This is a genomic window from Pectinatus frisingensis (assembly GCF_015732285.1).
GTDB lineage: Bacteria > Bacillota > Negativicutes > Selenomonadales > Selenomonadaceae > Pectinatus > Pectinatus frisingensis.
The window spans coordinates 1-57,671 of record NZ_WIQU01000069.1 but is presented as its reverse complement, the minus strand read 5'-3'; the positions used below and the strand labels follow the sequence as shown (position 1 = coordinate 57,671).

The 57,671-nt window shown below is 38.7% G+C and carries 53 protein-coding genes (1 of these 53 running past the window's edge); 5 read left to right on the top strand and 48 right to left on the bottom strand.

The genetic code is table 11. The annotated features are described in order from the left end of the window. From lpxK to I6751_RS13390, 32 genes are all read right to left on the bottom strand, one after another. Positions 1–2,144, bottom strand: the 5' portion of a protein-coding gene (lpxK, locus tag I6751_RS13545) for a tetraacyldisaccharide 4'-kinase (RefSeq protein WP_196591359.1). It extends 370 nt beyond the left edge of the window; only the first 2,144 of its 2,514 coding nucleotides appear in the window; its start codon is at positions 2,142–2,144; its stop codon lies off the left edge, out of view. 3 nt (positions 2,145–2,147) lie between these two features. Then, a complete protein-coding gene (locus tag I6751_RS13540; RefSeq protein WP_182187782.1) occupies positions 2,148–3,887 on the bottom strand; it encodes an ABC transporter ATP-binding protein in 1,740 nt (579 codons plus the stop codon). Continuing rightward, the gene (lpxB, locus tag I6751_RS13535) at positions 3,884–5,041 is read right to left on the bottom strand and encodes a lipid-A-disaccharide synthase (protein WP_196599127.1); all 1,158 of its coding nucleotides are present in this window, start codon (positions 5,039–5,041) and stop codon (positions 3,884–3,886) included. Before lpxB ends, I6751_RS13540 begins: the two co-directional genes overlap by 4 nt. A gap of 89 nt (positions 5,042–5,130) precedes the next feature. Continuing rightward, complete coding sequence (locus tag I6751_RS13530) at positions 5,131–5,937, bottom strand: LpxI family protein (RefSeq protein ID WP_196591358.1); 807 nt, start codon at positions 5,935–5,937, stop codon at positions 5,131–5,133. A gap of 11 nt (positions 5,938–5,948) precedes the next feature. Beyond that, positions 5,949–6,764 (bottom strand): acyl-ACP--UDP-N-acetylglucosamine O-acyltransferase, encoded by an 816-nt coding sequence (lpxA, locus tag I6751_RS13525; RefSeq protein WP_182187779.1) that lies wholly within the window; start codon positions 6,762–6,764, stop codon positions 5,949–5,951. Positions 6,765–6,916: 152 nt separating this feature from the next. Then, a complete protein-coding gene (fabZ, locus tag I6751_RS13520) occupies positions 6,917–7,360 on the bottom strand; it encodes a 3-hydroxyacyl-ACP dehydratase FabZ (RefSeq protein WP_196591357.1) in 444 nt (147 codons plus the stop codon). Between the two features lie 27 nt (positions 7,361–7,387). Beyond that, entirely contained in the window at positions 7,388–8,215 is an 828-nt protein-coding gene (gene lpxC, locus I6751_RS13515; RefSeq protein ID WP_196591379.1) for a UDP-3-O-acyl-N-acetylglucosamine deacetylase, read from the bottom strand. 102 nt (positions 8,216–8,317) lie between these two features. Then, positions 8,318–8,944: a YjbH domain-containing protein gene (locus I6751_RS13510; protein ID WP_196600393.1), complete on the bottom strand. Its 627-nt coding sequence runs from the start codon at positions 8,942–8,944 to the stop codon at positions 8,318–8,320. A 151-nt stretch (positions 8,945–9,095) separates the two neighbouring features. Beyond that, the gene (lpxD, locus tag I6751_RS13505; RefSeq protein ID WP_196591355.1) at positions 9,096–10,109 is read right to left on the bottom strand and encodes a UDP-3-O-(3-hydroxymyristoyl)glucosamine N-acyltransferase; all 1,014 of its coding nucleotides are present in this window, start codon (positions 10,107–10,109) and stop codon (positions 9,096–9,098) included. Positions 10,110–10,121: 12 nt separating this feature from the next. Next, complete coding sequence (locus tag I6751_RS13500; RefSeq protein ID WP_196591354.1) at positions 10,122–10,607, bottom strand: OmpH/Skp family outer membrane protein; 486 nt, start codon at positions 10,605–10,607, stop codon at positions 10,122–10,124. 23 nt (positions 10,608–10,630) lie between these two features. After that, the gene (locus I6751_RS13495) at positions 10,631–11,671 is read right to left on the bottom strand and encodes a hypothetical protein (RefSeq protein WP_196591353.1); all 1,041 of its coding nucleotides are present in this window, start codon (positions 11,669–11,671) and stop codon (positions 10,631–10,633) included. A 75-nt stretch (positions 11,672–11,746) separates the two neighbouring features. Then, positions 11,747–12,217, bottom strand: a complete 471-nt coding sequence (locus tag I6751_RS13490) for an OmpH/Skp family outer membrane protein (RefSeq protein WP_182187772.1) — start codon at positions 12,215–12,217, stop codon at positions 11,747–11,749. Positions 12,218–12,309: 92 nt separating this feature from the next. Then, a complete protein-coding gene (locus I6751_RS13485; protein ID WP_196591352.1) occupies positions 12,310–13,617 on the bottom strand; it encodes a hypothetical protein in 1,308 nt (435 codons plus the stop codon). A gap of 15 nt (positions 13,618–13,632) precedes the next feature. Then, on the bottom strand, positions 13,633–15,654 hold the full coding sequence (locus tag I6751_RS13480) for a BamA/OMP85 family outer membrane protein (RefSeq protein ID WP_196591351.1): 2,022 nt from the start codon (positions 15,652–15,654) through the stop codon (positions 13,633–13,635). Positions 15,655–15,682: 28 nt separating this feature from the next. Further along, positions 15,683–16,258, bottom strand: coding sequence for a hypothetical protein (locus tag I6751_RS13475; RefSeq protein WP_196591350.1), 576 nt, complete (start codon positions 16,256–16,258; stop codon positions 15,683–15,685). Between the two features lie 159 nt (positions 16,259–16,417). After that, complete coding sequence (locus tag I6751_RS13470) at positions 16,418–17,041, bottom strand: sigma-70 family RNA polymerase sigma factor (RefSeq protein WP_182187769.1); 624 nt, start codon at positions 17,039–17,041, stop codon at positions 16,418–16,420. An 18-nt stretch (positions 17,042–17,059) separates the two neighbouring features. Next, complete coding sequence (locus I6751_RS13465; protein WP_196591349.1) at positions 17,060–21,367, bottom strand: translocation/assembly module TamB domain-containing protein; 4,308 nt, start codon at positions 21,365–21,367, stop codon at positions 17,060–17,062. 38 nt (positions 21,368–21,405) lie between these two features. Next, positions 21,406–22,866, bottom strand: a complete 1,461-nt coding sequence (locus tag I6751_RS13460) for a TolC family protein (RefSeq protein ID WP_231037915.1) — start codon at positions 22,864–22,866, stop codon at positions 21,406–21,408. 47 nt (positions 22,867–22,913) lie between these two features. Continuing rightward, complete coding sequence (locus I6751_RS13455) at positions 22,914–24,194, bottom strand: MlaD family protein (RefSeq protein ID WP_196591347.1); 1,281 nt, start codon at positions 24,192–24,194, stop codon at positions 22,914–22,916. A gap of 29 nt (positions 24,195–24,223) precedes the next feature. Continuing rightward, on the bottom strand, positions 24,224–24,952 hold the full coding sequence (locus I6751_RS13450) for an ABC transporter ATP-binding protein (RefSeq protein ID WP_196591378.1): 729 nt from the start codon (positions 24,950–24,952) through the stop codon (positions 24,224–24,226). A gap of 13 nt (positions 24,953–24,965) precedes the next feature. Further along, entirely contained in the window at positions 24,966–25,733 is a 768-nt protein-coding gene (locus I6751_RS13445; protein WP_196591346.1) for an MlaE family ABC transporter permease, read from the bottom strand. A gap of 98 nt (positions 25,734–25,831) precedes the next feature. Then, positions 25,832–27,811 carry a SpoIVB peptidase S55 domain-containing protein gene (locus I6751_RS13440; protein WP_231037911.1) on the bottom strand — a complete coding sequence of 660 codons (1,980 nt, stop codon included), beginning with the start codon at positions 27,809–27,811 and terminating at the stop codon, positions 25,832–25,834. Between the two features lie 61 nt (positions 27,812–27,872). After that, positions 27,873–28,172, bottom strand: coding sequence for a biotin/lipoyl-containing protein (locus I6751_RS13435; protein ID WP_182187762.1), 300 nt, complete (start codon positions 28,170–28,172; stop codon positions 27,873–27,875). Between the two features lie 123 nt (positions 28,173–28,295). Then, the gene (locus tag I6751_RS13430; protein WP_196591345.1) at positions 28,296–29,696 is read right to left on the bottom strand and encodes a phosphodiester glycosidase family protein; all 1,401 of its coding nucleotides are present in this window, start codon (positions 29,694–29,696) and stop codon (positions 28,296–28,298) included. Between the two features lie 125 nt (positions 29,697–29,821). Beyond that, entirely contained in the window at positions 29,822–30,232 is a 411-nt protein-coding gene (locus I6751_RS13425) for a rod-binding protein (RefSeq protein ID WP_182187760.1), read from the bottom strand. Positions 30,233–30,253: 21 nt separating this feature from the next. After that, entirely contained in the window at positions 30,254–31,363 is a 1,110-nt protein-coding gene (locus tag I6751_RS13420; RefSeq protein ID WP_182187759.1) for a flagellar basal body P-ring protein FlgI, read from the bottom strand. A 23-nt stretch (positions 31,364–31,386) separates the two neighbouring features. Continuing rightward, positions 31,387–31,962: a flagellar basal body L-ring protein FlgH gene (locus I6751_RS13415; RefSeq protein ID WP_229711517.1), complete on the bottom strand. Its 576-nt coding sequence runs from the start codon at positions 31,960–31,962 to the stop codon at positions 31,387–31,389. Positions 31,963–32,011: 49 nt separating this feature from the next. Further along, positions 32,012–32,989 (bottom strand): flagellar basal body P-ring formation chaperone FlgA, encoded by a 978-nt coding sequence (flgA, locus tag I6751_RS13410; protein WP_196591344.1) that lies wholly within the window; start codon positions 32,987–32,989, stop codon positions 32,012–32,014. A 14-nt stretch (positions 32,990–33,003) separates the two neighbouring features. Beyond that, the gene (gene flgG, locus I6751_RS13405) at positions 33,004–33,798 is read right to left on the bottom strand and encodes a flagellar basal-body rod protein FlgG (RefSeq protein ID WP_196591343.1); all 795 of its coding nucleotides are present in this window, start codon (positions 33,796–33,798) and stop codon (positions 33,004–33,006) included. A gap of 50 nt (positions 33,799–33,848) precedes the next feature. Beyond that, complete coding sequence (flgF, locus tag I6751_RS13400) at positions 33,849–34,694, bottom strand: flagellar basal-body rod protein FlgF (protein ID WP_182187755.1); 846 nt, start codon at positions 34,692–34,694, stop codon at positions 33,849–33,851. Between the two features lie 96 nt (positions 34,695–34,790). Continuing rightward, the gene (mreB, locus tag I6751_RS13395; protein WP_182187754.1) at positions 34,791–35,804 is read right to left on the bottom strand and encodes a rod shape-determining protein; all 1,014 of its coding nucleotides are present in this window, start codon (positions 35,802–35,804) and stop codon (positions 34,791–34,793) included. Positions 35,805–35,950: 146 nt separating this feature from the next. Further along, positions 35,951–36,487, bottom strand: a complete 537-nt coding sequence (locus tag I6751_RS13390; protein ID WP_196591342.1) for a GNAT family N-acetyltransferase — start codon at positions 36,485–36,487, stop codon at positions 35,951–35,953. A gap of 262 nt (positions 36,488–36,749) precedes the next feature. On the opposite strand from I6751_RS13390, the gene I6751_RS13385 reads away from it, so the two are divergent. Next, positions 36,750–37,751 carry a phosphatase domain-containing putative toxin gene (locus I6751_RS13385; RefSeq protein WP_196591341.1) on the top strand — a complete coding sequence of 334 codons (1,002 nt, stop codon included), beginning with the start codon at positions 36,750–36,752 and terminating at the stop codon, positions 37,749–37,751. 67 nt (positions 37,752–37,818) lie between these two features. Here the strand turns inward: I6751_RS13385 and I6751_RS13380 are convergent, their stop codons facing one another. The 15 genes from I6751_RS13380 to radC all read right to left on the bottom strand — a co-directional run bounded on the left by I6751_RS13380 (position 37,819) and on the right by radC (position 51,366). After that, positions 37,819–38,697, bottom strand: coding sequence for a hypothetical protein (locus I6751_RS13380; protein WP_182187751.1), 879 nt, complete (start codon positions 38,695–38,697; stop codon positions 37,819–37,821). Between the two features lie 9 nt (positions 38,698–38,706). After that, positions 38,707–39,654 carry a phosphodiester glycosidase family protein gene (locus I6751_RS13375; RefSeq protein ID WP_182187750.1) on the bottom strand — a complete coding sequence of 316 codons (948 nt, stop codon included), beginning with the start codon at positions 39,652–39,654 and terminating at the stop codon, positions 38,707–38,709. A 279-nt stretch (positions 39,655–39,933) separates the two neighbouring features. Next, complete coding sequence (locus tag I6751_RS13370) at positions 39,934–40,452, bottom strand: hypothetical protein (RefSeq protein ID WP_182187749.1); 519 nt, start codon at positions 40,450–40,452, stop codon at positions 39,934–39,936. 213 nt (positions 40,453–40,665) lie between these two features. Continuing rightward, a complete protein-coding gene (locus tag I6751_RS13365; RefSeq protein WP_231037910.1) occupies positions 40,666–41,418 on the bottom strand; it encodes a hypothetical protein in 753 nt (250 codons plus the stop codon). A 147-nt stretch (positions 41,419–41,565) separates the two neighbouring features. Next, the gene (locus I6751_RS13360) at positions 41,566–42,174 is read right to left on the bottom strand and encodes an epoxyqueuosine reductase QueH (protein ID WP_182187747.1); all 609 of its coding nucleotides are present in this window, start codon (positions 42,172–42,174) and stop codon (positions 41,566–41,568) included. Between the two features lie 33 nt (positions 42,175–42,207). Then, positions 42,208–43,239, bottom strand: coding sequence for a Holliday junction branch migration DNA helicase RuvB (ruvB, locus tag I6751_RS13355; RefSeq protein WP_182187746.1), 1,032 nt, complete (start codon positions 43,237–43,239; stop codon positions 42,208–42,210). A gap of 40 nt (positions 43,240–43,279) precedes the next feature. After that, a complete protein-coding gene (locus tag I6751_RS13350; RefSeq protein ID WP_196591339.1) occupies positions 43,280–44,269 on the bottom strand; it encodes a lysylphosphatidylglycerol synthase transmembrane domain-containing protein in 990 nt (329 codons plus the stop codon). A gap of 107 nt (positions 44,270–44,376) precedes the next feature. Beyond that, positions 44,377–44,667, bottom strand: a complete 291-nt coding sequence (gene minE, locus I6751_RS13345) for a cell division topological specificity factor MinE (protein ID WP_182187744.1) — start codon at positions 44,665–44,667, stop codon at positions 44,377–44,379. 14 nt (positions 44,668–44,681) lie between these two features. Continuing rightward, positions 44,682–45,470, bottom strand: a complete 789-nt coding sequence (gene minD, locus I6751_RS13340; protein WP_182187743.1) for a septum site-determining protein MinD — start codon at positions 45,468–45,470, stop codon at positions 44,682–44,684. 11 nt (positions 45,471–45,481) lie between these two features. Continuing rightward, positions 45,482–46,129: a septum site-determining protein MinC gene (minC, locus tag I6751_RS13335; protein ID WP_182187742.1), complete on the bottom strand. Its 648-nt coding sequence runs from the start codon at positions 46,127–46,129 to the stop codon at positions 45,482–45,484. 98 nt (positions 46,130–46,227) lie between these two features. Then, positions 46,228–48,081 (bottom strand): penicillin-binding protein 2, encoded by a 1,854-nt coding sequence (mrdA, locus tag I6751_RS13330; RefSeq protein WP_414153178.1) that lies wholly within the window; start codon positions 48,079–48,081, stop codon positions 46,228–46,230. Between the two features lie 45 nt (positions 48,082–48,126). Further along, positions 48,127–48,618 (bottom strand): rod shape-determining protein MreD, encoded by a 492-nt coding sequence (gene mreD / locus I6751_RS13325; protein ID WP_196591337.1) that lies wholly within the window; start codon positions 48,616–48,618, stop codon positions 48,127–48,129. Next, positions 48,615–49,526: a rod shape-determining protein MreC gene (gene mreC / locus I6751_RS13320; protein WP_196591336.1), complete on the bottom strand. Its 912-nt coding sequence runs from the start codon at positions 49,524–49,526 to the stop codon at positions 48,615–48,617. The genes mreD and mreC overlap by 4 nt, the downstream gene beginning before the upstream one ends. A gap of 11 nt (positions 49,527–49,537) precedes the next feature. After that, entirely contained in the window at positions 49,538–50,572 is a 1,035-nt protein-coding gene (locus I6751_RS13315; RefSeq protein WP_182187738.1) for a rod shape-determining protein, read from the bottom strand. Between the two features lie 98 nt (positions 50,573–50,670). After that, positions 50,671–51,366, bottom strand: coding sequence for a RadC family protein (gene radC, locus I6751_RS13310; protein ID WP_229711398.1), 696 nt, complete (start codon positions 51,364–51,366; stop codon positions 50,671–50,673). A 528-nt stretch (positions 51,367–51,894) separates the two neighbouring features. Here radC and sigH point away from each other — a divergent pair. Both sigH and pfp read left to right on the top strand, forming a co-directional pair. Next, positions 51,895–52,593 carry an RNA polymerase sporulation sigma factor SigH gene (gene sigH, locus I6751_RS13305; RefSeq protein WP_182188591.1) on the top strand — a complete coding sequence of 233 codons (699 nt, stop codon included), beginning with the start codon at positions 51,895–51,897 and terminating at the stop codon, positions 52,591–52,593. Positions 52,594–52,610: 17 nt separating this feature from the next. After that, entirely contained in the window at positions 52,611–53,852 is a 1,242-nt protein-coding gene (gene pfp, locus I6751_RS13300) for a diphosphate--fructose-6-phosphate 1-phosphotransferase (RefSeq protein ID WP_182187737.1), read from the top strand. Between the two features lie 68 nt (positions 53,853–53,920). Here pfp and I6751_RS13295 read toward each other — a convergent pair whose 3' ends face one another. Beyond that, entirely contained in the window at positions 53,921–54,496 is a 576-nt protein-coding gene (locus I6751_RS13295) for a hypothetical protein (RefSeq protein ID WP_182187736.1), read from the bottom strand. A gap of 271 nt (positions 54,497–54,767) precedes the next feature. On the opposite strand from I6751_RS13295, the gene lepA reads away from it, so the two are divergent. Together lepA and hemW are read left to right on the top strand one after the other, a co-directional pair. Further along, positions 54,768–56,561: a translation elongation factor 4 gene (gene lepA, locus I6751_RS13290; RefSeq protein ID WP_326832813.1), complete on the top strand. Its 1,794-nt coding sequence runs from the start codon at positions 54,768–54,770 to the stop codon at positions 56,559–56,561. A 1-nt stretch (position 56,562) separates the two neighbouring features. Beyond that, on the top strand, positions 56,563–57,671 hold a 1,109-nt coding region (gene hemW / locus I6751_RS13285; RefSeq protein ID WP_196591335.1), incomplete at its 3' end, for a radical SAM family heme chaperone HemW.

Below are 57,671 nucleotides of genomic sequence, written 5' to 3'. Positions count from 1 at the left end.
ACCATTTCAACAATTTTTTTACCTGTACAACCAATGTTATCCGACCATTCACCGATTTCTACAAATCCCATCGGATTATGAATACTTTCAACAATTAATGCATGGTCATTATTTTGTGACAATGTTTTTCTAATATATTCACGGGAGTGTGGTGTTGCCTGATCGACTTTAGTCAACAAACAGACATCGGCACGATCTAAATGCGACAAAGATTCCCGCAGCGTACCGCGCGGTAAAATATGTTCATTACCAAAGATATTTATTGAATCAACCAATAATATATCCATATTTCTTTTCAATTGCCAATGCTGATAGCCATCATCCAAGATAGCTACTTCCACACCGAAATTTTCAATAGCATATTCACCGGTAAGTGAACGATCCGGACCTATCAATACTGGAACATCCGGTAAATTTTTGGCCAGCAGAAAAGCTTCATCCCCCGCTTGAGATGCTGTCATCAACAATTTTCTGCCATCAGAAACCACTCCGACATCACCGTGCCATTTAGCTCTATACCCACGATTTAAAATAGCAACTTTATAGCCTATATTACTTATTTCCTTTGCCAGTCTCTGTGAAGTCGGCGTTTTACCTGTTCCCCCCACAGTAATATTGCCTATGCTGATAACATAACAATCAATACTTTGTCGCTTTAAGATGCCACTTTGATATAACCACAATTTTAAATTGACAAGTTTTTCGTAAATAAAGGAAAATATATCCAATACAAATATAATCAAATATCCAACAACATGCTTTTCCCTTCTGCCATGTACCAGTTCAAACAAATATGTTTGTAAATTTTCGATAGCTTCAGTTGATGGAACAGCCAATGTCTTATGGTTTTTGTCAAGTTCTTCCAATACCTGCCGCAAAATCACTGCTGAACGCCGCGATGCGCCCTGATTTTCATGAATTATCGCTAAGCTGGTTACTTCCATCTGATGTCTTATTTCTGGCTGACGAAACAATTTTATCATTTGCTGAGCCAATTCTATTGAATTATTAACAGTCAAACACGCGTCACGCTTTTTAAATAACATGTAAGTATCCTTAAAGTTAAACATATTTTTACCTACAATTATCGCCTTGCCGTGTGCAGCCGGTTCAAGTATATTATGCCCGCCATGCGGTACTAAACTGCCACCGATGTATATAACATCACCAACACTATATATTTTACCCAATTCACCAATTGTATCAAGTATTACAATATCGTGTCCATGATAAATTCTCTTTTTTAAATCAGTCCGAAAAGCCGTTTTAAAACCACGTTGCTCACATATGTTTTTCACATCATCTTTACGTATTATTTTTCGCGGTGCGATAATCAGTTTGACCTTAGGAAATTCATTACGTAACTTCATAAAAGCATCTAATACATAAACTTCTTCACCCTTATGTGTACTTCCGGCAATAATAATCCCCTCGGCATCATCTAACCCAAGTTCGGCAATTATTTTCTTTTTTCCCTCAGCCGATACATTAGTATAAGTCTGATCAAACTTGGTATTACCGGTAACTGCGACTAATTTTGGATCCGCCCCAAGACGTATTATATACGAAGCATCAATTTCCGATTGCATCGCAAATTTATTAACAGTTCCAACCATATCACTGAGCAGGCTGAACATATAGCGATAACGGTTTACACTTTTATCACTTATTCGTCCATTTACCATCATCACCGCCACATCATAACGTCTTGCTGCTTTAAGTAAATTAGGCCATAGTTCTGTCTCTACGGGTAAAAAAATACGCGGCTTTATCTTTTTTACCGTGTGATCCGCTAAAAAAGGTAAATCCAAAGGAAAATAAATTATACTGTCAGCATCTTTGATTATTCGGTTAGCCATTGTATATCCGGAACAGGTAACCACTGATATCAATATAGGTATTTCAGGAAATTCCCGTCGAAACTCTTTAACCAATGGACTGGCCGCAACTATTTCACCCACAGATGCCGCATGCACCCAGATGCAATCTTTGCCAGCTACTTTATCCAAAGCATGTTTTGGCAAAAAGCCAAAACTTTGCTTCATACGCTCACCAAATCCTTTTTCTCGTATCAACCGTACAATAAAATATGGCAGCAGCACAATCATGAGCAGCACAACTACAATATCATATAGTATCTGCATTAATCACACCTGCCTAGATTTCTTGTCATTGAATTGTATATTATATAAATGGCTGTATAATCCATTTTTCGCTAATAACGCACTATGTGTTCCCGATTCTACCATCTCTCCGTTTTCCATTACAATGATATTATCAGCCTGCAAAATAGTTGATAAACGATGCGCTATAACAAAAGAAGTTCGTCCTATCATCAATTTATCCAATGCATCCTGTACCAGTTCTTCACTTTCCGTATCAAGTGCTGATGTTGCTTCATCAAGAATGAGTATACGAGGATTCTTTAATATGGCCCTGGCAATAGCAATACGCTGTCTCTGCCCACCGGACAATGTCACACCACGTTCACCAATTTTTGTATCATAACCATTTTTTAAAGTCAAAATAAAGTCATGCGCATTTGCCGCTTTTGCCGCCGCTACTATCTGTTCATCCGTAGCATCCAGTCTGCCATATCTTATATTGTGCATTACGCTGTCACTAAACAATACTGTTTCTTGAGGTACTATCCCTATTTGACTACGCAATGAAGCCAGCCTTACACTACGTACATCTATATCATCAACATATACTGCACCAGCAGTAACATCATAAAACCTCGGTATTAAATTTACTATAGTAGTTTTTCCAGCACCGCTTGGTCCCACTATTGCCACTACCTGACCCGGTTTTACATCAAGTGATAAATTATTAATAATCCTGCGCCCAGGATTATATTCGAAGCAAACATCTTTGAATTCCACATGTCCGATAACATTAGGCATATCCTGTGCATCAGGATTATCTTTTATTTCCTCTTCAGTATCCAATACACCAAATACTCGATCAGCAGCAGCCATTGCTTTCTGTACAGTGCCAAATACTCTGCTGATACGTTTTACCGGATTAGCCAAATTTACCGCATATGTTAAAAAAGCAATTAAAGAACCTGCTGTAAGTGCTCCGTTAACTACCTGATAACCGCCAAACCACAATATAATTGTGACTATCAATGCCGCTAAAAACTCAACAATTGGCGTCAGCAGTGACATCAATTGGATAGTTTTCATATTGGCTCTGAAATTAAGATAATTTTGCTGGCTGAAACGTTCCATTTCATAATCTTCACGGACAAAAGATTTTATTACCCGTACTGCCGATATTGATTCTTGCAGTAATGATGTTATATCAGCTGTGCGCTGCTGTACAACAGCACCGCTTTCTCTAAGTTTTCTGCCAAAGATTTTCATTGCCTGTCCGACTAACGGTACAACGACTATCGTTATCATTGTTAACTTCCAGTCAATATAAAACATCATACAAACCGAACCAATAAAAATTGATGATTCTGTAACTAAGTCAATCAGACTGTCCACTAATGCCGCCTGCAGAGCCGCTACATCATTTGTTATATAGCTCATTATAGTGCCGGTCTGCTGCTTTTCATAATATGACAATTGAAATTCCTGAAATTTTTTATAAAGAACTTCTCTTATATCAATTATTACTCGTTCAGCAATATATGAAACAAGATATGTCTGTCCATAATAAAATATTCCGCGGAAAAAGAACACCACAATAATACCTAATCCCAGCAGATTAAGTGTAACTAAGTCTTTATCAGCCAATACTTTATCAATCAAATCTTTTATTATCCACGGGACATAAAGGTTTGCTGCTGCTGCCATTATTATACAAACCACAGCCAGGCACAGCCGGGGGATATATGGTTTTATAAATAGTAAAAGTCGCCTATAGTTCTTCATGCATTATTCCTGTTCATTGGATTTATTTTTTTATCTGCTGTAGCAATAATTAATCTTGCTGTTCTTTCAGCCACGCCTGGAGACCCAAGTTTGGCTCTGACTGTTTTCAATTTACTCTTTACATATTGCTCATTATCATTCAAAAGCGTTTGTGTTGATTTAAAAACGTTTTCTGGATTTACCTGCTCTTGTAAAAGCTCTGGCATCACTCTTTCTTTCAGTAATATATTAGGTAAACTGAAAAACTTCACATCAACAAACATCTTAGCTATATGATATGTCAGTTTAGACATACGATACAAAACCACCGTAGGAAGCCCCATAAGTGCCGCTTCTAAAATAACAGTCCCCGATGTTGCCAATCCTATGTCACAACAGCTCATCAAATCATAAATCTTATCTTTATGATAATTTATCACAACATCATATTCAGCCGCTATTTTTTGCAATTCTTCTATTTTTATACCTTGAGCCACTGCTACATGAAAACATATCGATGAATATTTTTCTTTAAATAATACTGCTGTTGCCAGCATTACCGGGAAAATAGCTGTTATTTCCTGTCTGCGGCTGCCCGGCAGAAGCAAAATATTGGTTTTCAATGTATCAATCGAAAAACACCTTGCGGCAGACTCCTTGTCTAAAGACGGTTTAACCGTATCAATCAAAGGGTTACCCACAAACTTTATATTAGCTCCAGCCTGTTCATAAACAGCCGTTTCAAAAGGGAAAATAGCTGCTATCTGATCTGCTGTTTTCGCCACTTGTTTAGCCCGGCCTTTACGCCAAGCCCACGCAGATGGCGGAATATAAGAAAAAACAGGTATGCCAAGTTTTTTTGCAACAGGTGCCAGTCGCCAATTAAAATCCGGGTAATCAATCAAAACCAGTATATCTGGTTTTTCCTTTTTCATATAATCCACTAATTTATTACGCAATTTAATTAAGCGATATAAATTGATTATTACCTCATAAAACCCCATAACACTGTATTCCGTCATGTTAGCAATAAGTTTCACTCCGGCATTTTCCATCATTGTTCCACCAAATCCGACCATTTCTATATTCGGTTCTATTTTTCTCAAAGCTGCTGCCAAGCTAGCCCCGTGTAAATCTCCTGACGCTTCTCCAGCAGAAAACATTATTTTATACATTTTTTCTCCGAAATAGTCCAATTAATATCAGCCTCAAGCAGAAAAAGACGCGAGGATAATCCATTTTGAAAATCCGCCGCGCCATCATGTTATATTACTGTTATTGCTATGCCATTGTCATCAGCTAAGGCTATGACCTTTTTCCTATCAACGATAATTGTTTTTTCAGCCTCTATCGCCAATACGCTTGCCTTGACAGCAAGCATAGATTCAATAGTTTTTTCCCCCACAGCCGGAATATCAAATCTATTATCCTGATTTGGTTTAGCAGTTTTTACAACTACGGCACCGTTCCTTGCTAAAGCACCGCCGCGTAAAATGCAGGCATCAGTTCCCTCTATTGCTTCTAAAGCCATAACTGCTTTATTTTTAACCACAACTGTCTGCCCTATATCTAACCCGCCCAATTTCTTTGCCACAAAGAAACCAAACTTAATATCATCAATCTCTGCTGCTGTCGGTTCACGTTTTGACAATATACCAGTTTTTGGCATGAGTAACTTTAATAATGCCGTTTGATCAAGTACTTCTATTCCCTCTTCAGCCAATTCCTGAACAAACGCCAACATTAATGTATCATCATTCGTGTCAGGCACTGACGACAGGACCTTGAGCATTCGCGTATCAATTTTATCATGCTGCCCGTTGAATAAAAGCTCCTTGGTAACTTTTCCCAGCATTGTTACTTTTTTTATATTATTTTCTTTTAAAAATGTTATAATTTCGTTTAATTTAGCAATATTTATTTTGGCATAGCCTTTAACTATATGCTGCAAATCCTGATCAACATCATCAAGCAATGCCACAGTAAAAACTTTTAATCCCATACGCCGGGCTGCCGCAGCAAACTCTACCGGCAGTCTGCCCACACCAGCTAATAAGCCCACAGAGTCCATATAAATCTCCCTTATTCCATATTATCCTTTCGGCTGCGGCAAATGCCACGTTCAGCATTTCGCAAAAATCGCAGGAAATGTTCTATTTCCTCACAAGAGTCAACATCCTGCTCTATTACTTCTATCGCCTGAGATAAACTCAGTCCCGAACGATATAATATTTTATATGCTTTTTTTATATTACGTCTCGATTCAATTGAAATACCAGCTCGAGAAATACCTACATTATTCAAGCCGCTCACCTTAGCCGGATGACCATCAACAATCGTATAGGGAACCACATCCTGGACCAATTTAGACGCCCCGCCAATCATGGCATTACGTCCAATTCTGACAAATTGATGAACTCCTGTGATACCTCCGATAACGACTTTGTCCTCCACTACCACATGACCGGCAATCATTGCTGAATTAGCCATTATCACATTATTGCCTACATTACAATTATGAGCTACATGTGTATAAGCCATAAGGAGACAATCATTACCAATACGAGTTTCGCTTTCCTCACCGCAGCCACGGTGAATTGTCGCACACTCTCTGATAGTCGTACGATTTCCAATAAAAGTATATGATTTTTCACCCTTAAATTTCAGATCCTGCGGTTCTGAACCGATAACCGCGCCAGGATAAACAATACAATCCTGACCAATACCAGTCCAGCCTGTTATTACCGCATGTGGCATTATCTTGGTTCCGTCACCTATTTCAACATTCTCATCAATTACTGCATATGGCCCTATTTGAACGTTTTTTCCAATTTTCGCATGGGGATGTATAACAGCCGTTGGATGTATATATGCAACTATTTTGTTTTCTGCATTCATAATCCCACTCCTCACCGACGTCATTAACTTTAACGTCTTTATATGGAAATATAATCCATATGAGGAAAATTATTCCACCCTTCATTTCTCTTTAAAAGCAACTATTTTCCCGTATATTAAGCGTATTTAAAGCAATTTTATTATTTATATGACTATTTTTCGGCATCTTTCACCGTTTTCAGGGCAAATATGAAATCTCCCTGAGCGACAAGTTTATCCTCAACAAAAGCTTCTGCATGCAGCTTGCCAAATTCTCCTCTTACCTTCATAAGTTCAGCTCTCATTACTAATTGGTCACCCGGTACAACCGGAACTTTAAATTTAACATTTTCCATCCCGCCAAAAAAAGCCAATTTACCACGATTCTTTTCAGGATAAAGCATTGCAAAGCCACCAACTTGCGCCATTGCTTCCAATATCAATACCCCCGGCATTATTGGATGTCCGGGAAAATGACCACGGAATTGAGATTCCCCCATAGTAATATTCTTTATACCAACAGCACTTTTAAATGGTACCACTTCCAATATACGATCAATAAGTAAAAACGGCGGACGATGCGGCAGCACCTTTTGAATTTCATTTATATCAATCATTCTCTTTTCCTCCACTCCTCAAACTTATCAACAGCCGCCCTGCCTAATTTCTTTGGCTAATTCAGTATTAAGCTGATGACCCGATTTCACAGCGATGAAATGTCCCTTGACAATACCGCCTGTCAATCTCAAATCTCCAATAACATCCAATATCTTATGGCGTACCAATTCATCGTTAAAGCGCAGCTTATTTATCCAGCCCGCATCATTATAAACTATGACATTTTCCAAGCTGCCACCTAACCCAAGACCCATATCCTGCAAATGCTTAATTTCCTTCTCATAGGCAATCGTACGAGCCGGAGCAATATCCTTCGCATAAACATCTTCAGTTACTATAAAATCTGCATATTGCGTACCAATTAAAGGATGTTCATTCAATGATGTAAAACTAATTCTGAATTTATCATAGGGCAGCGCAATAATAAATCGTTCTCCATCATCAATCCGATATATTTTGTCAATGACGACTTCTTTCCGCAATTTATTTTGAATTTTTTTACCCGCCTTCTGTAAAACAGCAAAAAAATAGGCAGAACAACCATCCTGAACAGGAGGTTCTTCCCCATTGACCTCTATATAGCAATTATCTACACCATAAACATGCAATGCGGAAAGCAGATGTTCAATAGTAAATATTCGAATATTGCCCTTGCTGATGGTCGTTGCCCGAAGTGTAGTCGTGACATTTTCTGCCACTGCCTCAATGCGCGGTCTGTCCGTTAAATCAGTACGAATAAAAACTATTCCCGTATTTTCCGGTGCCGGTAAAATTTTTACCGTTGCCGGTTTACCGGAGTGAAGACCAACTCCCTCACAAAATACCTCTCTAGCCAATGTTATTTGATAATGCATCAAAAAAAATCCTCCTGCCTGATATTATTATATTTTACAGGACATTGTCCTTTACTGCAAGTCCCCTGATGGATTATCCGATTTTTATTATATGATGAGTTTTTATGGCACAGTGTATGTCACACCCCAAAAGGGATCTCCGTCCCGCCAACCAGCCGTTACCTGCAACCCCCGCGCCGTCGCTAAACGAAGTCCGTAGGATGTTTTTCTATCAATATGTTCAATCATTAGTGACATATCAGGGAATTCCCCCCCTCTGGACAAAGGAATCAGTCTTGTCTCTAACCCCACAAAACCATTTTTGTAGCGCCGTGTACCAGTTCCTGCACTAAGCCTGAGTCCAAGCGGTAAAGCCTTACTGGCCACTGCATATACTGATGTTTCATCATTATTTGCCATGTCGTCCACTCCCACAGCTATCCCCGGCCGCAGCACGCTTTCATGTATTATATTATATTTGGCATTAATCGTTTTTAGTGTATGTGAATGATTTTCATCACGCAGTGATCCGCTTATTTCAATATCCTTTATAAAAGGAACAGCAAAAACTTCATAATTTTTTTTATCCAGATTATAATAGCCTAATTCCAATTGATCAGTTCGCATGATATCAGAGGTAGGCATGTCTATTAATCCTGTTGGTCCATAAGTGGTCGGAGCCGCAGCAGCGAATGAATCCACTCCTAAAATCACAGCCAATATACTTATAAACCATATCTTGCGAAACATCATATCTCTCCTTAAAAACATCTGATAAATGAAATATAGCTGTTCCAAATAATTACTAAAATAAAAAACGGCCATTGAAGCCGTTTTTGTTTTCCTGCAAGTATCATTCAGTGCTGATATCATCATACATCATGTTGTACCGGACAAATAATTATTTTTCATTTTCCAAACGGCGCTGAATTTTTTTTACTTCCTTTATTATTTCTGGCACATGTGCTGACGCAGCTGTTATCCTTAACCATTCCTGATGGGGTCTTGCCGGAAACCCAGCATAAAACACTCCCTTTGGTGTATTATTAATAATACCTGATCGCGCCGCAAAAACAGAATCTGCCCCTATTTCGATATGCCCTACCGTGCCGACCTGACCACCAAAAGTAACATTACTGCCAACTTTAGTAGACCCAGAAATACCAGTCTGCGCTACTATTAAATTATTTTCACCAATATCACAACCATGTCCAATATGGACAAGATTATCGATCTTTGTTCCTTTTCGTATGTAAGTGGACCCCATTGCTGCTCTGTCGATTCCTACATGTGCACCAATCTCTACATTATCTTCAATCACTACATTGCCAACTTGTGGAACTTTAACATGTTTCCCATTTTCCGTAACAAAACCGAAACCATCAGAACCGATTACTGTTGAACTGTGAATAATTGCATTTTTCCCGATTTCACAAAATTCACGTACTGTCACATTAGAATAAATCATACTGCCATCACCGATTTGTGCATACTGCCCTATATAAACGTGTGGATACAACACCACATCATCACCAATAGTTGCATTATCATCAATTACTGCCAATGGCATAACAGCAACATTTTTACCAATAGTCACATTTTCGCCAATTATTGCCTTATCGCTTATTTCTCGTTTTATTTTTAATTTTGGTGTGAACAAATTCATTAAGTCAATAAAAACTTCACGTGGATTATCTACAAAAACTGCCGGCAAAGGAAATTTATCCACGTCGTTTGGCAGAATTACTGCAGCAGCTTTGCAAGTTTTTGCTTCTTCAACATGCTCGCCAACCGCGAAAGTTATGCTATCGGCATCAGCCATAGCAATATTAGCAACCTTTGTTATCATTATTGACGGATTTCCCACCAATCGACCGCCAACAATATGTGCCAATTCTTCTAAAGTTTTTTCCATAACTGACTCCCATCACTGTAACTTCTGGATTACTTCATCTGTTATATCCGTACCACCATCTACAACTACTCCATCAACGCTTACAGAGTTTTCTACCGGGACTTCCGGATCAACGGCAAAAGATGCTTTTGTCGTAACTGCCGATAACCCTTTTTCTTTGCTGATTCGCGCGAGTACTTTATTTACTAAATCCTGTCTTTGTGCATTATATTTCTGTTGTATCCCATAAGCCTTACGCTGAAGTTGCTGTACTTCTTTAGTATAATCTTCCTTTGACATACTGTCTTGCTGTTTAGCTAAGGTTTCCATTTGATCGGCAAGCGGTTTATACTCTTTTTCAAAATTCTGGTTCAAAGATTGCACTTGTGGACTTTCTGCAGCTACACGACTTATATCGACATAGCCAATTTTAGCCTTATTTGAACAACCAGCCAATAATACCGCTGCTACCATAATAACGGCTCCAGCCAAAAATATCATTTTCATTCTATGTTTCAAAACTTTTTTCCTCCCTGTCGGACTCAATGCCCATCCTGCATTTCTTGCATAACATCAGCAGTAATATTCTGCACTGATGATGTTGTAATTATATTATTTTCAAAATATTTATCAAAAATTTCATCTGTCCCAATTTTTTCGTCAGATATCCCTTGCTGATTGGCATAAACTATATCTAAATGGCGTACTATTGCTATCTTAGCCGCCTTTGCAGCAATATCCTGTATCATGGCCTTCTGCAACGCATCTATTTCCTTATTTTTTTCATCTAGCTGGTTGAATAAATTGAAATACAATTTTTTTCTGCTGTTGAGCATATCCTGTTTTTTTTGTGATAACTCATCTTTTTGTTTCTGGAATTCATTGGCCTGTGCACTTATTTCCTGATTATTTTTTTCATTTTTATTATCCGCATCAGCCTGTAATGCAGCTATTCGTTCGGCAAAGTACTCACTCAACTGTGCACTTATCTGACTTTCATATTTTGCCATAACGGCATGAATCTTTTCCGCCCGTTCCTTTTTCAATTGAAACATCTGCTCATTAAGATTATTAATATCATCATCACTGAGCCGCAGGTTTTCCGCATTGTCAAGTTTCAAACTACAATTAAAAATGGCATTCTCATATTCGTTGCTTACACTTTCTATATCAGCTGCACGACTATTCGCAACAGCTGCGCGTAATTGCTTTTCCCTATCCAGCATGTCATCTTGTAATTTTTGTTTAACTATACGCTGCCGCATATCATCCTTTTGCTGAGCAAAGCCATTAAAAATCCCATTTATTGATTCTACCGCCGCAGCATCATCAGTACCCGTTTTGGTTTCTTTCGATAAAGCAGTAATTTTTTCGATTATTTTTACTCTTTCATTTCTAAGATCAACCAATTCCCTATATTGTGGATGAATTTTAAGCACCTGGTTTATGTCAACAATTCCGGCTTTAATTTCATTAGGAGAGGGAGACACAGCCGGTTTATAAAAATATTTTATCACCAGAGCTATTGCGACCAATATTATAACAACTGTCACAGCTCCAATAATAGACGTCTTTTTTTTCATCAACTGCTGCCTGTCCGTGAACCTCACCTCTTCAGAAAATCACCGAGCACAATGGCTCGGCTGCACACGTCACTATTACTGTTTTTTCATTTTATTCATTACATCCTGCGTTATATCCTGTCCGCCATATATAACACTATTTTTGTCTAAAACTACTGCCAAGCCTTTGGCATCAGCGACAGATTGAACATTAGCCTTTACCGTTTCCATAATGGGATCCAATAGTTCCTTTTGCTTTTTCAGCATATCTTCTCTGACTTTACCGGCATAATCACTTTTTTCCTGATCACTCATCGTTGCTGCCTTGGCATTAAAGTCATCTTCAGCCTTCTTTTGTTCATCTTGCAATTGCTGACGAACCTGCGCTAATTGCGGTGAACTGGAGACCAGCTGCCGATAATCAACTACTCCCACATTAGATGATGAAGCTGCTGAAGCCATTCCGGTATCATATTGAGACACTCCGATTGCCACGATACTAAGTACAAACACAGCTGCGATCACAAAACTTATAATTTTTATTTGCTTTTTTTGAAAATTAATCATCAAGCCATTCTCCTTTATTTTTAGCTATACAGCCCATGAAACACAGTAATTATAACAAACATGGACTTTTTATTCAAGCTCTGAACATAACATCAAAAATTACCGATCAATCTTATCCACCGGTCATCTTTGCCATCATCACGTTCCCAAATATATTCCAGTCCAATAAAATCATGTACATTATATCTTATTGCCCCCTGCCAGCTTGATTTTGCCGGCAAATAATCAAAGCGGGTAGACCATCTTTTATTAAATATTCTCTGCGTATCAATACTCCATGTCTTATCTGCAAAAAAGTAACGACCACCTGTACGCCATTTATCATTAAAATGGTAATAATACCCAGCTGCCCAATCGACTTGCGTTTCCTGCGGTTTTATAAATATTTGACTAAAAATTTCATGTTTATCCGTCAAATATCTGCCGAGATGAATACGATACATAATATTGTTATTATCATTATCATTTCGCCCAAAGTCAGCCCATCCTTCGATATTTACATTATATTTTGCAGCATCAGAATGAGTAGTTATATAAGTTTTTTCTCCCGTTACTATATCAACCGATGTGTGCATATCAACCGCTTTAAAAGCAGCTTCCCTATCCAGAGCATTACCTATTTTTGTTGTGAAATACTTTTTATGCCGTTCAACAAAAGCAATTGGAACGCCCAATAGGACATCCGTCTGCGACTGACAAAAAAGCCGTTCCTGTAACAAATAAAGATTTGGCATAGACTCGGAACGCATTTTTAAATCAATATCCCGTATTACCGGCATACGCGGATATATTGTAACCGTAACATCTGTTGCTATTCCCGGGTTCATCTCAAAATCAGCCCTAAACTCCGGTAAATGAATCAACATAAAATTATTCAGACTATGCTTTAAAATACCATTAGTCCAGTCTATGGCATCAATTGGTAATCCGTATAGGTCAGCCTGAAATAAACTGCCGATATCTTTAATATCGGTCAATGCCAGTTCACCGATCTCAGGTGAAACACCATCTGTCTTAACCTGTACGGAAACTGATCTTATTGTATCATCCCACGGCAAAAGCTCCACACTAACCGCGATATCGTTATTGCCAGTAATAGTGACTCTTTTCACTGTATATCCAACCAATATTTTATTGAATACATCCTTTATCACCGACTCATATTGTGACTTATTAGCTGCAATATCTTCCATTGTCTTACCGCTTATAAGTTGTCTGGCAATAACCGCAACACTGTCTTGCATTCTATCCTTTACAGATAGTGGCAATTGCCCTGACGAAATAACATTTACACCAATATTATTGTCATCAATCACTGCCTCTGCCGCGACAGTTCCCGTATCAGCCAAAATAATTCCCAATAATAGAATCAATACCAGTTTTTTTAAATTGATAAACATACTTTTTAATGCCTTTTAAAATGTTCCTCCAACGGAAAAATTAACCCGGCCGCCATTTTCTCCAATGCCGTAATCCAAGCGCAGTGGTCCTACCGGAGTCTCTATCAGTGCGCCTATACCATAGCTGTGGTGCAGTGTGAAATCTTGTTCAATAGACTGCCAAGGCCACTGACGCCCGCTCCATGCATCACCGACGTCATAAAACAAAGCTCCCTGAACTTTATTTACTACTGGGAATCTATATTCAACCGAACCAGTCATCATGTTATTCCCTTTAAACTGGTTGTCCTTATAACCGCGGAGACTTCCCTGTCCACCTATCTGAAACTGTGATGACTCAGGAAGGTCATTATCTGAATAACCACCATCAAATCGCAGTGCCAAAACATGTGAATGTCCTAAGTTATAATACTTCTGCCCGCTGAAAGTATATTTATTGTAATTAAAATCTCCACTCAGTCCGGCAAACTCAGCACTAATAGTGTAAGTCGCCCCCTGTGTGGGATTATATACATTATCCCGTGTATCGTACGCTCTGGTAAAAATTATACTGCGTGTCGTTCCGAAATTGCTGTCAAGCCAATCCGTATCACCGCTTCGGTCCAGACCCTCTTCATATCCCTTATATTCATCCTGGCGATTTTTCAACGTTATAAAATTCGTTACATATTCGCTTTCAGGACGACCGAATGTCACTTCTCCGCCTCTGTAATTGCGATCATAACCTTCTATCTCATGCCCATCGGTATTATAGTCATAATATTCATATGTACGATCATACAGACGCAATGTCATAGACGTTTCCTTCGAATCGAGCCATGGATGACGATAACTGAAAGTAACTCCGCGATCATCATTACCACTGCCGCCAAATTCATATGTCAATTTGACTGCATCGCCGGTCCCGCGGAAATTGCTGTCACTGAGACTAATTGTCCCAATCATCCCATCAGTATTACTATAACCTGCTCCCACGCCAAATGAACCAGTACGTTTTTCCACTACGGTTATTTCAATAATAATTTTATCCGGATCCTTACCGGGCAATAATTTCATATTAACATCTTCAAAAAAGCCCAGATTATAAATACGCTGCATACTGCGTTTAGCCAGTTTGGCATTAAATACATCTCCCGGCTTCATACGCATTTCACGGGTTATAACTTTTGTTTTTGTTTTATCATTACCCTTTACTGTATATCCTTCTAATATTCCTTCATTAAAAGCCAGATCCAATACGCCTTGCTCATTTATTGACATATTACCAATTTTGGCAAGAATATACCCTTCTTTTCTATATTCAGCTTCAATATTGGCAATATTATCATTTAAGGTCTTACTGTTCAGCACCTTTCCGTCTTCTACAGTAAGCAGACTTTTTATTTTATTGGTAGATAATACCTTGTTGCCTGATATGTTTACCTGTTTTAATATAGGATTTTCCATTACATGATATGTAATTTTTACACCTTCCGGAATTACTTCATATGTCGGAAAGTTATCATAAAACAGACCTGTTTCATAAATAGCCTGGCGATCGGCAGCAATATTATCACTTTTAAATATGTCACCGGGCTTTACCTTAATGACATTCTGTACCATTGCCGCCGGTAACGTTTCTTCCCCGGTAACATCAACACTAACCACAGTCATACCATCATACTGTGAACCAGCTTTAGTCAGGTCGTCTTCAGAAGGTCGCTGTTGATTCCAGCTATCAATGATTTTTGTTCTATCAGGTGCGGTATTTTGTACTGGCTGCCCATCCTGCTTACTTTGTTCTGCGGTTTTAACGGGTTCATTTTCAGCTGGTGGTGCTGCAGCAGTTTGGACGTTTGCGGTTGTGTCATTTTCGGTATTTACTGTACCCTCTGCCGGCACATTTTCTGTACTATCAGCATCACCCGCGTCTGCACTTGTATTATCATATGATTCACCGGTCTCTTGCGCATGAATAACTGGTGGCTCTACCAACGTAAAATTAGTTACAGTAGCAGCTAAAATATATGCCAGTATGCGGCCCTTCTTTTTATTCAAAAAAATTACCTCCTGAATTCCATTTTTATTACTCTTGTAATGTTTTTTTTGCGGTGCGCATCAACTGCTGCATTTCTTTAGAAGGGATCTGAGGTTTGGCCTCAACATTATTAATCGTTTGTTTTTCCAAATTCGCCTTAGGTATACTTTCTTCTTGAGATACCGCCTTCTCAGTGGAACCGGCAGACTGCTGCGATTCCACTTTTATATCACTCGTTGCTGAACCTTCCGGTGAAGCTTTTTCCCCATTTGATACCACCGCTGATACCGGTAATTTATCAGTCATAGGTTTTGTCACAGTTGCCGTAGCAACCGCAGGCACACTTACCTGATCCGTCATAGTGCTGCCCGTACCGGCGAACAGCCAATAGCCTCCCAACAAAAGGAATAACCCCCCCATTGCTAATGGAATAACATGCCTGCGCCAAAATGGCCGCCCATTCTTCTCCATCTTTTCCCTGGCACATTTCAATTCTGCTTCCGCCAGCATGATATGAAGATCCCCGCGAATATTATTTTTATTTTCCAATGAAGTTTCTGCCTTGCCCAGCCATCTTTTTGCCGCACTAACATGTTCCTTCATTACTTTATCAACTTTCGCCATGAGACTGACCTCCTTTATCTATGCCTGATATTAATATCCAATAAGAAAAATATATTCCGCATACCATTTCTAAGCAAATATAGCTTTATTATAGCAAAAATAGCCATTAAACAATTTTTTAAGCCTATAAATACTTATTTTCTGCTGATTTCTTATCTATTAATTCCAATGTTGCATAAATTTAGACATCATACCGCGCAGTCGTCGTACGGCTGTTTTTTGTAAGCGATAAACATGTGACAGACTAACATCCATTGTATCAGCCAATTCCTGAGGTGTTTTATCTTTAAGATACACTCCGTCCAAAATTGCCTGTTCTTTTGGGGGTAAACGGAGCATTATCTGTTGTACCTGTCCCGTCAAAAAATTCTTTTCTGCCTGATCTTGTACACTGATCTTATCATCAGCAATAGAAACTATATCATCAAAAATCTCATACAAACTGCAACAATTATTTCCCTTGTATTCTTTATTCAAATAATTTAATATGCGTCCTCTTATTCGATGTACCGCATATAATGAAAAAGCAACATTTTTGTCTGGATCATATCTTTCCACTGCCTCAATGAGACCAACCGTTCCTTCCTGAATAAGATCCATTATACATTCAACCTTAGAAAAACTGCGTGCACATTTAAAGACCAGTGGCTGATATGATTCTATTAACCTGCTGCGCGCCTGTCCGTCATGCTTATCCTTGTATGCTGTCCACAATCTTTCTTCTTCTTCAGGTTCTAGCAGAACTATTTTCCCTATTTCTGATAAATACTCACTAATTTCCATACCAGTCACCTCCTAGTCTCAAAATTTTATGTTTGCCTCTAAAGTTATTTTATGTCCGCTTCTGCTGTCCCATTCATTAAGTACACTTAGATTATTATTAAAGTCATATTCTACTCCATACTTATGACTATCATAATTTACACCATTACTATACTTCAGTAATATCTTATTAGAAATGTATTTTCCTATTTCAATATTATAAATTTCATCAGAATTTCCTTGTTGCGTATTATGTCCATCAGCATTATAAATAGTATCCCGCACAATATTAAATTCGTCAAGTTTTAATGTGTCACGAATGAATCCTTCAATTTCATTAAAGAAACTCATCTGCAGACCAACCGTTGCCAGCTGCGCCAAATCAGAAGATCCAATATCGCTGCCCTGCTTATAAGCTTCACGAAAAGTCAATAGTTTTAATATTTCTTCCTGACTCATAGCTGGCTCTGATGTCAGCAGGAATTCCATGTTTCCAATAGGACCTTGAATTGATAAATCAATTCTTGTTTGTGATAAATTAGCTTGAGCCTTAAATATTATACTTGGCAAAAATGAGCCGACCTGGTTGAAATAAGCAGCTCCCTCCTGAATTTTAAAAATTGTCCTCAAATATTCAATCCGGCCTCTTATTACGTTAATTTCTCCTGACGGCATAGGATGTTTTGTCGTGCCTCCAAAATGAACATTACCCATTATGTCCATATCATACAGCATTGATTTATAAAGATGAACATTCTTTCCAACATTTATATCTACATCAATCAACATATCAGGCAGTATTGATACACTGTTATCAGGAACACCAGGGAAGGATAAAGTGGTATTATCAATAATTATGCTACCCGCTAATTTAGGTAACACACGCTTAAATATAGTTTCTTCAGTAAGTTTCAGCTGTGCACTGAATGGTCCCTTATAGTAATCACTATCCAGTGCTATTTTATCAATTGATAAAGCAAAATTATAATCTCGCAATCCCCCGCCTGTTATCAATGTGCTGCCAGTCAATGAATAAGTACCATTGCCAATTTTCCCGGAAAAATCATTCACCTTCATTTGCTCACGATCAAAAACTATATCCATCTGCATACTTTGCAGCGGGATTTTTGACTCTTTTATTTTCATAGCGCCATCTGTCATTTTAAGTGTACCGTTAAACAAAGGATGCGCCAATGTACCGGTTATCTTTAACCCTCCTTTTAACGCCCCTGTTGCCCACTCAACGTGCTTGGACAATAACGGTAAAACACTTATGTCGGCATTATCCAACGATATGTTTAAATCGATCTGATCATATTGAGCGAGCATTTCCCACGGAGCCGCTTTCAACGCAATAAGCGGAATTTTCCCATTGGCAGAAATCTTATATTCTCCTTTATTCATCAATATCTGTCTTACATTTATTATACCTTTTTGTAAATTCAGCAAACCGGTCATTTTATCAAATGTCGTGGTACGCACACCACCATTGTCCACTTCAAAAGACACATCTGCCTGCGGACTATCCGCCGTGCCGCTTATTTTGGTATAGGCGTTCATTGTTCCCCTGACATTCACATTATAGTCCATAATGTCTGCCAGCATACTGGCATCTATTCCCTCGGTGGAAATCTCCATATCAACAGCACCGTGTCTATTCCATGTTCCTCTTGCTGCAACTTTTCCGGCATTTTGTTGTCCATAAAAACGGTTAATCGTAACTATTCCATTTTCATATGAGGCATCAAGTGAAATTTCTTGCAGCGGATATTTTTTCAAATGTCCATTCTCAACTTTTCCTGTTAAATGAGCACCAGGATTAGAAATTTCACCATTTAAATCCACTTCTCCGGAAAAACTGCCTGTTAAATATTCATTAGGTAAATTCACCATTGAAGTTAACGCCTTAGCTGATATTCCCTCCGCTTTTAATTTCCCTGAAAGACTGCCGTTAATCAAATTCACCTGACTATCAAATGAAATATTACCATCAGCCTGTTTACATTTCATTTCAGTTATTTTTAATATTCCATCTTGATAATTACATTCACCTGTGACATTAGTCACCGCTTCACCATTAAATATTATCTGTAGTGCCTGTATATTCCCCTCAATGGCAATATTATCAAAAGTGCCTCCTACGTGGCCTTTAAAACTACCGATTCCTTTCAACTGATATGGCAAAGACGGGATTTTGGCAAAATCCATCGGATCTATGCTTACATTAATATCCAGTCTATTATCAATAATGCTGCCATCTATGTTCATGTCTGCAAAAGGAGATTTTACAACAAAATTTCGTAGTATTATTTTACCAGACGCGTAGGTATAGCTGCCTTCTGCCGATGTAAGTAATACTCCTCGGTAGCTTCCCTCATGAAAAAGAACATGTCCGTCAGCCCTTATGTTATCAACAGTACCTGTCAAATGAACTTGATTATCAATATTTCCAGTTATTGGCTGATCCGGGAAAAATGCTTCAGCAATATTCTCCATGCGAGCATTTTTAGTATCTATTGTTAAGTCTATCTGTTTTTCTCCCGTAAACCCAATAGTTCCTTGAGCACTGTGAATAATTTCATTGGTTCCATTTTGCATTGTCATTTTCTCTATTTTTACACCATCCATACTACCTGCCGCAGAAATGCGCATATCATGGTATGGCTGTCCCATTACTTGTCCGTCATAGGCAACAAGTTTAAGATCCAAATAAGGATTATTGATACTTCCTGACAGATGTCCATAAAAATCTGCCGTACCCGATAATTGTATTGACGTGTAATTTTTTAATAATGACAAATCTATATTCGAACCATAAAATTCCAAATCAAGGCTGCTGCCCGTTATTTTACCAGCTGCCGCTATATTGCCGCCGTCAGCCAAAGATATAGTCAAAGCACTGACTTGGACGTTTTTTCCCTGCATTGAAACTGCTGCATCAATTTTATTAATTGCTATTTCATTATAAATAGCATCATCAATTGACACAGATCCGTATAATTTGATACTATTGTTGTTTCCCAAAATGCCCGTAAAATCAATATTCCCCGACAATTTTCCTGATAACCCACCAACATATTCTTGCAATTGGCCGCACTGGATGTTCTTCAATACAGCATGTCCGCTATAAGAATTATCTTTTATTGAAAAGGTTCCTTCTGCTGTGACATTTCCACCAGCAAATCCGGCTGACGCATTTTTTATATATACTATATCATCCACCAAATCCACTTCAGTCTGCAGAGCAGTAAATTGATATCCGTAACAATCAACCTGTTTTGCCGACAAAAAAGCATGTATTGCCGGATCACTCATAGTTCCAGTAATCTGTGCGGCAAAAGCCACATTCCCATCAACAGGGATTTCCGGCAACACATTTTTAAAGTTCAATGCATCTGAACGCACAGCAAGAAAGAGCTGCGGATCGTCTTGTAATGTCACTTTTCCGTGTACTTTCACTATCTGTTGATTTATTGCTGCATTAGCAAAAACAGTAACATCATCCTTATTAAAAACAACCAATCCATTAATGTCATCAATATCTGTATTCATTACTTTACAAGCAGCATCAGCAATTTTCGTTTTCCCCTGAATGCCAATAATACCTGATGAATCCAGATTGAAAACTATGTCAATATTTTCCAGCAAGCCTTTTTTTATTGTAAAATTTTTGGGGACCATATCTTGCGGTATAAACTCAAGATATGGTAAAACATCCAGCTTGTCTGCCTTTATATCAAACGTCTGCACCGCATCACCAATTTCGCCATTGACATTGAGCGACGTACCGTCTTGTTGTAATTTTGCATTAATCCGTTTCTTCTGTTTATCCGCAAAATCAATATTACCTGTTACATGAGAAAAACCAATTTTTTTACCATCGAATTCAACAGCTGCTTTCCCATCTATAAACCTTATATTGCCAGAAAAATCGTTATTGGTCTGGTCTTGTGAAATAACGTCGCGATAATTCCATGTGCCGTCATCACGTTTCACAATATTTACACAAGGGCCTTTTATATCGACTTCGTCAATACTTTTAGCCAAATTCCCCACAATTATCTGCCACAGGCTGAACCTGACATCGACGCGGCCTGCTTGTATTAATATTGCCCCTGTTTTATCGTAAATTGTTACTTCCCCTGCTTCCAAACTGGATAATGATTTTACTGACACTGTTCCCACGTTCACTCTGGTAGATATTACCTGAGATAACTTGCTGCTCGCCAATTGTGCAGCCGACTGCATAAAATTATCTGCCTGCCGGACAGAAAAAAAGAAAACCGTCAATATTATACAGATAAATGTGCTTACAATTATCGCAATTTTTTTCGACGGTTTTCTCATTTGTCTTCCTCCTGACAAACATTAATTAAAACTTAATATCAATTATCCGCTTGTGCACTACCACGATCCAATACATTAAGTTCAGTAGAATCATTTTCTTCTTGAACTGCCGGTGCGGCCGCCGTTTCATTTGCTACCGGTGCAGATACTGTTTCACTTACAGTCGGTACAACAGATCCTTTACCACCCAAATCATTAATTATCGATTGTGCATCCAGTCCCATGGCTTTATTCAATGAAGCTATGCTTACAGTATAATCATAAAGTGCCTGATTATAATTCATACGGGCTGTCACATAATCTGAAATCGTATCCAAAATATCACTATTAGTACCCACACCAGCCTGATAACGCACTTGAGCTATTCTATTATCTTCCGTAGCCTGAGCCACTGCCACCTGTGTAGTATGGATATTTTTCAGTGCCGCTTCCATTGATAAATAAGCCTGCCGCACATCCAAACGTATTTGATCATCCATATCAGCCTGTTCCTGCTGTGCACGTATAAGTGCTGCTTCAGCCTGCTTCACTTGTGAATGCGTTACATTACTATCAAAAAGATCCCAGCTTGCCTGCACGCCAACTGCCGATTTATCACTTTGATCATTAGTCATCATGTTATTACCAGCTATATCTTTTTGTGCAACAAGGGACACTTGTGGCAAATATCCCGCCTTTGCCGCTGATATTGCCAGCTGAGCCTGTTCAACCGCCTTACGGGTGGCTATTCCATCAGGTCGATTTGTTACAGCCTCATCCATACATTCTTGTAGTGTCTGTGTAAATTTATAATTAGTTAGATAATCATCACTAGGTTGAACATCTGTCATTAAGTCCTGACCAATAAGTTTATTAAAATCACTTATCGCTATTTGCAGATCATTTTCTGCACTCGTAAGATTTTGCTGCGCATCAGCCAAGTTTACCTGTGACCGCAGCAAATCAGATTTTGGTACCACGCCTGCGTTATATTTTGCCTCCGCCATCTGTTCATGATCACTGTATTGTTTAACTACATTTTGACGTACATCTTTTATATTCTGGCTGTTCAATATCTGATAATAACTTTGTATCACTTGGAGTTGTATACTTTGCTTGGTATTTTCCAATGTATAGTTGCTGACGTCAACTCCCAGTTTAGCGCTTTTTAAGTTATCATCCAACTGTCCACCCGCATACAATGGCAGGCTTGCCGTCACAGTGTTGCCATAGGAATGATCTATATTATTACTATTATAATAATGTCCTCCCAGTTTGTTGACTGTCCCTGTCCAAGTAAGTTTAACTCCCTGGTTTCCCTGTGCTTCACCAAGCATGGCCTTAGCTTTTTCGACATCACTTTCTTCCTGCTTTATTGTATGGTTATTGTTTAAAGCCTCCAGCACGCTTTCCTGTAACGACATTTCACGAGCAAATGCCGTATTACCAAGCGTTATTACTGTAATACCGCTTAAAACCATGGCAGTCAAGTTTTTAAATAAATTACGACTATGTTTCATCAAAACGATTTCCTCCTAAAATGTACGTCATCCTAAAACTATATTTACTAAAATTCTTTGCGTATTCCTAAATATGCAGCTCTATCCGTCTGTTTGTTAACATCATTAATCTGCCCCAATAAATAAAAATCCGGAGCCAGCCGATATTGCCCACGCAGCTTCAATCTTATATCATCAGTATCATATGCATCAAGAGAAAACTTCCAAGGCCCACTATATGCATCCAAGCCAATTCCAGCCTTATTATCGACAAGCCCTATACGTCCGGAAAAAGAATCATTTCCTGTTCCCAACTGCAAATTTGTCGCTGGATTATCCCCGCCGATATCATCACCGCCAAACAGCAGAAAATCATTAGAACTATTACTGTATACTTTCAAGTCAGCATTCAGCATCATATCTGATTTTCCGCCGCTATACAAAATATCGGCACCGGCCTTAGTTTTTATTGAACTGATTTTTTTCATCATATTATCAGCTCGATCAGAAACATTTTTGGCATTATGGATAATCTTCTGTAAGTCGTCAGCTGTCTGTGGATCTGAAACTACCGGTTCCAAATTTGCCGCCATATGTTCAATCCTTGCACTGGTGCTGGACATATTAGCTACCGTAGCACGAATGTCATTCGTTAATTGCCCGTCACCATTCAATTGATCAACCATAGTTTCAACACTGCCCGCTGTACGCTGCATACTTGAAGTAAGTAATGTCATATTTTGTATTATATCATTTATATTACCCTCATTGCTAATCGACACTCTGGCTAGAACAGCTGTAGCCTCATCCATATTAGCTGTTATATTCTTCAGATTTGCAGCAGTTTCCACAAGTGAATCTTGTACTTCGGGATTGCCAAGTACTTTATTCATTGATGTAACCAAATCATTGACTTTATCTAATGTTTGAGATGCTGATGCGACCAATGATTCAATCGTATATTCTTCAGTGCCATTTACTACATCCCCGTCTGCTATATATACACCATTGTCAGTGCCATCGGAATAGATATTAACAAACTTTTCTCCCATAATGCCGTCACTGGCTATCGTCACTGTAGAAGACTTTGGTATTTTTACATCTTTTCTTATTTCTAAAGTAACTTTAGCTCCGGTTCCATCGGTTTTTACAGCTTTTACTTCTCCCACATTAACACCGGCATAACGCACCAGCGCACCTGGTTTAAGTCCATTCACGTATTTGAACAGTGCAGTCGCACTGTAATGCGGTGGTTCGCCAAAGCTGATATGTCCCAATTGAACGATGATCACTGATGCTAAGATAAGTGCCATTATAGTAAATGCGCCCACTTTAGCTTCTGTTGTCATGTTCTCACTCCCATCATGCAAATAATGTATTAGCTTTTTCCACCATGGATAAATTCCCTCACTCGTTCATCAGTGGAGTTTTTTATATTATCCGGATTATCTACTGCTATTATTTGTCCTTCATAAACCATGGCAATTCTGTCCGCCATGTAATATGCACTGTTAATATCATGCGTAACGACTACTGACGTCACTTTCATCATTTCCTGTGTATATTTTATCAATTTATCAATTTTCCCGGCCATAATCGGATCAAGACCGGATGTCGGTTCATCATAAAGAATTATTTCCGGTTCAAATGCTATTACTCTGGCTAAGCTTACCCTTTTCTTCATTCCGCCGGACAATTCATTCGGCAGATATTTACCAAAGCCTTTAAGACCCACAGTATCAAGTTTTTCTTCAACTACACGCTGTATTTCATTTTCAGATAAATTACTATGTTCCCTAAGTCCAAAAGCCACGTTATCCGCTACAGTCATTGAATCGAACAATGCTGAATATTGGAAAACCATCCCCATACTAAGCCGTACTTTATCAAGTTCATCTTCTTTTAATGTCGTGATATCCTTATTTTTTATCCATATCTGACCACTAGTAGGATATTCCAGTCCAATCATCAGTTTAAGTAAAGTGCTTTTACCTGATCCACTGGCACCTATAATGGCCATTGTTTCTCCCTTTTCTACTGACAAATTAATATGCTCTAATACCTTATGTTTTTTAAAAGACTTATTCACATCTACCAAATTTATGATCATCTGCATCACCTCACCGGTATAAAAGCATCGACAAAAAGCAATTAAAGAAAAATATAGCAATTATTGCATCCACAACCGATTTTGTTGTAGCCTTACCTACACCTTCAGCCCCGTTTGCCGCATTCATGCCATAATAGCAACCTATTGTAGCAATTATAGCACCAAATACCACAGCTTTAATAAGCCCGCCCGTAAAGTCATGAATGATCACAAATGTATTTATTGACTGCATATACATAAAAGATGATATCCCATAATAATTTGCCACAATCCAGCCGCCAAATGAGCCAATTATGTCACCAAACACCACTAGCAAAGGAAGCATTAACATGCAGGCAATTAAACGAGGAACCACTAAATATCCCACTGGGTTAACAGCCATTACCTTCAAGGCATCTATTTGCTCCGTAACCTTCATTGTGCTTAACTCTGCCGTTATTGCAGCTCCTACTCGTCCGGCCGCTACTACACCTACCAGCACCGGTCCCAGTTCTCTTCCCACGGCAATTGTCACAACTCCGCCAACTGTCGACTGTGCACCAAATTTTAAAAATTCCGCAACAGTCTGCAAAGTCAAAACCATACCGGTAAATAATAATGTAAGTGCAACTATCGGCAATGTATCAACACCCAAATGGGCCATTTGTTCCAATACATGACTAAACCGGGGAGCTCGTTTACACTGGCGCAATGTCTGTAAAAACAATATCACAAATCCGCCCCATGTTTCAAGCGCTTTTAAAACAATGGCACCGATTTTTTCCAGTATAAACATCATTTCACATCCTTATTATTATTTAACATCCTATCTAATGATTTTAACAATAATAAAAAAAATAGTAAATACTAATTTACTATTTTTTTTAGTCAATTCATTCATTTTTTAATTACCAGGTTAATTCTAACCACATTATCAATAATATAATCGGTAGTAGCCTTAATTTCCTGCGGTGCTGCAGGTTTTTTCCCCAGCTGCCCGCTTTCTTCCAGCTGTTTTTGTACTTTCAAAGCATCTTCCACCGCTTTTTTCTGTTCTTTATCACTCATTATTGGCGGCGCAATTTGCGCGACAATAATATCATTATTTTTATCAGTCTGCAAAAAATCGTTTATTTTATCAGATGCCGTCTGAGTTTTATCTTCTTCCGGACTTAGATCAACCCCTTGCATAGCCAGTGCTGCCACCGGTATCAATCCGCCGCCCCGTATTTCCAGATACATTTCGCCCGAAGCTTCATTTTTAGGTATAGTATAAGGTACAAGTATTTGTTCTTTTTGTCCACGGTACGGTTGTAATGTAACCTTTAAATTCACTATATCGCCCGGATAAGCAACAGCTCTATCAGGAACAACACTTATTATTGAAGCTGTTTTGCGTTTTTCGTCAAAGGAAAGTTTCATGTCTATTCCTAAAATATCATATTGCTTATTGGTGTCAGCACAAATGATATTGAGCAGTTGCAATAATTCGCCAACGGAAAATTGCCCCACATCAGCATTATTATAGTACATATTGCTACGAGTAATTTTACCGGAGTCCACCGCATTCGTCCTAATGGCGAACTCAACATTGGCTGTACCCGAGCTTAAACTATCAATTGTCCTGTCAAGTGAAGCATATGCAATACTGGCGGCTAAGTTAGGCAGCAGATCTTCATCATATGCAATGTTTGCAGCATAAACATTATGCCGTTCAAGCAATTTGTCATCCACTGTGACCTTTATCGGAACCACCGACGGATATTTGCCGATAATACCACTGACACCTGAATAACGATCCTGATTTATCCGTCCGATTATCTTACCAAAAGATGACACTTTCTGCCCATTTACTAATCCGCTGGCTGTTCCAACAATATCGGCATCCGTCATAAAATAATTAACATTGCCACGATATGTGAACGGATGTCCAAAAGCCAGTATTTTATTACCGTCTATGGCTGTAATTGTTCCTATCGCCCCTACAGAAAAATCACCGTAGGAAAGTGCTACTCCAACAGAACTTCCCGGCTGCACCGCTGTATTGCCAACAAGGCTGCCGGTACTTTGTTTTGTCGTCATTAGACCAGTTTCATATGGGTACATATTAAATGGAGCCAATTCTTTTTTTAAATAATCCAATCCCGCACCGGAAAAGCCATTAACGGCCAATGGTATACCTTCCTGTACCGTATCATCTTCCCCACCATATTTATTTTTCCAATTAGTCATATCAACAAATTCTGTTTTTACTGCCTTTTCAGCTGTATTATTTTGTTGTTCAGACTGCATTGCGGCTTTTGCTGCTTTCGTTACTTTTCTTGCGGTAACAGCCGCCATATTATTATTTGCTGCCGGCTGACCCTTTTTTAAAAGTCTGGCTAATTCCTCATTATCAGCCACCACACGCTGCGCACTACTGGGCAAATCGATTTTAACCTGATTTATCTGGCCCGTATCAGCCTTAGGATCGGGAAACTGCCAAAGCTGCAGCATATCTTCAATTGGTGTTATATAAAATACCCGCGGATTGGTATCACTGCCAATTCCTCTGGCAACTGCCCCTATCAATCTACCGTCCACATACACCGGGCTACCGCTCATACCATGAATAACACCATTAGTATCATTTATAATAGGTCCATACGCTTCTGCCATTATCTGTTTGGATGCGCCCTTGCCATTATCCTCTACTCCAATTATTTTTACATTGAAACTTTCTATTTCATTGCCTTGTACAACCGTCTTAGCCGTACCGATCATACCCGGATGCAATTGCTGGGTAGTTAAAATTTCCGGCATCGCCATAACATTAGCCGTTCCTGTCAATAAAAAGAAAGTTAATATCCCAATTAAGTATTTTAATTTTTTTTGCAATAAATTCACCTCAAAATAGCCATTTTCTGATTTTAACCAACTTCCTAATCTAACCAATATTTTATTGTACTACTATTCTTGCTACTATCTGACCTGATTTTATCATTTGTCCAGGTGATACCAGCACTTCCTTTACCACGCCATCGGCTGAAGCCCGACAAGCTGCTGTACTGCCCGTCATTGTTTCTATTCTTACCAAATCATTTCCCTCCTGCACCGTTGCCCCCGGCTGTGCCGTCCATGATACAGTCCCTGATAACGCGGATACTTCATTAGTCACTGCTTGTGCCGATGCCATATGATAAATGCCTGCCAGTGCAATAATACCTACCAACACTATTCCCAATATTTTCTTCTTCATTTTCCCAACTCCTCTGCTATATATATCTGATTAAACATTTCTAAATTTATAATATCTTAATAATCATTATACATTAGAAGTGTTTAATAGCAAGAAGAATCTTTATAAACATAAAAATTCCTATTATCTTTTGACAACTGCCAATGCTACACCAACCGGACGTTCCATCCCATCTGAAGGAGTATTTTCAATTTCTCCGCCTAACACTATTTCAGAAGAACCGCCGCCATCAAAATTAACAGCATCTTTTGCTCCAAATTGAGTCAATAACTGTGCCAACCCATTTAAAGTCAATCCATCACTTTGTGCACAGCGACCATCAACAACAACTAATAATACATGTCCGTCACTTTTTATTGCTGCCGCAGTACGTGGTGCCTGTCCTCCTGTCACATCCGGACCAATTTGCTCTTCATCGGCATTTATACTGATTTGCCCATCCTTTACCAGCCGCGGTCCCACACCTACTATTTCCAAAGCATTATTCCATGCAGTCCCTAAATTTTCATTGATCGTCATCTCATCACCGACTTTGAGCCCGCTAAGACTATCTTTCATACTTCCATGCGCTGAAATAACTGTTTGTCCATCACGAAGCGTTGTATCATTGGTATTAATTTTGGCTATTTTATTATTAACTACAGTATATTCTATTCCATATTCATTGGTTCCCGTACTGCTGCCAAAGAAAGAATTATATTCTACAATAGTATCGGCACTACGTTCACAGTTTACTCCACTTATCGGAAAATCACCATTCTTGGTATGAATACTCCCATCATAATTGACAGTTGCAATTATTGGTTTATTATTGTTGTCCACTCCAAAAGCAGTGCGCGGTAAATAAGTAGTAGTTGCTATTGTTCCATCTATTTTAGTTAAACCATATACATCTTTAGTACCGCCGAAATATGATGCATTAACGGCAGCTGCGGCATTATAATAATCAGACATACTCGACACCGTATTTTTGCCTAACGTGCGCCCGCCGCCCAGCACCGGAACAAAAGTAAATTTGGCAGGATCTACATTTAATATATATGCCTTCAACACACCTGACTCATTACGCCTGTTATATACCGTATAATCAAGTCCGCTTTCAACATTTTGTGTTATAGAATGTTCGTAATAACGCTGTATATCGATAAAAATTCTGTCTGGATTATGCAATACATTAACTTCATAAGGCACCACCTGATTCAAAGCTATGGTTGCACGACAGCCTGACTGCGTGTTTTTAATAGTAACAGTCTGGACCACATCATCATTAATATTCATCACACTTTGTACTTTTGCTGCATCCACACCAGAAAAATCTATTGTTATATTTTTACCGGACTGATCAACCGCTGTCTGATATACCGGTAAACTGTCAAACTGAAAAACAACACGCACTTTTTCCTGTGATATGCTGGAACGGGCAGCATTCATACTTATTGGACGATTTGCTGCCAATGCCGCTGCCTGACAAACAATAAGTAAAAAAATCACTGAACTAAATACTCTATAAAAAATTTTTTTCACTTGTCTTATAGTCTCCCTCATCAACAAAATTAAAAGAGACTATTGCAAAATAATCTATCTACAGCTGAAACCAAGCACAATATTTCAACTGATAAACATATCTGCAACAGCCTCTTTAATAGCAACTACGCTTGTTTTTTATAGGCATTTGCCGCAATTGGCAAAGGTGGTTTTACATCTTGTTCTTTTATCTGTCGATAAAGCATGTCGGCCAATCCTACACCGCCAGCTTCAGCAATATTTTTTGTCATTTCCGTATCATGCATGGAGCGCAAAATATTATCAGCATTGGAATCGCCTAAAAGTGAATCCTTAGGTACAGTATCGCGCATCTGTTTATACATTAAATCAAGAAATACCGCCTCAAACTGTTTACATGCATCCTTAAGTTTAGCATCACTTTTAGCTGTATCAGAAGATTTATCCACAGCACTTTCTTTCAAAGCCTCACTCGTTTTTTTCAACTGAGCCGCTTCCTGCATTTGATTGGCCTGTTCCATTGCCGGTGATGCTGTGAGTGGATTCACTGATTCCATATTTTTCTCCTTTAACAAAAATCAAATTACTTGTAAATCCGCGTGCAATGCACCCGATGTCTTCATTGCCTGCAAAATTGCGATAATATCCCTTGGTGTGGCACCGACAGCATTCAAGGCCCCTACTACATCATTCACACTGGCCGTTGCGTTAAGCACTATTGTATTGGCTTTTTGTTCATTGACCTTGGTATTAGTATTTTTAGTGACTATTGTATTCCCCATGCTATAAGGGGATGGCTGATACACATCTGTTGTTTTATCAATGCTTATGCTGAGACCACCCTGCGCAATCGCCACTTTATCAACACTTATATTTCCTCCCATCACAATAGTTCCCGTACGTTCATTAACGACAACTTTTGCCGGAGAATCTGGTACAACTGATAAGTTTTCTATATCAGATACAAATCCAACGATATTATTACGATAATAAGATGGTATCGTAACATCAACACGTCCCGGGCTGGCAGCTGATGCAATTCCGCCAAAATTAGCATTTATTGCCCCGGCAATACGTGATGCCGTTGAAAAATCAGCATTATCTAATGAAAATGATATATTGCCATTTTGCCCCAGCGTATCTTCTACCGTCTGTTCAACAATCGCGCCATTACTGGCAGTACCGACCGTAGTAATATTCTTGCTCCGCCCTGATGCAGAATAACCACCGGTGGCTATTGGCCCCTGCGCCACAGCATAAACCTGTCCATTACCGGCTTTTAACGGTGTCTGTAAAAGCACTCCGCCGGATAAGCTTTTGGCATCACCCATGGATGATGCTGTAAAATCAATGTTATCACCGGCATGGGCAAATGGTGGCAATGTTGCTGTCACCATAACAGCTGCAACATTTTTTGTCTTTAAGGTTGCCGTGTCAACACTTACACCGAAACTCTTCAGCATATTGGCCACTGAGCTGAGTGTTTCCAAGGTCTTATTGGTATCTCCGCTGCCTTGCAGTCCGACTACCAATCCATATCCGACTAATTGGTTTGATCTTACTCCCTCAACTTTAGCTATATCCTTTATTCTGGCAGCAGATACATCTGCTGCCAAAGCAATGCTCCCTGCGAATGTCAATATGCAAAACACTGCCAGCAAGCTCAAAGGCCTTAATATATTACGCATTTATTCTCCTCTTATCTTTACAATTAAAAGAGTATATTAAGTATTTGTGTCAAAATACCCTGTCTTTGTTTTGCATTCAATGGGCCCTTACCATCAAATTTCAATGTGGCATCAGCCACCAAATAAGATGGTACCGTATTATCATATGTAACATCATCAGGACGCACTACGCCATTTAAAGTTATTTTATGTTCATCTTTATTCTGCCAAATTGACTGTGTTCCCTCAACTAACATATTTCCATTAGGTTTTACATCAACAACCGTAACTGTTATCTTGCCATTGACACTATTTGTATCCTTTGATGAGCCGTTGGCTTTAAAACTATCTGATTGATTGGCACTGGCCTGTGCCAAAAAACTGAATATACCTGCACCGGCCCCCAATGAATTACTGCCCGATTTGCCATTACTCATTGATTTCGTTGTATTAGTAGACGATGATTCACTGATGATAATAGTCAATGTATCACCGATATTATGCGCCTTATGATCAGCAAAAAGATTCATCGACGAGCCCGTTTGTGTTTCCGCCCACAAGGACTGCGCCTGTCCGCCAGTCTGCCAATAAACAGTTATTATGCAGACAAATAGGCTCATTATTATAATCTGCTTAAATTTCATTATATCACCCACGCTTCATAAATCACTAATCCAATTGGACTTCAACCGTATTTTCATCGACTACTTTTCCGTTTACAATAGTTCCTGTCACCGTATTTTTCACTTGAATAAAATCATCCTTACCGCCGTCGGCCATCGCAAGCCCATCCGTTTGAACGTTTAAACCATTTTTATTAGCAACTATATGAACCAGTGCTCCTCGTTTTATCAAAATAGGTTTTGTTAAAAAACTTTCGCGTAATAAATCACCCGGCTTAAGCGGATATCGGGACATTCTTCCAACAGCTTTATTCAAATCAAATACATAATCCGTTACCACGGGTCCGACTTCTTTTTTTTCTATACGAACATCTTGTTCAGTCAGCGGGGTATTAGCTCGTACAGCTCTTGCAGCGACTGCGACTTCATCCATTACGTGCAGCTGAAACCGGCATAACACCCGTGCTGTCGTTTGCCCTTTTACATTTAAATCCACATATACAACAGTAGGCACTGTATATTTTATTCCATAAGGAATTTGCGCATCAAAAGTAAGCTGTCCCGGTGGCACTACCGTATCTGACGGAGGTGTCAGTACATCAAACGTCCAACTACGCTGCTCCCCGTTTTGTTCCATCGTTTCTTTTATTTTGGACTGAGCTGTTGCAATGATCTGATCCGACGACACGGTCTGAGACGCCCGTGTTATTGTCACAGCATCAGGTACTGACCATGTTATATCACTACTGTCTATACCTGATGACTGTATTCTTAATCTCAATACATATGCCGACAAGGTTCTTACACTGCCCGGTTTATTCATAATACCCAATTTCATATTTATCAACTGCTGCCGCCGTTGCTCATCAGCGCAACTAATGTCAGCAATCGATCCCAGGAGGATATCTTCCCCCCATACCAATCCTGTATCGTGAATAACTACCCAGGCTGGTGCGGCCGCATATGATAATGAAATCATCAAGGAGAAAAAAACTGCCGCCAATATTACAACTTTTTTCATCATCTCAAATGATCCTATCAGCGTTTCAATCCATTTGCTATTTCCAGCATAGAGTCACATGTTGTTATAGCCTTGGCATTTGATTCATAAGCTCGCTGAGCAACAATCATGTTAACCATTTCATCAGCTACCTGTACATTGGACATTTCAAGATAACCCTGCGTTATAGTTCCCGCTCCATCTTCACCCGGATTATTTTCAATTGGATCACCTGATGCACTTGTCTGATAAAAAATATTTTTCCCCTGAGCTGATAATCCTGCCGGATTAACAAATCTCACTATTGTAATCTGCCCAACTTCTTCCGGTGTATTCTGCCCAGCCGGTGTGGCCGATACTGTTCCATCACTGCCAATGGTTATTGAGTCAGACGGTGCATTTTCAGGAATAGTTATTTCTGGCTCCAGGGGATAACCATCCGATGTAACCATGCGCCGTGTTTCATCTAGTTTAAACGAACCGTCACGTGTATACCCAATGGTCCCATCCGGCATCGTAACCTGAAAAAAGCCGTCACCATCGATTACCATATCAGTAGGATTGCCTGTTGATTGATAATTTCCCTGTGTAAAAATTCTGTTAGTGGCAGATAAACGAGCTCCATGGCCAGCCTGCATTGCCGCCGGATAAGTTGTGCCCGGGCCGCTGGTGGAACCTGGTTGACGCAATGTCTGATATATAAGATCCTGAAATTCAGCACGTTGTTTTTTATACCCTGTAGTATTAACATTGGCTAAATTATTAGAAATAACATCCATGTTTTGCTGCTGTGTAGTCATACCGGTAGCAGCAGTCCAAAGTGCCCTCATCATAGTTATAAGACTCCTTTCAATTACATCATTTCATTATTCTCAGCCATATTCTATGAAACCCGTCCTACATCATTGACTGCCTTATCCAAAAGAGAATCCTGTGTGGTCAATGCCTTGGAATCAGCCTCATACGTACGGTAATTATTAATTAGTTCAACCATTTCCTTGGCTACATTGACATTGGATCTTTCAAGGAAGCCTTGTTGTATTGAAGCATTTGCAGCCTGTGGTCTGGCACCATTCTGCGGATAATACAGATTATTTCCTTCTTTGATTAGTGCCCTGCGATCAGCAAAATTAACTACCTGAATTTGTCCGACATCCTGCCCGCCTGCATTCACCGTTCCATCACTGCCGATATTTATATCTGCCGTATCCGGGGGCAAGTTTATCGCACTGCCATTTGTTCCCAATACCGCCTGATTATTAGCCGTAACCAGCTGTCCTGCTGCAGACCGGTAAAAATTGCCATCACGTGTATAGCGTACTCCCTGAGGTGTATTAACAGCAAAATAACCGTCGCCAGTCAATGCCAAATCTAATTTATTACCAGTATTTTCAAGAGCGCCTTGATCACGTATCACCGCAATTTCCGCAATTTTTGCACCACGACCTAACGAACCGATCACCGGTGCACCGCTGCCATTATCAGCTGCTACCGTTCCTTTCAGCAAGTAATTCCTGGCTGTATCAATATTTTGCAGATCACTGATATTTCCCTGTCCTGTTTCATCATCATTGATCCGCCGCAATAATACCGACTCAAACTCTTCACTTACGGCCTCATCCTTTTTATAGCCGGTGGTGTTTACATTAGCCAAATTATTGGCTATCGTATCAGTCCGTATCTGTTCAGTCATCATTCCTGCAGCAGCCGTGTACAATCCCCGCAGCATTTTATCACTCCCAAATCATACCTTACAATTACCAATATACAAATAACAATATATATCATATTCGCTAAAAATAAGTACTATCCTTTAACAAATTTATTAAATATCACGATCATGCTCTTTTCCTAATTTGTCTATACATTCTAAAGCTTTTCCAGTACCAAGGGCAACACAGGAAAGTGGATTTTCTGCCAGATACGTTGGAATTGCCGTTTCTTTTTGTATAAGCTTGTCAAGTCCGTACAGCATTGAACCACCGCCTGTCATCACAATACCATGATCTATTATATCAGAAGCAAGTTCCGGCGGAGTATTCTCCAAAGTCTTTTTCACACATTGCACTATTGATGAAACAGAATCCTTTAACGCTTCAGCAATTTCGTCAGAGGTCAATTTAATCACCTTTGGCAGGCCGCTTAATAAATCTCTGCCGCGGTACTCCATTTCGACACTGCGTTCTCCCTTTACTGCTGCACCTACTTCTATTTTTATATTTTCCGCCGTACGTTCACCGATCATCACATTATGATTAACTTTAATAGACTTAATTATTGCTTCATCAAACTTATCTCCGGCCACTCGCAACGACTCGCTGACAACTACACCGCCGAGACTTATAACAGCGACATCAGTTGTTCCACCGCCAATATCAACTACCATTGAACCCTGCGGTTCTGAAACATCTATACCGACTCCCAATGCTGCCGCCATCGGTTCTTCTATAAGATAAGCGGTTGATGCACCTGCTTGTCTTGCAGCCTGTCTTACCGCTCTTTTTTCAACAGTGGTAACTTTAGATGGTACACATATCATAATACGCGGTTTAGAAAAAAAACTGTGTCCGACAACTTTTTCAATAAAATATTGGATCATCTTTTCCGTTATATCATAATCAGCAATCACGCCGTCACGCAACGGCCTTATCGCCACAATGTTCCCTGGAGTACGGCCAATCATTTTTCTTGCTGCCGAGCCTATCTCAAGGATTCTGTCACTGTCCCTGTCAACGGCAACTACAGATGGTTCACGTAAGACTATTCCCTTTCCCTTTACATATATCAAAACATTGGCAGTCCCCAAATCAATGCCAATATCTCTAACCATGCTAAACATCAAAATTCCTCCCAAAACTAAAAGTGCTACATGTTTATTACTATATAATATTATAGTGACATTATCAATATATATTCAGCATCTTTCGAATAAAGCATTGATTAAAATGTAAGTTTTTTCTCTCATCTATCATTATTTATAAATTTTTATAAATCATTTTTCTGCTGCGCAAAATATTCCCGGTCAAGTATCCCCAATATCACTAAATTTTCATATACTCCGTCAGTGAGAATTGTTTCTCTAATAAAGCCTTCCCTGACAAGTCCTTCTGATTCATACACATGCAACGCCCTGGCATTATAATCTTTACAATCTAACCAAGCCCGGTGGAATTTCAAATCATCAAAAGCCCATGATTTAAGCATTTGCAATGTTTCATGCCCATAGCCTTTTCCTTTTTCGTCAAGTATAATCCGAGTAAATTCAATTTCCTTAGACGTATTATCCAACCCTGCTATCATTAAAAAACCAACTTTTTGTTTGGTATCAATAGTTTCAATGATAAGATGTGTCGCATCTTTTGTATTAAGAGTCTGCATATGTACTTCTCTGGTATAGGGAATTACATATTTGGCATTATCCGGCTTATATTCCACTTCCATTATATAATCCATATCAGCTTTTTGTGCCTGCCGAAACTGTAACCTTTTTCCTGTTTTTATTATTTTTCCATTATCTGTCATCTATCTTCAACTCCACATCAGCATATTTATATTTTTGATTATAACACATAGTCTCATATACAGTTAATTTAAAATCGATATTTTATTTAAAACCTAACTGTCATTTTCACAAAGCAATGATAATCAATTGACAAATACCAGTAAGTTTTTCTTTACAGCTGTAAAGAAAAATATATAATATAAACTATCTTTTAGTTATTAATTTTATTTTCCTAATACCGAAAAGTGTTCCAAATAATTAACTATTTAAGGAGCTATGCATATGCCACGAAAAAACATAATATCATTGTTATTAATCTTTCTAGCCATATTACTGCCATTTCCCATAAGTGTTTCTGCCCAAAAAACACCTCTGCCCCAAATTGCTCCTGCACAAACAATTTTAAAAATTGATCACCCAGATAAAAACCAACTTCCTGGTAAATTCCGCACAGTCAAATATCCTTTTATTACTGATATTGACCCCAAATATAAACAACAATTAGATGCAGCCTATCAACCCAGCCGAGTTGGGCTTGACACCCTTAATGCATCTGGTAGTGCACAACCTTCTTATAGCGAATTTCAGCAACTTGCTTCCTATTTAAAGCAGCAGACCAAAAATCCTATTTACATAATCGATCTGCGTCAGGAAAGTCATGGCATAATAAACGGTGATGCAGTCAGCTGGTACGGAAAGCATAATTGGGCTAACATTGGAAAAACAAGACAAACAATACTCAAAGAAGAACATTCTGCTCTTAAAAACACTTTGTATAAAACTATAACTGTTGCAAAAATAAATAAATATGATCAAATACGTTCCAGCAAAAATGAATTTGTCCGACAAGCTCTGACAGAAAAAGAAATGGTTCAAGCAGTTGGTCTTCATTACTTTCGTATTACAGCAACTGATCACTGCTGGCCGGCAGCAGAAAATATCGATAGATTTATAAACTTTTACAAAACTTTGCCATCCGATGTCTGGCTGCATTTTCATTGTCAGGCAGGACAAGGCAGAACGACTATTTTTATGGCAATGTTTGATATGATGCGTAATCCTGATATTCCGCTAAAAGATATTTTATATCGCCAATACCTGATTGGTGGTAATTACTCAGCTTATACGATAAATACAACCGATTCTTCTAAACAATGGAAAGCAAAATATTACAACGAAAAAGCAGCAATGATAAAAATATTTTATCAATATGTGCAGGCAAACCACACCAATAATTTTAAAACTATCTGGTCAGTCTGGCTGAAGAACCATTCAACAGTATAACCCGCTAAATAAAAAAACAGTTTAGCTGAATTTGAACTAATAAAATTCAGCTAAACTGTTTTTTTATTTACATGTTACGTACACTGTCCATTGTCACATCAGAAAAATCAGCTGGTTTTTCATAAGCCATGATCTTATGAAAACCTATGCCTAATTGGCCGCGATAAGCCGCGATCACCAAGTTACTGTCATTCCCGTCATATTTAGCAATAAAAATATTTTCATTTTCAGCACCGATCAAACGGAATTTTCCTGTCGGTGATATCACCCGCCAGCCACCGCTCGTACCATTCAACATATACACCGTTCCTGACTTAAGATTATCATATAAAAAAATATCCTTATCGGGAAACACAGCAATCTTGCCGATATTTTCAGCCTGAACATAGATACGGCGAGTATCATAATTGGCATCAGTACGGTAAATACGATAACGATCTTCCCCCACTTTTAACTTCATATATATCACATTTGTCGCTGTAGAATATGCCGCATCAACTATTTTACTGTTATCCGGAACATCCTTAAGCTGTGCAGCTGTTTTATGATCAGGCATCAATGGATTATATTGCCTTATATATACACCATATTTTCTTGTGGCAGGATCTTGTCCATATGTAGCTAAAATAGCGAGATTTCTATCGGGCAGCCACTCAAAAAAAGATACTTTTGCTCCGGCCAGGTCAACCTGTTCCGCTTTTTTATTTTTGTCATTTGAATCATAAACTGTTATCTTATCATCCTCTACTTTAGCCGCATAACGTTTATCATAAGAATAAAAAACCTTCCCGTCATTATTTTCGGCTAAGTTAAGTGTTTGCTGTTTGCCATCTCCAATATGAAAGCTTTCTGTTGGCGCCAGCACTATTCTATCTATATAATAATAAACGCCGCACTGCACAATAACCACTAAAGCAAATGCGTAAATAAATCTACGTATATTCATATACCTCTCCTATTTTATGATAAATGCTGTAGGAATCATTCGTTCGCCCAATAAATCCGCTGGTTTATTAACAACCTCTCCATTCAAATACAACGTTGAACTCGAGCCGCCATCCAGATTTGCCGCCGTATATGCACCCTGTTCATATAAAATATCCTGAACATCGCGCAAAGTTGCTCCTAACGAATATCCCGGCTGACGGCCATCAATGACTAAAAATAATACGGTACCATCGCGGCGCTGTCCGATGGCAGTACGTGGTCCGACTCCCCAGCCGCCATCCCCGTTGTTAATTGTCTTCTCACCATTAACAATAAGTGGCGGGCCAAAAGAAATTCCCTCCTGTACTCCTAATTCCTCCAATGTCTTTTTGCTGTACTTACCAACAAGCAGATTTCCTTCTTTATTAAAACCTACAAATTCATTTATCTCTGTTGGCAATGAGGTTTCTCCTAGTAAAAATTTCCCCTGATGAATTATAAAACCATACGGTTTACGACCTGTCCCTGTGCCATTATCATCATAAAATCCTCCGGCATTAATTGCTGCCAAAGCATCATTAGCAATTGCAATATTACTGGTTGTTTCTCCTTTTTCTCCCAAATTTTCAGCAGTTGCAACCTGTACTCGTTTCGGATTAGATATTTCCAGCAAAAATCCCTTATAACGTGCTGCCTCTATCGTTTGCAAATTAAGCGATGAATCGGTTCGGGCGTTAAGTTTAAATAGTTTTTGCTCTGGTGCCGCACTATCTTCTCCTACGATTTTGGCAAGTTCCTCCTGGCTAAAGAGCCACGTAATATATTGAGGATGTTTACTTTTCAACACTGCCCCAACTACCGTACGCTTCAAGTTTTCAAATGGTCCAAATAATATTATTAATGGTGCCGTAAGTATAAATAGTATTAACACTGTAGCTAAAAATTTTGCACCATTTTTTAAAATGCGCTTTTTCATTGGTCTCCCCAAAATATTTATTATCATGGTATTATGCCATGTCATCTATTATAGTTTAAAAACAACCACTAATAAAGCCGATAAATTTAACTTTTACTTAAAATCGCCATAATTTAATATTTTTATAAATTAAATTATCATTCTTATCCTACACTTATTAATCAACAAATATCCCATAACCATAACTCTGTAATACTTTTACATTACAAACACCGCCCAAAATAATATTAAGCGGTGTTTATAATCAATTTGCATATCGTAATATTGAATACACTTATATCAATAGTAAGCGCGATATATAAAGATAGACCTTATGCCCATCACTATAACAATTACTGTTCCCAACAGCAGCATGCCAATTGACGGTGCCGCCAGGAAAAATAATGACTCCTTCACAATATGAACGTTTCCTATTACAGGTGCACGCAGTGCCACTAAAAACCAAGATAAAGAATAACCTAATCCACCCAAGCCTAAAATAAAAGTCACGATCTGTCTGCAACGTTCTCCCGCATTTAAATTAGCCATTATCACCGACATTACCAATGCTGCAGTTCCTATTGCAGCAGCATGCATATGAGCCCGTTGCAGCATTTTCCATGAACTGTTTATAATATCTGTTATTTTCTGAGGATCATTTTGATATACATTCACTAATCCGGGTTGTGCCAATGTCATCCAGTAGTCTTTTATCTGTGATTCAGCACCTCCCATAGCTGCACCTATAATAAAACCAAATAATATAGTAATAACCGACAAGAGAATTCCCCATCTAACGGTATTAAGATTCTCACTCATTTATCCATTTCTCCCTAATTATAGTAATTGTTCATTCGTAATAATATAATGCTTCTTGGTATTATATGTCAAATTCTGTTATATACAGCATATATGCATTTTACCATACATAAGGATAATTTTAAGAAAATTATCCTATTATCATAATATTACTATATTTCACAGCTATATTATAATCTATCAATCATCCTTACGGCAAAAACAAGTCATCTACTAAAAAAAAGGTTCCTTTTGAACAACATGCATTATATCTGCCATCTTAGTAAGCTGTTCATCAGTTCCGCTCACGGCAAATCGACAGCTGCCTTCCGCGCCAAATATTCCCCCTGCAGCTATCAATTCGGCATGTGCCCCAGAAAGAATATTTATGGCTTCTAACTCAGTAATTATCGTCCCTGTAATTGGCAATAACCTGGTACCCGATGTTGATGAATCATTAATCAATTCAGCCATTTCCACGATATCGCCAAAAACACGTTTTTCTAAACCTACCGGCAAAATCAATTGTACACGTCTGCCTAAAACGGCTTCTAAAATTGGCCCGCTGGTTCCAAGTTTAGGATTTGCTATTTGTATGCCGGCAAGTTTTCTATCTGGCTGCACAGCATTTGCCCCCTTCAAAATAATATCATTCTTCCCCAAATCAGCCGCTACATCAAATATTGTTTTCCCTTTTACCCATATACCTTTTTCTATAACAACATCAGTATTTGACCACTTTCCTTTTGGAATCTTGGCACCATGTATAACATTAACCCCTCGTAGAAAACTCTCCTTGGAAAAATCGTCTTTTTGCTGTATCTTTTTTAAAAGTTCCTCTGCCACATACCCATTGGTGCTGCCGGAAATAATTACCACAGTATGTTCCTGCGATGCAATTTTTATCTGTTCCATATTAATAACAGCCTTAGCTATCAATCTTTTCCCTGCCGCAACACTGACTTGAAATTGCTCTGTTTTATTCATAAGCATCAATACTCCTTAAAATCGTTTTTATTCAAATGTTTATAACACCTTTATATAACTTGATATCTGACTATCAAGTTTATTTGTATTATATACTGTTTAATTCAAAAAAAATCGACCTTGAATATAATTATCCAAAGCCGACCTTTATCCCTGCAATTCTTCCCGCAGTTTTTTCATTTTCTTTTTATGTTCCTTTTTCCACCTATTACTATAGCGTTCTTCTTCACTGAAAATACATCCACAATAAGGTTGTCTGTACAAATTAAGATTTTCACAAATCTCTACGCCTTCATTCCAACCGAGACGGAAATCTTCATACAAAAACGGTATATTCTCTGCCCGTGATATTTTTTCTGCAACATCTTTCATTACATCATGCAGCTGATAAGGACTGACAAATAATGTTGATGTAAATGCATCAAAACCGTTTTCTTTGGCATATACTGCCGTCTGATGCAGCCGCCAGGCATAGCACATGCGGCAACGCGGTTTTTCTGTCAATGTTTCTTCACGTTTTTCCGCAGATAAAGCCCGCCACAAAAAATCTCTAAGTTGATAGTTTCGATCTATCTGTATGGGCAAATCAACTTTTTCTGCAAACTCTATTGCAGTATCAAACCGTCGTTTAAATTCTTTATACGGATGTATGTTGGGGTTAAAAAAATAACCGGACAATTCGTGTCCCTCAGCCCGCAGCTGTTTAACCGGATAACAGGAGCATGGCCCGCAGCACATATGTAGTAATACTTTCATATCTACCCTTCTTATAGTTTATAAACACATACTTCATCCATCAAACAGGCTTTGATTTTCGACATTAGGTATCGGTAAATTCATATGTTTATACCCCAAGGCTGTGACGACCCGTCCACGCGGTGTACGATTAATAAAACCGAGCTGTAATAAATACGGTTCATATACATCCTCAATAGTATCACGCTCTTCACTTATCGCTGCCGCCAGTGTTTCAACACCCACAGGACCGCCGCCAAATTTATCGATCATCGTCATGAGCATGCGCCGGTCAATATTATCCAATCCTGCCTTATCGACCTCAAGCATAGCTAAGGCTCTATCAGCTATCGAATCAGTAATGACTCCATCACCTTTTATCTGGGCAAAATCACGCACCCGTTTCAGCAGGCGGTTAGCCACTCGTGGTGTACCGCGTGACCGTCGAGCTATTTCCATAGCTCCCCGATCTTCAATAGCAATTTCCAATATTTCCGCCGACCTTTTTATAATATAAACCAATGCTTCAGGTTCATAATATTCCAAGCGGGATACAACACCAAACCTGTCACGCAAAGGTGATGCCAGTGCTCCCACTCTTGTCGTTGCACCAATAAGAGTAAAAGGAGCAATATCAAGCCGTATGGAACGTGCCGACGGCCCTTTGCCAATTATTATGTCAAGAGCAAAATCCTCCATTGCAGAATACAGCACTTCTTCCACACTATGTGACAGACGGTGTATTTCATCAATAAATAATACATCTTTTTCCGTAAGATTAGTCAAAAGAGCTGCTAAATCTCCCGAGCGTTCAATTGCCGGACCTGAGGTCACACGAAAATTAACTCCCAGTTCATTAGCTATTATCGATGCCAATGTTGTTTTACCCAACCCCGGAGGGCCATATAAAAGCACATGGTCAAGTGCTTCACCACGTGATATCGCCGCTTTAATAAATATTTCCAGATTTTCCTTAACCTTATCCTGACCGATATATTCACTTAATTTTTTAGGACGAAGGCTGTACTGCCATGTATCCATATCATTTTCGGTTCCCGCAATAATACGGTTTTCATTATTTTCCATGCCATTCTCCTGTAAAATTAAAAATCATATTCAATATACATCAACTAGTCTTTTTAAATGAAGATTTCCCCAAAAAACTACGCCCAAATGATTTGAGCGTATAATAAAATCCTACTAAGAACGGTATATATTCTGCAAAAAGGCGCCATGCCACCGCTACTACCCCCACTGTGCCAACCGGAGCTATCGTATTAAATAACAAAACAAATCCGCCTTCTGCTATTCCTGAGCCACCAGGTGTAGGTGAAAAATACAAAAATATATTCAAAAAAATCATCCGCCCCATTACCAGCGCCCAATTAATATCTACCCCCAGACCCAACAATAAAAAGGGAACGACTGAATAAAGAGCAATCAAACTCAATCCTGATATAATAAAGACTTTTAACAATCCAGCCGGCGATGATGCCAAAAGCAATATAGCTTTTTTATTATCACGGTAAAAGCCGATTAATTTGCGGCCTTTTTTGTGGGATATTTTTTTAGCAATGAATATCGCCACTTTATCAAAATAACCACTTACCATGGCCCATACTAAAAGTGCAACAGCTCCGATCGCCAATATTGAAACAAATAACAAAGTTTCATTTGATATCCATGGCAGAACTCCATCATCACTCAATAAAATAAACGGCATACAGACAAATAAAAATGCTATAGAAACGAGCGTGCGCACGATTACAATGACCGTTGCTTTTCCTATAGGAATATCCGCGTGACGCAAAAACATCAACTGAGCTACCGCTCCACCAGAAAATCCAGGTGTCAGTAAGGCTAAAAAATAATTGCCAAAAACTACTCTTGCAGCTTGCAGGGGAGTTATTTTTTCGCCGGATATTTTAATCAGCTGTGTCAGTCTTAATCCATCCAAAAAAAGTCCAATAGCAACACTAAAGAATGCCGCGGCAATTGACCATGGTTGAAAATCAATTAAAGTTTTTAATGTATTTATATCTACGGTAAAATATATTACACAATAAGAGATAACTCCGACTAACAGCAACAACACTATAAGGCGTTTGTAAAACATTTAAATCTCCCTATCTCCCGTGATAAATATTATTTTATATCTTATTCCGTAAGAAATGGCCTTTTGTTTCACCAAAAGGCCATTTCTTCTGTTCGTATTATTGTTTATCATCTATGCATATTACGTGAAGACATAACTTGTGGTTTTATTCGTTTCACCGGTATATTGGCCAACAGGGCCACCGAGTTTTCATCATCAGATAAACTTATTTCCATTTCATGCTGATTGATGTCCATATAGTTTGAAATCACTTTGATTATATCATCTTTTATATGATTGATAACTTCAGGTGAAATATTAGCCCTGTCATGTATGAGTACAACACGCAGCCGATCTTTTGCTATTCTTCCTGATGGTTTATCATCATGACCAAACAACCTCATAACAGCTTTTAACATGAGATATACCCCCTTCACACATGCAATATCTGTTTAAGTTTATCAAACAATGATTTCTTACGAAAATCAAGAAAGGGAATCTGTTCTCCGCAAATTCGTCCTACTATATTGTTATAGGCTTGACCTGCCAGAGACTTTTTATTGGAAATCACCGGTTCGCCGCGATTTGTCGAAGTCACTACCATTTCATCATCAGGCACTTGTCCAATACATTCTATGGCTAATATATCATTTATATCATCCATATTTAGCATATCACCTGATTCCACCATATGGCTTCGTATTCTGTTAACAATAAGTTTTATATGATCTTTATCCGCACGGTTAAGTTCACCAATAATCTTATCTGCATCCCGTACAGCCGAAATTTCCGGCATAGTAACAACAATAGCATAATCTGCTGCCGCTATCGCAGTCTTAAATCCCTGCTCGATTCCAGCCGGACAATCAATCAATATATAATCAAACTCGCCGCGCATCTGATTGCAGACATCTACCAACTGCTGACCATTAACTGAACTTTTATCTCTGATCTGTGAAGTTGGCAGCAAAAATAAGTTTTCGTGTTTTTTATGACGTACTAACGCTTTTTTATAAGGGATACGGCCTGTTACTACATCAACCAAATCATACATAATTCTATTTTCTAGACCAAGCAATAAATCAAGATTTCTAAGTCCTGTATCCGTATCAATAAGTGCCACTTTATTCCCGCGTATAGCCAGTCCCACACCGATGTTAGCAGTAGTTGTTGTCTTACCGACTCCGCCTTTTCCCGATGTTATGACTATTACCTCACTCATATGCCTTCCTCCTACCGGTTAATTGCTTCCAAAATAATTTGTCCGCCGTTGATATAAGCCTTCTCCGGATAGGGAGCGTCGGCTTTAGACATCCATTTATCCGGTGCGCGTGCCACCATATCGGCAATCCGTATCTGCATGGGAATAAGATGATCCGCCATTACTACAGCTGTTATATCTCCAAATGCTCCCGCGTGAACAATGCCACGGCATGATCCTCTGACATCTATATTCCCTCCGGCAATTATTGTCGCTCCGGGATTTACATTGCCATTAATAACAACAGAACCATCGGATATTACTTCCTGCCCATTCCGTATCGTTTGATTTATAATTGTTTTTTTTGCTGTTCTGGCCTTTTCTTCTGCAGTACTTTCTATTTTCTTATTATTAGCGGCCGCATCTCTTTGAACTTGTTTTGTTATACTTGTATTTTGCAAAACCAATCCATATGTTTCAAAAAGTTTTTCTAATTGCTGTTTCTGAGATTTATTTGTCCATTCCGCTTCTAATTGAATTATTGTTCCCTTTTGAAAAAAATTAAACGACGAATCCAGCTTTTTCCTTATTAAGTTTTCAATTGTCGGGAAATCGGCCGTATTAGTCAGAACCAATTTCAGACCAGACCGACTTCCCTTAAATACAACTTCTTCACCCATAATCATACATCCTGCTTATCCATGATTTTATATACCTATAGATACTTATCTTAGATGAATTCTCTTTAGGCATTGCATATTCCTGCCTGCGTCATCAATTAATGACTTACTTTTACACCAGATTTAATATCATTATTGAACGCAGCCGATGTTGCTGTCTGTGGATCAACCAACGGTGGTTCCGGTACCAGGTGAAAGGCTGCCTCAAGAATTGCTTTGCCTATTGGAACTGCTGATTGTGCTCCATATCCACCATTTTCTACAATGACTGCCACTACTATACTGGGATCTTCATATGGCCCATAAGCAGCAAACCAGCCATGATCAGCCCCATGTGGATTTTCTGCTGTCCCTGTTTTGCCTGCTATGTTTACGGGAAAAGAACCGCCAAAAAAAGAGGCTGCTGTACCAATTCTAGTAACTTCTAACAAACTTTGCTGAATCAATTTTATAAAAGCAGGATCAACTCCATCCAAGTGTCCTTCCACCACCGGGTCAAAATGTTTATAAACCGAGCCATCCGGATTGGTTATATCATTTACCAGATATGGTTTATACCTGGTACCACCATTGGCAATTTCACTCATTATCATAGCTGCCTGAATCGGTGTTACAAGATTAAACCCCTGTCCAATAGCGGCATCCAGTGTTTCTGAAAGATACCAATCTTCATTATAAACCTTTTTCTTATAAGCCTTGCTGGCAATCAAGCCACTTGCCTCATAAGGCAAATCAACACCGGTTTTTTCACCAAGCCCAAATAATTTTGCATATTTTCCCAATGTGTCAATGCCTACCCGGTTTCCCATTTCATAAAAATACACATTATCCGAATGTGCCAATGCCTGACTAAAGTTTATCGGACCTAAAGCTTCTCCATCAGCATTGTGTTTAGGTACCAGCCAATATACACCTGGGTCGAATATTATTTCTTCCGGTGTAACTTTATGTTCATTAAGCGCAGCTGTGCCTGTCACTATCTTAAATATGGATCCAGGTGGGTACTCACCTGTTATGGCCTTATTATCCATAGGATGATAAGGATTGCTATTTATTTGATTCCAATCTTTTTCTGAAATTCCTCCGGCAAATTTATTAGGATCAAAAGACGGCCGACTGCATATAGCCAAAATAGCTCCCGTTTTCGGGTTCATAACCACTGCCGCCGCCGCATGGGCATGAATTTCGCTCAGCCGATCATCAATGGCTTTTTCCACCGCTAACTGCAGCCCCATATCAATCGTCAAATGGAGATCCTTGCCCTGTATTGGTTCTTTTTTCCCTAATATTTGAACAGGCTTCCCCGTGGCATCAACCTCAACCTGCTCGCCGCCTGGTGTACCCCGCAAATACTCATCATATACTTTTTCCAGTCCAAATTTGCCAATAATATCACCCAACTTATAATTATCATCATTGTGTTTTTTTAATTCTTCCTCATTTATTTCACCGACATATCCAAAGGTATGGGCTCCTACTGTTTTATAAATATAATCCCTGATTGGCTGGGCTTCCACTACTACTCCTGGATATTTTTCCTTTTGTTCTTCCAATATCGTCCAGATTTCCGGCCCGACATTTGTCTTGAGCCGTATCGGATCAAACCCTTGGTGTTTTTTTATCTTCTCTTCAATACTTTTTCTATCCATTTTCAAGAGCACTGCTAAATTACCTATCAGTTCAGGTTTTATTTTTTCATCTAAAGGTAATATTGCCACAGTAAAACCTGGCTGGTTCATAACCACCGGATTATCATTGCAGTCATACATTGTCCCCCGCGATGCCATCGTAGGAATTATCCTTATGCGATTACCCTCAGCCTGCTTTCTATAAAAATCCCCCTGATATATCTGCAAATATCCCAAACGAATAATTAGCACAAATATTACCAGTATAGAGATAATGGATAAGGCTTTTAATCTATTTGTTGTATCTCTTGATCCCAAGCTGATTTCTCCTCATACTTATTAATTAAGACACCCTGAAAGGTGCCTCAATTAACTGTCAAAACTCTTATTTTTCAACCAGCATACTACTTTATGTACAAAATATGAAAATACCAGATTATAAATCAATGGTATCAATAATAAATTATATAGACTCTGTATCAAGTTTATCCGATAGCCAAGCAATAATACTACAATTATTAGTATAACATAATTAGCGGCTGTTGCCACGACTGATGAAACAAGCGGCAGAAGAATTTTCCCTTCATAAACGCGACCTATCATCAAACCGAAACCAAAACCTATTATCATTTTACTTAAAGTATTAAATCCCAAAAATGTACCGGAAGCAATATCCTGTAAAAGGCCTCCACAAAATCCGGCAAAAGTACCTAAACGGTACCCATGTGTCAAAGCATATGATACTGTCAATAACAAAATCAAATCGACATTTACATTTTTAAATGAAAATAAATTTAAAAATGACGTTTGCAGCACATATGCGATAAGGAAAACAGCTATCCATGACAAATTTTTTTTCATTTTGCCGTACCCGTTTCCCGGCTGCCTCCATCTGCTGCCTTTTGCATCTGTCTAGTTAATACTTCAGGTGATAATTCACGCGAATTAACAATAATGGCAACATCTTCCAGTTTTTGAAAGTCAACAGCTGGTTTTATCGCTGCATATTTAAGCAGCCCGCCGGCTTCATTACCTACTTCATCTACTGTTCCTATAAATATCCCTTTTGGATATATTCCGCCCAAACCAGACGTTATTATCTGGTCACCTGGCTGTATATCGGCTGCCCTTGATATATTTTCCATATGAATATCTACTTGTTTATCTATGTCACCCTTTACGATGCCGGCCACTCTCGAATCACTGCGCTGGACCAAAGCCCCCACAGCTACCCTTGGATCAGTTATCAAAGCCACCACGGAATAACTGCCATAAACATCGATTACTGCACCGACTAACCCATCCGGGGTTACTACCGGCATATCCTTCTTTATACCATCATTACTACCACGGTTTATTACTACATTATTTATCCACGTGGCAGAATCACGTGCTATAACGGAAGCTGTTACCAAATCAAATTGTTTTGTTGATTCTTTATAATTAAGCAAACCCTTTAAACGCTGATTTTCCGCCTCAAGTTCATTATCATGCAAATTTTCTTCACGCAGAGTTGTCACTTCAGCTTTCAACTGCTTATTTTCCTGATACATACTCATCAGTTCATTTAAAGCATTGATGATGCTGCCGCTTTTATTGCCCAATGCTGACGAAAAGCTCTGAAAAGGTGCTAATAAAGTTATAACAGTGCGATTTGTCAAAGGTATGGAAACTCTATCTTTAGCCGAAAAAAACATGGTACAGAATATACCCAGCAAAACAACTATAAGTATCCATATTTTTTTCCCCATTGGTTCATTTGTCTGCATACTCATTCTTCTTATTTTAGTTTCTTCGTCGTCATCATAACACGCTTCAGAAGATCAATATTTTCCAGTGATTTTCCTGTACCTTCGCCAACACATGACAATGAATCCTCTGCAATAAGCACCGGCATACCCGTTTCCTTGCTGAGTAATTTATCCAAATTAGATAACAATGCACCACCGCCTGTCATCATTATACCATGATCCATAACATCAGCAGCCAGCTCCGGTGGAGTGCGTTCTAGCGTATTTTTCACTGCTTCAACTATTTTATGCACAGGTTCACGCAATGCTTCCTCGATTTCATGATCACTTATATCCAATACCTTAGGCAGTCCGCTTACAAGATCACGTCCGCGGATTTCCATATGTTTACTTTGTTCCGGTGCAATAGCCGTACCGATATTTATCTTTATTTCTTCAGCTGTACGTTCGCCAATCATAAGATTATACATCCGCTTTATATACTGCACTATTGATGAATCCATTTCATCACCGCCAATGCGTATTGAACAACTTGTAACTATACCGCCTAAAGAAATTACAGCTATTTCCGTAGTCCCCCCGCCAATATCAACAACCATACTGCCGGTCGCTTCTTCTACGGGAAGACCCGCACCAATAGCTGCCGCCATCGGTTCTTCAATCAAATAAGCTTCATTGGCACCAGCCTGACGGACAGCATCAACAACAGCGCGCTTTTCCACTTCCGTCACGCCCGATGGGACTCCAACTACAACACGCGGTTTAATAAACGAACTGCGATTCATTGCCTTACCAATAAAATATTTCAGCATCGACTGCGTAATGTTAAAGTCCGCAATAACTCCATCCTTCATCGGCCGTATTGCAACAATGTTGCCAGGAGTACGGCCAATCATCCGCTTTGCTTCTTCCCCCACTGCCAAAACATTATTAGTATCACGGTCTATTGCAACAACTGATGGCTCACGCAAAACAATACCTTTCCCCTTCACATGCACCAGTGTATTAGCAGTCCCTAAATCTATCCCCATATCATGGGAAAATCCACCAAACAAATTCCACATTATAATAAATACTCCCTTCAACCCTCATATAAAAACTTTCAAAATCCCTGCTATAAATTATTACTGCTATTGAGTACCGATCTTCTCCACCATCGAGTTCACTTCATCAGACCTCGTTCCCTAAAGCTCATGTATTTATTATCACCAATGATTATATGATCTGCAACTGTTATCCCGATTATCCGACCAGCTTTTACCAGACGATCAGTAACCGCCATATCATCATCGCTCGGTGCACAATCACCACTTGGATGATTATGTGCTAATATCATTGACGATGCCGAATTAACTATTGCTTCATTAAATACCTCACGCGGATGAACCAATGATGCATTTAAAATACCTATTGATATCACTTTAAAGGATAATACTTGATTTTTCACATTCAAAAGAACCACAGCAAATTTTTCCTTATTTTCATATCTTAAACGTGGTATAAGATAATTTGCTGCATCTACTGGAGTGTTCAATGAAAATTTTCTGCCAAGCGGTTCCTGTGCTATACGCCGTCCTAATTCCACGGCAGCCAAAATAGTTGCTGCTTTAACAGCCCCTATACCATGTACTTTACTGATTTGTGTCACCGACAAATTCACTATCGTTGACAAGCCACGCTCTTTATACAACGACAATAAATTTTCGGCCACATGTAAAACCGACATCTCTTTTGTCCCCGAGCGCAGTAAAATAGCCAGCAATTCAGCATTACTCAATCCCTGTGCCCCGCATGATATAAGTTTTTCGCGCGGCCGTTCCTGCTCGGGCAAGTCACGAACCATAGTGTTTTTAACCATAATGAGGTCCTCTAAACCTGACTGTTAAACTATGAAGTTGAAAAAATTCTAAGTTCCAATAAGCACTATTTGATTAAACCGCATATATTGTAACAAAAATACTATACCAAATAAATTACTCTAAGACAATGGTATTTAGCAAAACCATAAAAAAATATCATAAAATATATTAATATCATTTTACAGCCACATTCATAAAAGGTGCTTTAAAATCCTCAAAGACCTTGTCTTACTTGACTAGGCAATATTGCTAATGTATAATTTCAGTTAAGATATCAATAATTTATAATGTAGTTAAATATTAACCTATTATATTTTGGAAATGACGCGAAAGCATCGTCATATTTCCGAACTGGAGCGATGATGCTAATGAATTCACTTTCTGAGAATAACACTTTCGATAACCCTAATACTGAAAATAAATCAGGTGACGATACTCTAATGAGCCAATCTTCTACTGACAAAACTACAGTTACAACAACTAATCCTGCCGATACTGTATCTGCCAACGAAAATCCAGAAGAAATCATGGCAAAATTTACCGATGAAGAGCTTTTATTTGAAATAAGAGAAAAACATGATAAATTTGCCTTGGAATTTCTAATTAAAAAATATCGTAATTTTGTTCGGGTCAGAGCCCGTTCCTATTTTTTGATTGGTGCTGATCGCGAAGACATCATTCAAGAAGGCATGATTGGTCTTTATAAAGCTATTCGTGATTTTCGCAATGAAAAATTATCATCTTTTCACGCCTTTGCTGAATTATGTGTAACACGCCAAATTATAACAGCTATAAAAACCGCCACCCGGCAAAAACACATTCCCTTAAATTCGTATATTTCTCTTAATAAGCCCATCTACGACGAGGATTCTGATCGTACTTTACTCGATATTTTATCTGGTAATGCCGTCAGTGATCCTGAAGAACTTATGATAAATCGCGAAGAATTTATTGCCATTGAGGGGAAAATGGAACAAATTTTAAGTGACCTCGAATGGAAAGTTCTAATGTCTTATCTTGATGGTAAATCATATCAGGAAATAGCCGGCGATTTAAATCGCCACGTAAAATCAATCGATAATGCACTCCAGCGCGTAAAGCGCAAACTTGAAAAATACATGAACAGCCGTGCCAAAGCGGAAGATTTTCACTCATTCAAACAAGCTTCACGGACTAATAAACATTTCAATGACTTATATTTCAGTTTAAATCCCAGACACAATTAACAAAAGGAGGGAATTATATGTCTCAAAAAACCATTGCAATTATCTGTGGCGGCGGTCCGGCCCCCGGCATCAACAGTGTTATTCGCTCAGTCACATCGGAAGCCGCACGTAACGGGTGGAGAGTGTTAGGCATATATGAAGGTTTTTTTCATCTTGCCAAGGGTGAAAAAAAATACGTCGAACTAGTATATGACAACACCAGCCATATTCATTTGACCGGTGGCTGTATTTTACAAATGTCACGCTTTAATCCCACTAAAAACGAGGAAGATCTAAAACGTGTAGTCGACACACTCACCGAGCTTGGTGTCACACATCTTTTAACTATCGGTGGTGATGATACGGCATTCAGTTCAGCTGCTGTGGCTGCTTATTCAAAGAAAACCGGACATTTCATCAATGTCGTTCATGTTCCAAAAACCATTGACAACGATTTACCATTACCGGAAAACGTCCCAACTTTCGGCTTTGAAACAGCGCGGGCTTTCGGCACAACAGAAATCGAAAATCTCATCGAAGACGCCCGTACCACTAATAATCGCTGGTACTTGGCCATTGCCATGGGACGCACAGCAGGCCATTTAGCGCTTGGTATCGGTCGTTCAGCGGGTGCTGCTGTTACTATTATTCCCGAAGAATTTCCTCAGTACAAGATCACCTTACAACACCTAATTGATATTCTTGTCGGCGCAATGATCAAACGAAACATGATCGGACGTAATTACGGCGTAGCTGTAATTGCTGAAGGAGTATTAGAGAAAATTGCCCCGGAAGACTTTATCAAACTTGGTAAAATTTCCCGTGACGAACATGGCCATATACGCTATGCTGAACTTGATTTCGGTGAAATCTTGAAAGAAGCTATTGTAAACGAAATGAAACAGCTTGGTATTAAATTATCTATCGTTGATAAAGAAATCGGTTATGAACTGCGCTGTGCCGCACCTATTGCCTATGATATAGATTATACCACAATGCTGGGGTATGCTGCTGTACAATTTCTCCTAAAGGGTGGCAGCGGTGCTATGATATCGGTTCAAGGGAGCCGTGCCATTCCTATGTATTTTGAAGAATTAAAAAATCCTACTACGGGAAAAACCTTCGTTCGCAAGGTAAATATTGACTCCGTCAGTTATAAAATTGCCCGCAGTTTCATGCAGCGCTTGGAACGAGAAGATCTTGACAATCCAGAAATTGCCAAATTATATAATATGACTCCGGAAGATTTTAAAAAAAGATATCTGTATATGTTTGAATAAATTTTATAAATAATTCCATTGACTATTTATAATACAGCCTTATGCGCAAGCCTTTGCCCATAGGGCTGTTATTGTCCGTAAGGCTTCTTGCCATCGGTTTGAAATACTTCCCGATAATCCATTCGGTCTAATACCATAATGAATTTATTAAATATTATTATATTAATAGCCGAACCCGCTTCATAAACTGCCACAGCCATGTAAATGATATCATCACGCCCGTTTGTATCTACTAATGCTATGAAACAACCTGCCAGCATAAAAAGAACTGATTTTATTATTTCTAAGCGCATGCCTTTTACCAAAAAATTGTAATGTTGTGGGTCGGGATCCCATACGGCCCAATTTACCAATAAAACTAAAATTATCAATGCACCTGCCGTTAAAATAATTACCGCATTAGTCGGCAAAAACAAACTCGAAATGGCGCACACTACAGCTCCAGGCCAATTAAAAGGCACCATCATTCCGATAAACAACAGCCAACTGACCGATAAATTTCCCACTTCCTGCCCTGAATATAAAAAATAGAAAATCAATACCCATCCTATTGATAATAATTCACCAACCAAAAGTATTCCTGCCAATAGTTTCATTCGACCAATAAGCTCTAATTTCCCTGCCACATCATGATTACTAAACATTATGGATAATTTTTGCTCCTTCTCTAATTTCTGAAATAATTTCATTTTAATATAACTATCTTTTATTATCATACATTATCATATTAATTTGTCTATGCCATAAATTATACCAATATATACTAAATTTGGCGATTATTTTTAATAAACTAATGTTAAATATTATTATCCTATAAAATAAACCTCAATTATCCGCTATCATTTTCTTCACAAAAATATGCAAACTCGTTATAATTATATACAAAACATGTTATTTAAGAAAGGGTCATTTAAATTGGACGCAAGATATATAAGGAATTTTTCAATAATCGCCCATATCGACCATGGAAAATCAACGATTGCCGATAGATTGATAGAATTAACCGGCACTTTAAGTGAACGTGAAATGGAAAACCAGGTACTCGACAATATGGACTTAGAACGTGAACGCGGCATCACCATAAAAGCTCAAACAGTACGTTTGCATTATAAAGGGAAAAATGGCCAATTATACGAATTAAATTTGATTGATACCCCCGGCCATGTTGATTTTAACTATGAAGTATCACGCAGTCTGGCAGCTTGTGAAGGTGCTTTACTGGTCGTCGACGCCGCCCAAGGTGTCGAAGCACAGACGCTGGCAAATGTCTACCTGGCACTTGAACATGATTTGGAAATTATCCCCGTGATAAACAAAATAGACCTGCCCAGTGCTGATCCGGATCATGTAAAACAAGAGATAGAAGACATCATCGGTCTCGATGCCAGTGAAGCCATTTTATGCAGTGCTAAAACAGGACTGGGTATTGATAAAATATTGGATGAAATCGTCAATAAAATTCCCGCACCAACGGGTGATGAAAATAAGCCCTTAAAAGCTCTTATTTTTGACTCATATTTTGATTCTTATAAAGGCGCAATTGCCCATATACGACTTTTCCAGGGAAAAATCCAACCCGGCATGAAACTTAAAATGATGTCAACCGGCAAGACGTTTGAAGTTACTGATATAGGCTGCTTTCACCCGGCGCCCATCAATGTCGATGAACTTTGCGCAGGACAGGTTGGTTTTGTTGCTGGCAGCTTAAAAAACGTCAAGGATATTCGTGTTGGTGACACTATAACCAGTGTATCAAATCCTACCGATAAACCCCTCCCCGGTTATCGCGGCGTTACGCCGATGGTTTACTGTGGCCTGTATCCGGTAGACAGCAGTGATTACGATAATCTAAAAGACGCTTTAGAAAAATTACAACTCAATGACGCCGCCTTGGTTTTTGAGCCAGAAACCTCTATAGCTTTGGGTTTTGGTTTCAGGTGTGGTTTCCTGGGGCTATTGCATATGGATGTTGTCCAAGAACGACTAGAACGTGAATACAAATTAAAATTAATAACTACCGCTCCCAGTGTTATTTACCATATATATAAGACCGACGGATCTATGTTAAAAGTTTCCAACCCGACACAATTGCCTCCACCGACAGAAATCGAGCATATGGAAGAACCTTTTGTCAAAGCCACTATTATCGTTCCTAATGATTATGTTGGTGCCGTAATGGAAATCTCTCAGGATAAACGCGGAAAATTTATTAGCATGGATTATATTGATAATAGAGTTATGCTCACATATCACATTCCGCTCAATGAGATAATTTACGATTATTTTGATAAATTAAAATCTACCACACGAGGTTATGCTTCTCTTGATTATGAACTGGCCGGTTACCAGCAGTCTAAATTGGTTAAACTGGATATTCTATTGAATGGTGAAATGGTTGATGCTCTTTCCACCATAGTTCATATTGACCGGGCACAGCAGCGTGGCCGTCAATTAGCTGAAAAACTCAAAGGAATCATACCACGTCAAATGTTTGAAATACCTATACAAGCCGCAATAGGCAATAAAATAATCGCACGAGAAACTGTTCGCGCCATGCGTAAAGATGTTTTAGCAAAATGCTACGGTGGCGATATTACCCGCAAACGCAAATTACTAGAAAAACAAAAAGAAGGAAAAAAACGTATGAAATCGGTCGGCAGTGTAGAAATACCACAAGAAGCCTTTATGGCAATCTTGAAAGTTGATTGACATGTTTTCACTTTATATTCATATACCATTTTGCCGGCAAAAATGTTTTTACTGTGATTTTCCTTCAATAGCAGCTAATAGTACAACGCTTTATAATGATTATATCACAGCAGTTATTAAGGAGATAAATTTACGCCGACAAATTTTAGGCCCACTAAAGATATCCACCATCTACTTTGGCGGCGGCACACCGTCATTATTGCCACCAGAGTCAATCGGCATATTATTATCTGCTGTTTCCGCAAAATTTATTGTATCTTCCGATGCCGAAATTACATTGGAAGCAAATCCAGGAACTGTATCACTTGATTCTTTACAAAAATTAAACCAGTATGGTATAAATCGTTTAAGTATTGGTGTTCAGGCAACACAAAATAATCTACTAAAATTTTTAGGACGCATTCATAATTTCAAACAAGTTCAAACAGCTGTTGATGATGCTAAAAAAGCCGGCCTAAAAAATATAAATCTGGATCTTATGTATGGATTGCCCTCACAAAGCCTTAAAATGCTTTCTGAGAGTATTAATTGGTTTTTGAATCAAGATATCCAGCACATATCTATTTATGGTCTTCAAATTGAAAAGGGGACACGATTTGCCCACATGCAGCTTAACAACAAACTATCATTACCAAATGATGAGCTTGTTGAACAAATGTATGATTATATAACCAATACTTTACCACTGCATGGATTTTATCGGTACGAGATATCGAATTTTGCCAAACCCACTTTTGAAAGCCGCCATAATATGACTTATTGGCAGGATAAACCTTATTTGGGGATAGGCTGTGCCGCTCATTCATATTATAATCAACAACGTACCTATAATACTCATAATGTATATAAATATATAAAAACGTGCAATGATAATCTTCTTCCATCAATAAAAGAAGAAACACTTGATCGTAAGAAATGGATGGAGGAATTTTGTTTTTTGGCGCTGAGAACAGTCGATGGTATCAATAAGACTAAATTTAAGGATACTTTTAATTGTAATATATATGATATCTACTGCGAAAGTATAAATAAATTGAAATCACAGCATTTGTTGTCAGAAGATAAGGAACGTCTGTGTCTGACACCGCTGGGCATGAAATTCGGCAATAC

Excerpts from the sequence above, each read along its gene's own strand:
- I6751_RS13540 (WP_182187782.1), bottom strand. The coding sequence starts at position 3,887 with ATGAAGAACTATAGGCGACTTTTACTATTTATAAAACCATATATCCCC.
- lpxB (WP_196599127.1), bottom strand. The coding sequence starts at position 5,041 with ATGTATAAAATAATGTTTTCTGCTGGAGAAGCGTCAGGAGATTTACAC.
- I6751_RS13530 (WP_196591358.1), bottom strand. The coding sequence starts at position 5,937 with ATGGACTCTGTGGGCTTATTAGCTGGTGTGGGCAGACTGCCGGTAGAG.
- lpxA (WP_182187779.1), bottom strand. The coding sequence starts at position 6,764 with ATGAATGCAGAAAACAAAATAGTTGCATATATACATCCAACGGCTGTT.
- fabZ (WP_196591357.1), bottom strand. The coding sequence starts at position 7,360 with ATGATTGATATAAATGAAATTCAAAAGGTGCTGCCGCATCGTCCGCCG.
- lpxC (WP_196591379.1), bottom strand. The coding sequence starts at position 8,215 with ATGCATTATCAAATAACATTGGCTAGAGAGGTATTTTGTGAGGGAGTT.
- I6751_RS13510 (WP_196600393.1), bottom strand. The coding sequence starts at position 8,944 with ATGTTTCGCAAGATATGGTTTATAAGTATATTGGCTGTGATTTTAGGA.
- lpxD (WP_196591355.1), bottom strand. The coding sequence starts at position 10,109 with ATGGAAAAAACTTTAGAAGAATTGGCACATATTGTTGGCGGTCGATTG.
- I6751_RS13495 (WP_196591353.1), bottom strand. The coding sequence starts at position 11,671 with ATGAAAAAAAAGACGTCTATTATTGGAGCTGTGACAGTTGTTATAATA.
- I6751_RS13490 (WP_182187772.1), bottom strand. The coding sequence starts at position 12,217 with ATGATTAATTTTCAAAAAAAGCAAATAAAAATTATAAGTTTTGTGATC.
- I6751_RS13485 (WP_196591352.1), bottom strand. The coding sequence starts at position 13,617 with ATGTTTATCAATTTAAAAAAACTGGTATTGATTCTATTATTGGGAATT.
- I6751_RS13475 (WP_196591350.1), bottom strand. The coding sequence starts at position 16,258 with ATGGCGAAAGTTGATAAAGTAATGAAGGAACATGTTAGTGCGGCAAAA.
- I6751_RS13470 (WP_182187769.1), bottom strand. The coding sequence starts at position 17,041 with ATGGAAATTAGTGAGTATTTATCAGAAATAGGGAAAATAGTTCTGCTA.
- I6751_RS13465 (WP_196591349.1), bottom strand. The coding sequence starts at position 21,367 with ATGAGAAAACCGTCGAAAAAAATTGCGATAATTGTAAGCACATTTATC.
- I6751_RS13460 (WP_231037915.1), bottom strand. The coding sequence starts at position 22,866 with ATGAAACATAGTCGTAATTTATTTAAAAACTTGACTGCCATGGTTTTA.
- I6751_RS13455 (WP_196591347.1), bottom strand. The coding sequence starts at position 24,194 with ATGACAACAGAAGCTAAAGTGGGCGCATTTACTATAATGGCACTTATC.
- I6751_RS13445 (WP_196591346.1), bottom strand. The coding sequence starts at position 25,733 with ATGATGTTTATACTGGAAAAAATCGGTGCCATTGTTTTAAAAGCGCTT.
- I6751_RS13435 (WP_182187762.1), bottom strand. The coding sequence starts at position 28,172 with ATGAAGAAGAAAATATTGGGAATAGTGTTGGTAGGTATTATTGCACTG.
- I6751_RS13425 (WP_182187760.1), bottom strand. The coding sequence starts at position 30,232 with ATGGAATCAGTGAATCCACTCACAGCATCACCGGCAATGGAACAGGCC.
- I6751_RS13420 (WP_182187759.1), bottom strand. The coding sequence starts at position 31,363 with ATGCGTAATATATTAAGGCCTTTGAGCTTGCTGGCAGTGTTTTGCATA.
- I6751_RS13415 (WP_229711517.1), bottom strand. The coding sequence starts at position 31,962 with ATGAGCCTATTTGTCTGCATAATAACTGTTTATTGGCAGACTGGCGGA.
- flgA (WP_196591344.1), bottom strand. The coding sequence starts at position 32,989 with ATGATGAAAAAAGTTGTAATATTGGCGGCAGTTTTTTTCTCCTTGATG.
- flgG (WP_196591343.1), bottom strand. The coding sequence starts at position 33,798 with ATGATGAGGGCACTTTGGACTGCTGCTACCGGTATGACTACACAGCAG.
- flgF (WP_182187755.1), bottom strand. The coding sequence starts at position 34,694 with ATGCTGCGGGGATTGTACACGGCTGCTGCAGGAATGATGACTGAACAG.
- mreB (WP_182187754.1), bottom strand. The coding sequence starts at position 35,804 with ATGTTTAGCATGGTTAGAGATATTGGCATTGATTTGGGGACTGCCAAT.
- I6751_RS13390 (WP_196591342.1), bottom strand. The coding sequence starts at position 36,487 with ATGACAGATAATGGAAAAATAATAAAAACAGGAAAAAGGTTACAGTTT.
- I6751_RS13385 (WP_196591341.1), top strand. The coding sequence starts at position 36,750 with ATGCCACGAAAAAACATAATATCATTGTTATTAATCTTTCTAGCCATA.
- I6751_RS13380 (WP_182187751.1), bottom strand. The coding sequence starts at position 38,697 with ATGAATATACGTAGATTTATTTACGCATTTGCTTTAGTGGTTATTGTG.
- I6751_RS13375 (WP_182187750.1), bottom strand. The coding sequence starts at position 39,654 with ATGAAAAAGCGCATTTTAAAAAATGGTGCAAAATTTTTAGCTACAGTG.
- I6751_RS13370 (WP_182187749.1), bottom strand. The coding sequence starts at position 40,452 with ATGAGTGAGAATCTTAATACCGTTAGATGGGGAATTCTCTTGTCGGTT.
- I6751_RS13365 (WP_231037910.1), bottom strand. The coding sequence starts at position 41,418 with ATGAATAAAACAGAGCAATTTCAAGTCAGTGTTGCGGCAGGGAAAAGA.
- I6751_RS13360 (WP_182187747.1), bottom strand. The coding sequence starts at position 42,174 with ATGAAAGTATTACTACATATGTGCTGCGGGCCATGCTCCTGTTATCCG.
- ruvB (WP_182187746.1), bottom strand. The coding sequence starts at position 43,239 with ATGGAAAATAATGAAAACCGTATTATTGCGGGAACCGAAAATGATATG.
- I6751_RS13350 (WP_196591339.1), bottom strand. The coding sequence starts at position 44,269 with ATGTTTTACAAACGCCTTATAGTGTTGTTGCTGTTAGTCGGAGTTATC.
- minE (WP_182187744.1), bottom strand. The coding sequence starts at position 44,667 with ATGTTAAAAGCTGTTATGAGGTTGTTTGGTCATGATGATAAACCATCA.
- minD (WP_182187743.1), bottom strand. The coding sequence starts at position 45,470 with ATGAGTGAGGTAATAGTCATAACATCGGGAAAAGGCGGAGTCGGTAAG.
- minC (WP_182187742.1), bottom strand. The coding sequence starts at position 46,129 with ATGGGTGAAGAAGTTGTATTTAAGGGAAGTCGGTCTGGTCTGAAATTG.
- mreD (WP_196591337.1), bottom strand. The coding sequence starts at position 48,618 with ATGAAAAAAAATTTGTCATGGATAGCTGTTTTCCTTATCGCATATGTG.
- mreC (WP_196591336.1), bottom strand. The coding sequence starts at position 49,526 with ATGCAGACAAATGAACCAATGGGGAAAAAAATATGGATACTTATAGTT.
- I6751_RS13315 (WP_182187738.1), bottom strand. The coding sequence starts at position 50,572 with ATGTGGAATTTGTTTGGTGGATTTTCCCATGATATGGGGATAGATTTA.
- radC (WP_229711398.1), bottom strand. The coding sequence starts at position 51,366 with ATGGTTAAAAACACTATGGTTCGTGACTTGCCCGAGCAGGAACGGCCG.
- sigH (WP_182188591.1), top strand. The coding sequence starts at position 51,895 with ATGGCAAAATTTACCGATGAAGAGCTTTTATTTGAAATAAGAGAAAAA.
- pfp (WP_182187737.1), top strand. The coding sequence starts at position 52,611 with ATGTCTCAAAAAACCATTGCAATTATCTGTGGCGGCGGTCCGGCCCCC.
- I6751_RS13295 (WP_182187736.1), bottom strand. The coding sequence starts at position 54,496 with ATGTTTAGTAATCATGATGTGGCAGGGAAATTAGAGCTTATTGGTCGA.